The 55137-nt window shown below is 70.3% G+C and carries 58 protein-coding genes, 1 pseudogene and 1 riboswitch (1 of these 60 cut by a window edge); of the genes and pseudogenes, 45 read left to right on the top strand and 14 right to left on the bottom strand.

From position 1 onward, the window contains the following. Window positions 1-59: 59 nt before the first annotated feature. Entirely contained in the window at window positions 60-917 is an 858-nt protein-coding gene (locus tag ABZ098_RS23300; RefSeq protein WP_356594065.1) for an SAM-dependent methyltransferase, read from the bottom strand. A gap of 200 nt (window positions 918-1117) precedes the next feature. Between ABZ098_RS23300 and proS the strand changes: the two genes are divergently transcribed. From proS to ABZ098_RS23210, 18 genes are all read left to right on the top strand, one after another. Next, complete coding sequence (proS, locus tag ABZ098_RS23295; RefSeq protein WP_356594063.1) at window positions 1118-2533, top strand: proline--tRNA ligase; 1416 nt, start codon at window positions 1118-1120, stop codon at window positions 2531-2533. A gap of 261 nt (window positions 2534-2794) precedes the next feature. Then, a complete protein-coding gene (locus tag ABZ098_RS23290) occupies window positions 2795-3397 on the top strand; it encodes a hypothetical protein (RefSeq protein ID WP_020138752.1) in 603 nt (200 codons plus the stop codon). Window positions 3398-3650: 253 nt separating this feature from the next. Further along, entirely contained in the window at window positions 3651-4070 is a 420-nt protein-coding gene (gene rpsP / locus ABZ098_RS23285) for a 30S ribosomal protein S16 (RefSeq protein ID WP_037708517.1), read from the top strand. Between the two features lie 2 nt (window positions 4071-4072). After that, window positions 4073-4312 carry an RNA-binding protein gene (locus ABZ098_RS23280; protein WP_007384965.1) on the top strand — a complete coding sequence of 80 codons (240 nt, stop codon included), beginning with the start codon at window positions 4073-4075 and terminating at the stop codon, window positions 4310-4312. A 93-nt stretch (window positions 4313-4405) separates the two neighbouring features. Next, on the top strand, window positions 4406-4948 hold the full coding sequence (rimM, locus tag ABZ098_RS23275) for a ribosome maturation factor RimM (RefSeq protein WP_053848459.1): 543 nt from the start codon (window positions 4406-4408) through the stop codon (window positions 4946-4948). A gap of 3 nt (window positions 4949-4951) precedes the next feature. Next, on the top strand, window positions 4952-5785 hold the full coding sequence (gene trmD, locus ABZ098_RS23270; protein ID WP_356594060.1) for a tRNA (guanosine(37)-N1)-methyltransferase TrmD: 834 nt from the start codon (window positions 4952-4954) through the stop codon (window positions 5783-5785). Window positions 5786-5917: 132 nt separating this feature from the next. Further along, window positions 5918-6268, top strand: coding sequence for a 50S ribosomal protein L19 (gene rplS, locus ABZ098_RS23265; protein ID WP_356594058.1), 351 nt, complete (start codon window positions 5918-5920; stop codon window positions 6266-6268). Between the two features lie 45 nt (window positions 6269-6313). Beyond that, a complete protein-coding gene (gene lepB / locus ABZ098_RS23260) occupies window positions 6314-7009 on the top strand; it encodes a signal peptidase I (RefSeq protein ID WP_356594056.1) in 696 nt (231 codons plus the stop codon). Further along, window positions 7002-8096, top strand: coding sequence for a signal peptidase I (gene lepB / locus ABZ098_RS23255; RefSeq protein WP_356594054.1), 1095 nt, complete (start codon window positions 7002-7004; stop codon window positions 8094-8096). The genes lepB (ABZ098_RS23260) and lepB (ABZ098_RS23255) overlap by 8 nt, the downstream gene beginning before the upstream one ends. Continuing rightward, window positions 7984-8955 carry a signal peptidase I gene (gene lepB, locus ABZ098_RS23250; RefSeq protein ID WP_356594052.1) on the top strand — a complete coding sequence of 324 codons (972 nt, stop codon included), beginning with the start codon at window positions 7984-7986 and terminating at the stop codon, window positions 8953-8955. The genes lepB (ABZ098_RS23255) and lepB (ABZ098_RS23250) overlap by 113 nt, the downstream gene beginning before the upstream one ends. 117 nt (window positions 8956-9072) lie before the next feature. After that, window positions 9073-9846 carry a signal peptidase I gene (gene lepB / locus ABZ098_RS23245; protein ID WP_356594050.1) on the top strand — a complete coding sequence of 258 codons (774 nt, stop codon included), beginning with the start codon at window positions 9073-9075 and terminating at the stop codon, window positions 9844-9846. 130 nt (window positions 9847-9976) lie between these two features. After that, on the top strand, window positions 9977-10462 hold the full coding sequence (locus ABZ098_RS23240) for an NUDIX hydrolase (RefSeq protein ID WP_356594048.1): 486 nt from the start codon (window positions 9977-9979) through the stop codon (window positions 10460-10462). A gap of 56 nt (window positions 10463-10518) precedes the next feature. Then, window positions 10519-10827, top strand: a complete 309-nt coding sequence (locus ABZ098_RS23235) for a DUF2469 domain-containing protein (protein ID WP_123991871.1) — start codon at window positions 10519-10521, stop codon at window positions 10825-10827. 149 nt (window positions 10828-10976) lie between these two features. Further along, window positions 10977-11339, top strand: a complete 363-nt coding sequence (locus tag ABZ098_RS23230) for a YraN family protein (RefSeq protein WP_356594046.1) — start codon at window positions 10977-10979, stop codon at window positions 11337-11339. Window position 11340: 1 nt separating this feature from the next. Then, window positions 11341-12966: a YifB family Mg chelatase-like AAA ATPase gene (locus ABZ098_RS23225; protein WP_356594045.1), complete on the top strand. Its 1626-nt coding sequence runs from the start codon at window positions 11341-11343 to the stop codon at window positions 12964-12966. Beyond that, the gene (gene dprA, locus ABZ098_RS23220) at window positions 12963-14120 is read left to right on the top strand and encodes a DNA-processing protein DprA (RefSeq protein ID WP_356594043.1); all 1158 of its coding nucleotides are present in this window, start codon (window positions 12963-12965) and stop codon (window positions 14118-14120) included. The genes ABZ098_RS23225 and dprA overlap by 4 nt, the downstream gene beginning before the upstream one ends. Before the next feature lie 253 nt (window positions 14121-14373). Further along, window positions 14374-15216, top strand: coding sequence for an RNA polymerase sigma factor WhiG (gene whiG, locus ABZ098_RS23215; RefSeq protein ID WP_356594041.1), 843 nt, complete (start codon window positions 14374-14376; stop codon window positions 15214-15216). Window positions 15217-15321: 105 nt separating this feature from the next. Continuing rightward, window positions 15322-15903: a helix-turn-helix domain-containing protein gene (locus tag ABZ098_RS23210; protein ID WP_356594400.1), complete on the top strand. Its 582-nt coding sequence runs from the start codon at window positions 15322-15324 to the stop codon at window positions 15901-15903. A 197-nt stretch (window positions 15904-16100) separates the two neighbouring features. On the opposite strand, the gene ABZ098_RS23205 is transcribed toward ABZ098_RS23210, so the two are convergent. Further along, window positions 16101-16634, bottom strand: coding sequence for a M23 family metallopeptidase (locus ABZ098_RS23205; protein ID WP_356594039.1), 534 nt, complete (start codon window positions 16632-16634; stop codon window positions 16101-16103). A 338-nt stretch (window positions 16635-16972) separates the two neighbouring features. Between ABZ098_RS23205 and rpsB the strand changes: the two genes are divergently transcribed. The 13 genes from rpsB to ABZ098_RS23140 all read left to right on the top strand — a co-directional run bounded on the left by rpsB (window position 16973) and on the right by ABZ098_RS23140 (window position 29525). After that, a complete protein-coding gene (gene rpsB, locus ABZ098_RS23200) occupies window positions 16973-17902 on the top strand; it encodes a 30S ribosomal protein S2 (protein WP_123991876.1) in 930 nt (309 codons plus the stop codon). Window positions 17903-18061: 159 nt separating this feature from the next. Next, window positions 18062-18898 (top strand): translation elongation factor Ts, encoded by an 837-nt coding sequence (tsf, locus tag ABZ098_RS23195; RefSeq protein WP_356594036.1) that lies wholly within the window; start codon window positions 18062-18064, stop codon window positions 18896-18898. Between the two features lie 188 nt (window positions 18899-19086). Then, on the top strand, window positions 19087-19845 hold the full coding sequence (gene pyrH / locus ABZ098_RS23190; protein WP_356594034.1) for a UMP kinase: 759 nt from the start codon (window positions 19087-19089) through the stop codon (window positions 19843-19845). A 146-nt stretch (window positions 19846-19991) separates the two neighbouring features. Next, a complete protein-coding gene (gene frr, locus ABZ098_RS23185; RefSeq protein ID WP_037708751.1) occupies window positions 19992-20549 on the top strand; it encodes a ribosome recycling factor in 558 nt (185 codons plus the stop codon). Then, the gene (locus tag ABZ098_RS23180; protein ID WP_356594032.1) at window positions 20549-21733 is read left to right on the top strand and encodes a phosphatidate cytidylyltransferase; all 1185 of its coding nucleotides are present in this window, start codon (window positions 20549-20551) and stop codon (window positions 21731-21733) included. The genes frr and ABZ098_RS23180 overlap by 1 nt, the downstream gene beginning before the upstream one ends. 234 nt (window positions 21734-21967) lie before the next feature. Next, on the top strand, window positions 21968-22297 hold the full coding sequence (locus ABZ098_RS23175; protein ID WP_356594030.1) for a type VII secretion target: 330 nt from the start codon (window positions 21968-21970) through the stop codon (window positions 22295-22297). Then, window positions 22294-23430 (top strand): WXG100 family type VII secretion target, encoded by a 1137-nt coding sequence (locus ABZ098_RS23170; protein ID WP_356594028.1) that lies wholly within the window; start codon window positions 22294-22296, stop codon window positions 23428-23430. Before ABZ098_RS23175 ends, ABZ098_RS23170 begins: the two co-directional genes overlap by 4 nt. Beyond that, window positions 23427-23690, top strand: coding sequence for a hypothetical protein (locus tag ABZ098_RS23165; protein ID WP_356594026.1), 264 nt, complete (start codon window positions 23427-23429; stop codon window positions 23688-23690). The genes ABZ098_RS23170 and ABZ098_RS23165 overlap by 4 nt, the downstream gene beginning before the upstream one ends. A 37-nt stretch (window positions 23691-23727) precedes the next feature. Then, entirely contained in the window at window positions 23728-24834 is a 1107-nt protein-coding gene (gene rlmN / locus ABZ098_RS23160) for a 23S rRNA (adenine(2503)-C(2))-methyltransferase RlmN (RefSeq protein ID WP_356594024.1), read from the top strand. Window positions 24835-24857: 23 nt separating this feature from the next. Next, window positions 24858-24965, top strand: a riboswitch (TPP riboswitch). Next, window positions 24962-26044 carry a thiamine ABC transporter substrate-binding protein gene (locus ABZ098_RS23155; RefSeq protein ID WP_356594022.1) on the top strand — a complete coding sequence of 361 codons (1083 nt, stop codon included), beginning with the start codon at window positions 24962-24964 and terminating at the stop codon, window positions 26042-26044. (Overlaps the previous riboswitch by 4 nt.) Beyond that, complete coding sequence (locus tag ABZ098_RS23150; RefSeq protein ID WP_356594020.1) at window positions 26020-27690, top strand: iron ABC transporter permease; 1671 nt, start codon at window positions 26020-26022, stop codon at window positions 27688-27690. Before ABZ098_RS23155 ends, ABZ098_RS23150 begins: the two co-directional genes overlap by 25 nt. Further along, complete coding sequence (locus ABZ098_RS23145; RefSeq protein ID WP_356594018.1) at window positions 27690-28712, top strand: ABC transporter ATP-binding protein; 1023 nt, start codon at window positions 27690-27692, stop codon at window positions 28710-28712. Before ABZ098_RS23150 ends, ABZ098_RS23145 begins: the two co-directional genes overlap by 1 nt. A gap of 24 nt (window positions 28713-28736) precedes the next feature. Next, window positions 28737-29525, top strand: a complete 789-nt coding sequence (locus tag ABZ098_RS23140; RefSeq protein WP_356594016.1) for a maleylpyruvate isomerase family mycothiol-dependent enzyme — start codon at window positions 28737-28739, stop codon at window positions 29523-29525. 61 nt (window positions 29526-29586) lie between these two features. Here the strand turns inward: ABZ098_RS23140 and ABZ098_RS23135 are convergent, their stop codons facing one another. The 7 genes from ABZ098_RS23135 to ABZ098_RS23105 all read right to left on the bottom strand — a co-directional run bounded on the left by ABZ098_RS23135 (window position 29587) and on the right by ABZ098_RS23105 (window position 36322). Next, window positions 29587-30294 carry an LAETG motif-containing sortase-dependent surface protein gene (locus ABZ098_RS23135; protein WP_356594014.1) on the bottom strand — a complete coding sequence of 236 codons (708 nt, stop codon included), beginning with the start codon at window positions 30292-30294 and terminating at the stop codon, window positions 29587-29589. Window positions 30295-30435: 141 nt separating this feature from the next. Then, the gene (locus ABZ098_RS23130; RefSeq protein WP_356594012.1) at window positions 30436-31557 is read right to left on the bottom strand and encodes an LOG family protein; all 1122 of its coding nucleotides are present in this window, start codon (window positions 31555-31557) and stop codon (window positions 30436-30438) included. Between the two features lie 37 nt (window positions 31558-31594). Continuing rightward, complete coding sequence (locus tag ABZ098_RS23125; RefSeq protein WP_356594010.1) at window positions 31595-32014, bottom strand: VOC family protein; 420 nt, start codon at window positions 32012-32014, stop codon at window positions 31595-31597. Between the two features lie 85 nt (window positions 32015-32099). Continuing rightward, window positions 32100-33482, bottom strand: a complete 1383-nt coding sequence (locus ABZ098_RS23120) for a hypothetical protein (protein WP_356594008.1) — start codon at window positions 33480-33482, stop codon at window positions 32100-32102. After that, on the bottom strand, window positions 33464-34204 hold the full coding sequence (locus ABZ098_RS23115; RefSeq protein ID WP_356594006.1) for an ATP-binding cassette domain-containing protein: 741 nt from the start codon (window positions 34202-34204) through the stop codon (window positions 33464-33466). Before ABZ098_RS23115 ends, ABZ098_RS23120 begins: the two co-directional genes overlap by 19 nt. 191 nt (window positions 34205-34395) lie before the next feature. Further along, window positions 34396-35760, bottom strand: a complete 1365-nt coding sequence (locus ABZ098_RS23110; protein WP_356594004.1) for an aspartate aminotransferase family protein — start codon at window positions 35758-35760, stop codon at window positions 34396-34398. A gap of 19 nt (window positions 35761-35779) precedes the next feature. Beyond that, window positions 35780-36322, bottom strand: coding sequence for an Lrp/AsnC family transcriptional regulator (locus ABZ098_RS23105; RefSeq protein ID WP_356594002.1), 543 nt, complete (start codon window positions 36320-36322; stop codon window positions 35780-35782). 170 nt (window positions 36323-36492) lie between these two features. On the opposite strand from ABZ098_RS23105, the gene ABZ098_RS23100 reads away from it, so the two are divergent. Beyond that, entirely contained in the window at window positions 36493-37932 is a 1440-nt protein-coding gene (locus ABZ098_RS23100; RefSeq protein ID WP_356594000.1) for a gamma-aminobutyraldehyde dehydrogenase, read from the top strand. 186 nt (window positions 37933-38118) lie between these two features. After that, window positions 38119-39309, top strand: a complete 1191-nt coding sequence (locus ABZ098_RS23095) for a spermidine/putrescine ABC transporter substrate-binding protein (protein ID WP_356593998.1) — start codon at window positions 38119-38121, stop codon at window positions 39307-39309. 6 nt (window positions 39310-39315) lie between these two features. On the opposite strand, the gene ABZ098_RS23090 is transcribed toward ABZ098_RS23095, so the two are convergent. Beyond that, entirely contained in the window at window positions 39316-39771 is a 456-nt protein-coding gene (locus tag ABZ098_RS23090; protein WP_356593996.1) for a hypothetical protein, read from the bottom strand. Window positions 39772-39927: 156 nt separating this feature from the next. On the opposite strand from ABZ098_RS23090, the gene ABZ098_RS23085 reads away from it, so the two are divergent. Both ABZ098_RS23085 and ABZ098_RS23080 read left to right on the top strand, forming a co-directional pair. Next, window positions 39928-40353, top strand: a complete 426-nt coding sequence (locus ABZ098_RS23085; RefSeq protein ID WP_356593994.1) for an SRPBCC family protein — start codon at window positions 39928-39930, stop codon at window positions 40351-40353. A gap of 65 nt (window positions 40354-40418) precedes the next feature. Continuing rightward, window positions 40419-40946: a hypothetical protein gene (locus ABZ098_RS23080; protein WP_356593992.1), complete on the top strand. Its 528-nt coding sequence runs from the start codon at window positions 40419-40421 to the stop codon at window positions 40944-40946. Here ABZ098_RS23080 and ABZ098_RS23075 read toward each other — a convergent pair. Beyond that, window positions 40939-42117, bottom strand: coding sequence for a serine hydrolase domain-containing protein (locus tag ABZ098_RS23075; protein WP_356593990.1), 1179 nt, complete (start codon window positions 42115-42117; stop codon window positions 40939-40941). The two genes, ABZ098_RS23080 and ABZ098_RS23075, sit on opposite strands and share 8 nt — an antisense overlap. 233 nt (window positions 42118-42350) lie before the next feature. On the opposite strand from ABZ098_RS23075, the gene ABZ098_RS23070 reads away from it, so the two are divergent. The 3 genes and pseudogenes from ABZ098_RS23070 to ABZ098_RS23060 all read left to right on the top strand — a co-directional run bounded on the left by ABZ098_RS23070 (window position 42351) and on the right by ABZ098_RS23060 (window position 44799). After that, a complete protein-coding gene (locus ABZ098_RS23070) occupies window positions 42351-44018 on the top strand; it encodes a sigma-70 family RNA polymerase sigma factor (protein ID WP_356593988.1) in 1668 nt (555 codons plus the stop codon). Window positions 44019-44208: 190 nt separating this feature from the next. Further along, window positions 44209-44328 (top strand): NAD(P)-binding domain-containing protein, encoded by a 120-nt coding sequence (locus tag ABZ098_RS23065; protein ID WP_356593986.1) that lies wholly within the window; start codon window positions 44209-44211, stop codon window positions 44326-44328. Window positions 44329-44343: 15 nt separating this feature from the next. Further along, window positions 44344-44799, top strand: a pseudogene (locus ABZ098_RS23060) (NADP oxidoreductase). On the opposite strand, the gene ABZ098_RS23055 reads toward ABZ098_RS23060, so the two are convergent. Together ABZ098_RS23055 and ABZ098_RS23050 are read right to left on the bottom strand one after the other, a co-directional pair. Further along, window positions 44796-45488, bottom strand: coding sequence for a glycerophosphodiester phosphodiesterase (locus ABZ098_RS23055; protein ID WP_356593984.1), 693 nt, complete (start codon window positions 45486-45488; stop codon window positions 44796-44798). The pseudogene ABZ098_RS23060 and the gene ABZ098_RS23055 overlap by 4 nt on opposite strands. 18 nt (window positions 45489-45506) lie before the next feature. Beyond that, on the bottom strand, window positions 45507-46547 hold the full coding sequence (locus ABZ098_RS23050) for an adenosine deaminase (RefSeq protein WP_356593982.1): 1041 nt from the start codon (window positions 46545-46547) through the stop codon (window positions 45507-45509). A gap of 611 nt (window positions 46548-47158) precedes the next feature. On the opposite strand from ABZ098_RS23050, the gene ABZ098_RS23045 reads away from it, so the two are divergent. Beyond that, on the top strand, window positions 47159-47875 hold the full coding sequence (locus ABZ098_RS23045) for a DUF4190 domain-containing protein (RefSeq protein WP_356593980.1): 717 nt from the start codon (window positions 47159-47161) through the stop codon (window positions 47873-47875). Window positions 47876-47931: 56 nt separating this feature from the next. Here ABZ098_RS23045 and ABZ098_RS23040 read toward each other — a convergent pair whose 3' ends face one another. Continuing rightward, window positions 47932-48501: an NADAR family protein gene (locus ABZ098_RS23040; protein ID WP_356593978.1), complete on the bottom strand. Its 570-nt coding sequence runs from the start codon at window positions 48499-48501 to the stop codon at window positions 47932-47934. Window positions 48502-48712: 211 nt separating this feature from the next. On the opposite strand from ABZ098_RS23040, the gene ABZ098_RS23035 reads away from it, so the two are divergent. The 6 genes from ABZ098_RS23035 to ABZ098_RS23010 all read left to right on the top strand — a co-directional run. Then, window positions 48713-50251 (top strand): gamma-aminobutyraldehyde dehydrogenase, encoded by a 1539-nt coding sequence (locus ABZ098_RS23035; RefSeq protein WP_356593976.1) that lies wholly within the window; start codon window positions 48713-48715, stop codon window positions 50249-50251. An 80-nt stretch (window positions 50252-50331) separates the two neighbouring features. After that, window positions 50332-51579 carry a spermidine/putrescine ABC transporter substrate-binding protein gene (locus tag ABZ098_RS23030; RefSeq protein ID WP_356593974.1) on the top strand — a complete coding sequence of 416 codons (1248 nt, stop codon included), beginning with the start codon at window positions 50332-50334 and terminating at the stop codon, window positions 51577-51579. Beyond that, on the top strand, window positions 51576-52742 hold the full coding sequence (locus ABZ098_RS23025; RefSeq protein WP_356593972.1) for an ABC transporter ATP-binding protein: 1167 nt from the start codon (window positions 51576-51578) through the stop codon (window positions 52740-52742). Before ABZ098_RS23030 ends, ABZ098_RS23025 begins: the two co-directional genes overlap by 4 nt. Then, on the top strand, window positions 52742-53671 hold the full coding sequence (locus tag ABZ098_RS23020) for an ABC transporter permease (protein ID WP_356593970.1): 930 nt from the start codon (window positions 52742-52744) through the stop codon (window positions 53669-53671). Before ABZ098_RS23025 ends, ABZ098_RS23020 begins: the two co-directional genes overlap by 1 nt. Beyond that, window positions 53672-54472 (top strand): ABC transporter permease, encoded by an 801-nt coding sequence (locus tag ABZ098_RS23015; RefSeq protein ID WP_356593968.1) that lies wholly within the window; start codon window positions 53672-53674, stop codon window positions 54470-54472. It abuts the gene before it with no gap. Window positions 54473-54518: 46 nt separating this feature from the next. Beyond that, window positions 54519-55137: the 5' end (the start) of an FAD-dependent oxidoreductase gene (locus ABZ098_RS23010; RefSeq protein WP_356593966.1), read on the top strand. Its footprint extends 800 nt past the window's final position; 619 of the gene's 1419 nt are visible here — the first part of the coding sequence; it begins with the start codon at window positions 54519-54521; the stop codon falls past the right edge of the window.

Below are 55137 nucleotides of genomic sequence, written 5' to 3'. Positions count from 1 at the left end.
CTGTGCACCGGGCGCACCCAGGCGTTGCTGGAGCGGGAGACGCTGGAGGAGGCCGACGGCTAGGGCACGCGCGCGACCAGGTAGCGGAAGACGTTCGGCATCCACACCGTGCCGTCCCGGCGCTGGTACGGATGCAGGGCTTCCGTCACCTCCTCGTCCACCTGCGCCTGGTCGGTCGCCTCGATGGCCGCGTCGAAGAGCCCGGTCGACAGCAGGCCCTTGAGCGCGCTGTCGAGGTCGGCGTACCCGAAGGGGCAGGACACCCGCCCCGAGCCGTCGGGCCTGAGACCGGCCCGGTGGGCGACCTCCTCCAGGTCGTCCCGCAGGGCCGGGCGCCAACGGCCCGCGCCGCGCAGCGGATCCGCCAGCTTGGTGGCCACCCGCAGCACGGACGACGTCGCGCACCGCTCCGGCGGACCCCAGCCGGCGAGTGCCACGGGCGCTCCCCGCTCGGCGAGGTGCGTCGCCGAGGCGAGAAGGTCACCGAGCCCCTCCGAGTCGCCCGCGAGACACCCGATCGGCTCGAAGGCGGTCACGAGGGTGTACGGGGCGGTGTCGGCGCCGGAGGTCTCCCCGGGCACCCGCTCGGCCAGCCTGGTGCCGCCACGCGCGCGCGTGCCCCCCGCCTCCGGTGACAGCCGCTCCCGCGCGAGCGCCAGCCGCTCGGGGGAGGACGGTTCGACACCTGCGACCGCCGCACCTCGGGAGGCGGCCATCAGCAGGGCCAGCCCGCTGCCGCAGCCGAGGCCCAACAGCCGCGTCGCGGGGCCCACTTCCAGTCGCTCGTAGACGGCCTCGTACAGCGGAACCAGCATCCGCTCCTGGATCTCGGACCAGTCACGCGCGCGTGCACCGAGGTCCGCGCGGGACGCCTCTCTCGTCGAAGACAGGTGTTGCCGCACGAGCGTAGGTGTCATGGATAAGCGCCCCAATCCGCCGAGAGTTGACTCTGTGCCCGATTCCGTAGCCCCCGTGACGTGCGCTCGCAGTTCCCCCGTATGCCAGGTAACTCCGCACTCGACCGCGCGTCCAGAGGCAGAGGGGTCCTGCTTGCGGGTTGGCATGTGCCGGGGAAAAGAATTCACATCCCGGCAATCTGCGCCCGTAACATCGCGCCATGGCAAAGGCACCTGTTCTCACACCCCGGGCGGACGACTTCCCGCGCTGGTACCAGGATCTGATCAGCAAGGCCGAACTGGCCGACAACGGTCCGGTGCGCGGCACCATGGTCATCCGACCGTACGGGTACGGGCTGTGGGAGCGGATGCAGGCCGAGATGGACGCCCGGATCAAGGCGACGGGCACGCAGAACGCGTACTTCCCGCTGCTGATCCCGCAGTCGTACCTCACCCGTGAGGCCGACCACGTCGAGGGCTTCGCACCCGAGCTCGCGGTCGTCACCCACGGCGGCGGCAAGGAGCTGGAGGAGCCCGCGGTCGTCCGCCCCACCTCCGAGATGATCATCAACGACTACTTCTCGAAGTGGGTGCAGAGCTACCGCGACCTGCCCCTGCTGATCAACCAGTGGGCCAACGTGGTGCGTTGGGAGCTCCGGCCCCGCCTGTTCCTGCGCACGACGGAGTTCCTGTGGCAGGAGGGCCACACCGCGCACGCGACCGAAGAGGACGCGCGCGCGTTCGCCTCGCACATCCACCGGCAGGTCTACGAGGACTTCATGACCGACGTCCTCGCCATGGACGTCGTCGCCGGCCGCAAGACCGTCAAGGAGCGCTTCGCCGGCGCGATCAACACCCTCACGCTGGAAGGCATGATGGGCGACGGCAAGGCCCTCCAGATGGCCACCAGCCACGAGTTGGGCCAGAACTTCGCCAAGGCCTTCAACACCTCGTACCTGTCGAAGGACGGCACCCAGGAACTCGTCTGGCAGACCTCCTGGGGCTCCACCACCCGCATGATCGGCGCCCTGGTGATGATGCACGGCGACGACAACGGCCTGCGCGTCCCGCCGCGGCTCGCGCAGACCCAGGTCGTCGTGCTCGCCATCAAGGGGGACGAACCGGTTCTGGCCAAGGTCCGCGAGATCGGCGACCGGCTGAAGGCGGCGGGGCTGCGCGTCCACGTCGACGACCGCACCGACACCCCGTTCGGCCGCCGCGCGGTCGACTGGGAGCTCAAGGGAGTGCCGGTCCGCGTCGAGATCGGACCCCGTGACCTGGAGAACGGCACCGCGATGGTGGCCCGCCGGATTCCGGGCGGCAAGGAAGCGGTCGCCGTCGACGATCTCGTACGACTGCTCCCGGTCGCCCTCGAGGAGGACCAGGAGCTGCTGCTGGCCCAGTCCCGCGCGCGCCGCGAGTCCCGGACGACCGAGGTGTCGACGTTCGACGAAGCCGTCGAGGCCGCCGTCGCCGGCGGCTGGGCGCGGATCCCGTGGGCCGTTCTCGGCGAGGAGGGCGAGGCCAGGCTGGCCGAGCACGCGGTGACCGTACGCTGTCTGGTCGCCGAGGACGGGTCGGTGCCGGGAACCGATGACGCCCCCGGTAACGTCGCAGTCGTCGCGCGCGCTTACTGAGGCAACGCCCTTCCGGCGCGAGAGCGACCGAAACGCCTCTTGCGCACCCGCGGATCACAACCGCACCGGCGCGTGGACGCGATCTACGCGCTGGTGCGTACCTCACACTACGTACCGGCTTGGTATGAGCTGCGAGGCTTCTCCGCAGATCAGCGCACCCGCCCTCGTCTCCACGCATCAGCGGCAACTGACGGGTACGTGCAAATTATTTGGGATGCCCCGGAATAGGAACACAGGGGCACCCCCGCTCGTTGTCATTACGTGAGCACGACACAGACACCACCAGTTCTCGCCGCAGAGCTGGCAGAGGCGTGGGCCGACATTCAGCGGTACCACCCCGAACTGCCGGACCTTGCCGCGCCAGAGTCCCTGATCGGGGAGTCGTCGTCCGCGTGCGGTCACGAGCTCTCCTTCGAGCGACTGCTTCATGAGGCAGTCCACGGCATCGCCGCCGCGCGAGGCATCCGCGACACCTCCCGCGCCGGCCGCTACCACAACCGCAGATTCCTCGCGATCGCCGAGGAGATGGGCCTGGACCACCCCGAGGAGCCGCACCCGAGCAGCGGTTTCTCCCTGGTCACGCTCACCCCCGAGGCGAAGCGCCGTTACCGCCCGACCATCGAGCGGCTCCAGCGCGCCCTCAAGGCCCACACCGCGGCCACCTCCGCCGACACCGCCCGCTCCTTCCGGGGTCCGGCGGCGCGGCACGGCTCCTCCGGAGGCGGGGTCCGGGTCAAGGCGGTCTGCGACTGCGGCCGCAATGTGAGGGTCGTCCCCTCCGTCCTGGCCCAGGCGCCGATCGTCTGCGGGGGCTGCGGGAAGCCGTTCCGCATCCCCGAGATCGTGGGCGCCGCGGCGAGCTGAGACCGCGACTGCTCGTGGCAGCCGCGATCCTGCCCGGGGGCACCCGGAGTGCCGGGTGCCCCTCAGGCATGCTCGTGCGCGGCCTCGGTCCGAGGGGAGCCCCGGGGTGTGGCACAATGGCTAGCTGTACTCGACAGCCGCACAGGAACCCTCTCGCCTCCGGCTGACGCGTCCATCGGGCACTCGGGTACCGCAACCCCACGCGGCATTCTCGCCGTGCCCAACCACGTCAAATCCAGGAGAACCCACTCCCGTGGCAGTCAAGATCAAGCTGAAGCGTCTGGGCAAGATCCGTTCGCCTCACTACCGCATCGTCGTCGCCGACTCCCGCACCCGTCGTGACGGTCGTGCGATCGAGGAGATCGGTCTGTACCACCCGGTGCAGAACCCCTCGCGCATCGAGGTCGACTCGGAGCGCGCGCAGTACTGGCTGGGTGTCGGCGCGCAGCCGACCGAGCCCGTGCTCGCCATCCTGAAGAAGACCGGCGACTGGCAGAAGTTCAAGGGCGAGCCCGCCCCGGCTCCGCTGCTCCAGCCGGCCGAGAAGGCCGCGCGTCCCTCGTTCGAGGCCCTCGGTGGCGACGACGAGGGCAAGGGTGAGGCCATCACCCAGAAGAAGAAGGCTGAGAAGAAGGACGAGGCTGCGGCTGAGTCCGAGTCGACCGAGGCCTGAGCATGCTCGAGGAGGCTCTCGAGCACCTCGTGAAGGGCATCGTCGACAACCCTGACGATGTGCAGGTCGCCTCGCGCACCCTGCGCCGCGGGCGCGTGCTGGAGGTCCGGGTCCACCCCGACGACCTCGGCAAGGTGATCGGCCGCAACGGCCGCACCGCACGTGCCCTGCGTACCGTCGTGGGCGCCATCGGCGGCCGCGGTGTCCGCGTCGACCTCGTCGACGTCGACCACGTCCGCTGACGTCAAACGCAGTACCGGCTCGGGCCGGGGAGGGCCATCGGGCCGTCCCCGGCCCGTAGTCGTCCCGGGCCCTACGACAGGAGATCTTCCGAAGTGCAGCTCGTAGTCGCACGGATCGGCCGCGCCCACGGCATCAAGGGCGAGGTCACCGTCGAGGTCCGTACCGACGAGCCGGAACTCCGGCTCGCGCCCGGCGCCGTACTGGCGACCGACCCGGCCGCCACCGGCCCGCTCACCATCGAGACGGGCCGCGTCCACAGCGGCCGCCTCCTGCTGCGTTTCGAGGGCGTCCGTGACCGGACCGCCGCCGAGGCGCTGCGCAACACCCTCCTGATCGCCGAGGTCGATCCCGACGAGCTGCCGGAGGAGGAGGACGAGTACTACGACCACCAGCTCATGGATCTCGACGTCGTGACCAAGGACGGCGTGGAGGTGGGCCGGATCACCGAGATCTCGCACCTGCCCTCCCAGGACCTCTTCATCGTGGAGCGGCCCGACGGCAGCGAGGTGATGATCCCCTTCGTCGAGGAGATCGTCACCGAGATCGACCTCGCCGAACAGAAGGCCGTCATCGACCCGCCGCCCGGGCTCATCGACGACCGGGCCGAGATCGCGTCCTCGCGGGAAGAGTCGTAGCAGATGCGCCTCGACGTCGTCACGATCTTCCCCGAGTACCTCGACCCCCTGAACGTCTCCCTGGTCGGCAAGGCACGCGTGCGTGGGCAGCTCGACGTGCACGTCCACGACCTGCGGGAGTGGACGTACGACCGCCACAACACCGTCGACGACACCCCGTACGGTGGCGGCCCGGGCATGGTCATGAAGACCGACCCGTGGGGGGACGCGCTGGACTCGGTGCTGGCGGACGGTTACGAGACGGGCTCGCACACGCCCGCCCTCGTCGTCCCCACCCCGAGCGGCCGCCCCTTCACCCAGGAACTCGCCGTGGAGCTCTCCGAGAACCCCTGGCTGATCTTCACGCCCGCGCGTTACGAGGGCATCGACCGCCGGGTCGTCGACGAGTACGCCACGAGGATGCCGGTCCACGAGGTGTCCATCGGCGACTACGTCCTCGCCGGCGGCGAGGCGGCCGTACTGGTGATCACCGAGGCGGTGGCCCGGCTGCTGCCCGGTGTCCTCGGCAACGCCGAGTCGCACCGGGACGACTCCTTCGCGCCCGGAGCCATGGCGAACCTGCTCGAAGGCCCCGTCTACACCAAGCCGCCCGAGTGGCGCGGCCGCGGCATCCCGGACGTCCTGCTCAGCGGGCACCACGGCAAGATCGCCCGCTGGCGCCGCGACGAGGCACTGAGGCGTACGGCGGCCAACCGGCCCGACCTCATCGAGCGCTGCGAGCCTGCGGCCTTCGACAAGAAGGACCGCGAGATGCTCTCCATCCTGGGCTGGGCGCCGGACCCGGCGGGGGAGCCGTACGGCCGATTTTGGCGCAGGCCGGAAGGCGTGGAACAATAGGCCGCTGTTGTGCGTCGTCCGGCGTGCGCCCCTGCCACAGGGGGACACGACGCCCGCCCCGACACGGACAGCCTCCTCACGAACCTCGACTACCGCCGATGACCTGTGGCATGGGCGAAGAAAGCAGACGAAATGTCTCACCTGCTCGACTCCGTCGACTCCGCGTCGCTGCGCAGCGACATCCCGGCCTTCCGCCCGGGTGACACCGTCAACGTCCACGTCCGCGTCATCGAGGGCAACCGCTCCCGTGTGCAGCAGTTCAAGGGCGTAGTCATCCGTCGCCAGGGCTCCGGTGTCCGCGAGACCTTCACGGTCCGCAAGGTCTCGTTCTCCGTGGGCGTCGAGCGCACCTTCCCGGTGCACACCCCGATCGTCGAGAAGATCGAGCTGGTTACCCGCGGTGACGTGCGCCGCGCCAAGCTGTACTACCTGCGCGAGCTGCGCGGCAAGGCCGCGAAGATCAAGGAGAAGCGCGACAACTGAGCGCTTTTCGGACGTCACAGCGCGGCCGGATAGCATCTGGCCCCGATGGACACCGAAGCACAGCCGACGGAACGCGACCGCTCCTCCCGCCCCGCCCCAGGGGTCGTGGAGGGACGGTCGCGTTTCGCGTTGGTGTCGAGAATCACCCAGTGGCTGCCCGGTGGCAGGATCTCCCTGGTCCTGCTGCTCTGCCTGGTCTTTCTTTTGCTGATCAGTACGTTCGTGGTCAGACCTTTCCAGATTCCCAGCGGATCCATGGAAAACGGATTGAGGATCGGGGACCGCGTTCTCGTAAATAGGTTGGCGTACCGTTTCGGTGCCGAGCCGCGGCGGGGAGATGTAGTCGTGTTCGACGGAACCGGGTATTTCGGGGACGGAGACTACATCAAGCGCGTTGTGGGTGTGGGGGGAGACCATGTGGTCTGCTGCGACAAGAAGGGGAGGATCGAGGTGAACGGCCGGTCGGTCGACGAGTCGGGCTTCCTGTACCCCGGCGACAGCCCCTCCTCGGTGCCCTTCGACGTCGAGGTGCCCGCAGGCACCCTGTTCGTCCTCGGTGACCACCGCAGCGTCTCCAGCGACTCCCGGGACCACCTGGGCTCACCGGGCGGCGGCATGATCCCCGTCGACGACGTCCTCGGCCGGGCCGACTGGATCATCTGGCCCGCCGGTCACGCCACCCGGTTGCAGCGTTCCGCCGCCTACGCACGCGTGCCCGCGGTGGAGGGCGCGCATGGGTAACCGCGGCAAACCGCGCGGAGTGTCGAGCACCGCCGCCGAGAACCTGCTGCCCACCGGCGTCCGGCGATCCGCCAGCCCCGCGGGCGGCCGTTCGCGCGCGGAGCGGCGCAAGCTCCAGCGCAAGGTGAAACGGCGCAGACGGCGCGGCGCGGTCAAGGAGATACCCCTCCTGGTCGGTGTGGCCGTCCTGATAGCCCTGGTCCTGAAGACGTTTCTCGTCCAGGCGTTCGTGATCCCGTCCGGCTCGATGGAGCAGACGATCCGGATCGGCGACCGGGTGCTGGTCGACAAGTTCACCCCGTGGTTCGGCTCCAAGCCCGAGCGCGGGGACGTCGTCGTCTTCAAGGACCCCGGCGGCTGGCTCCAGGACGAGCAGACCACGACGAAGAAGGACGACCCCGTCGTCGTCAAGCAGGTCAAGGAAGGGCTCACCTTCATCGGCCTGCTGCCGTCCGACAACGAGAAAGACCTGATCAAGCGGGTCGTCGGGGTCGGCGGCGACCGCGTCAAATGCTGCGACGCGCAGGGCCGGGTCACCGTCAACGGCGTCCCCCTGAGCGAGACGGACTACCTGTATCCCGGGAACGCCCCGTCCACCCAGCAGTTCGACATCACCGTCCCGCAGGGGCGGCTGTGGGTGATGGGGGACCACCGCGCCAACTCCGCGGACTCCCGCTCGCACCAGGACACCGACTACGGTGGCACCGTCTCCGAGGACTCGGTGGTGGGACGGGCCATGGTCATCGCCTGGCCCTTCGGGCACTGGACGACCCTGAAAGAACCGAAAACTTACTCTTCCGTTGCCGACTCGGCGTCCGTCGCGACCTCAGCCTCCCGGGCGTCGCTTAGGGTTGCTTCCGACGATCCGAACGAAGCGATCCAACTCCCGAGCCCTGCGGAACTCCCGCTCGTTATGGGAGTGGTGGGCCTGCGCCGTACTTGGGGCAGGCGGCGGCACAGAGTAAGGAGTTGGCGTGGGGGATGTGGCGGTTGGCGCACGATCCGGGCACGACGGCGAGGAGCACCGCGGACGCCCCGTGGAAGCAGCCGACCCGGCCGCGGACAGCGCCGTGACCCCCGGGAGTGACTCCGGGGCGACCGAGGACGGGACGACGACGCAGGCCCGGGGAGGGGGGTCCGGCGATTCGACCCCCAAGGCGAAGAAGCAGCGCTCCTTCTGGAAGGAGCTGCCCATCCTGATCGGCATCGCGCTCGTGCTGGCGCTGCTGATCAAGACGTTCCTGGTGCAGGCCTTCTCGATCCCGTCCGACTCGATGCAGAACACCCTCCAGCAGGGCGACCGGGTGCTGGTCGACAAGCTCACCCCGTGGTTCGGCTCCGAGCCCGAGCGCGGCGAGGTCGTCGTCTTCCACGACCCCGACAACTGGCTGGCGGGCGAGCCGACGGTCGACCCGAACGCCCTCCAGACCTTCCTCTCCTGGATCGGCCTCATGCCGTCCGCCACCGAGAAGGACCTCATCAAGCGCGTCATCGGCGTCGGAGGGGACACGGTCTCCTGCTCGGGCACCGGCCCGCTGAAGGTCAACGGCAAGGCGCTGGACGAGGCGTCGTACGTCTACGCCGGCAACACCCCGTGCAGCCAGGACGACCAGGGCGGCCAGTTCACGGTGAAGGTCCCCAAGGGTTACATCTGGGTGATGGGCGACCATCGGCAGAACTCCCGTGACTCGCGCTACAACCAGTCCGACAAGCACCACGGCATGGTGCCGGTCGACGACGTCGTGGGCCGCGCCATCGTGAAGGCCTGGCCGATCAACCGCTGGGGCACGCTGCCCAAGCCGGACACCTTCGATCAGGCCGGCATCAACGACCACGCGTCCGCCTCCGCCGCCCTGACGGTCGCGCCGCAGGGGGTCGCCCTCCTCGGTGTGGTGCCGGTGGCGCTGTGGCGGCGCAGGAAGGCCGCCGTCGAGCGGACCCGCTGAGCTCCGCCCGGTCGGCCCGGGCTGCCACGGACCTGGTGAAAGCTTTGCGGAGCTTGCCGCTCCGGCCGGGCAGGAGGGGCTGACCCGCTCAGGTACCGCCGGGTAGGGTGCGGATCCATGGGTGGCGAGAGCACTACGCGTACGGCCCCGCACAGCGGTGGCACCAGCACGGGCCCGGTGGGTGGCCGGCACGGACAGCGACTGTCCGGACTGGCCGTCGCGCTGGGCCTGGTGCTGTTTCTCGGGGGATTCGCCTGGGCAGCGGTGATCTACCGGCCGTACACCGTGCCCACCGGTTCGATGACCCCCACGATCGGCGTCGGCGACCGGGTGCTCGCCCAGCGCGTGAACGGCGACGAGGTACGCCGGGGCGACGTCGTCGTCTTCACCGACAAGACCTGGGTGAGCAACGCGCCCGTGGTCAAGCGGGTCGTCGCGGTCGGCGGCGACACGGTCTCCTGCTGCACGGACGGGAAGCTGACCGTCAACGGCAAGGAGATCGACGAGACGTATCTCAAGGGCAACGTGGTCGAGGACAAGGCCATCCCGACCGTGAAGGTGCCCGAGGGCCGCCTGTTCCTGCTCGGCGACGAGCGCCAGGGCTCGCTGGACTCCTCGGCCCACCTCACCGACACCGCCCAGGGCACCGTCGCCCGCTCGGCCGTCACCGCCCGCGTGGACGCCGTCGTCTGGCCCATGAAGGGCATGCTGGAGCGTCCCACCGGTTTCGAGCCGCTCGGCGCGCTCTCCTCGCCTGGTCCGCTGCGCACGATCATCATCCTGATCGTCGTCGGCGCCGCTCTGGTACTGGGCGGCGGGGCGTACGGGCCCGTGGCCAAGCTGTTCGGCAGGCGTTCCCGGGTCCGGACGGAGCCCGTCGGTGCCCGCTGAGGCGTCGGCCGTCGGCGGAGACCCGCACGGAGGCGCGTCCGCGGGTGGGGACTCGCGCGGAGGTGCGTCCGTGGGTGGGGGCTCGTACGACAGCGCGTCCGGGGGTGGGGACTCGTATGGAGGCGCGTCCGTGGGTGGGCTGCGGAAGGTGTCCCGGGTGGTCCTGCTCGATCCCGAGGACCGCATCCTGCTGCTGCACGGGCACGAGCCGGACGATCCGGCCGACGACTGGTGGTTCACCCCCGGCGGCGGACTGGAGGGCGACGAGACCCGTGAAGAGGCCGCTCTGCGGGAACTCGCCGAGGAGACCGGCATCACCGAGGTGGAGCTCGGGCCGGTGCTCTGGCGGCGGATGTGCTCGTTCCCGTTCGCGGGCCGTCGCTGGGACCAGGACGAGTGGTACTACCTGGCCCGTACGACGGTGACGGCCACCCGGGCCACGGCCCTGACCGAGCTGGAGCGACGCAGTGTCGCCGGAGCGCGCTGGTGGACGTGTCAGGAACTGACCCGGGCACATGAGACGGTGTATCCGACCAGACTCGTCGAGCTGCTGCGCAAGCTGCTCGACGAAGGTCCCCCGGCCGGGCCCGTGACCCTCGACACCGAAATCGTCTAGGTGCCGACGGGACTGGCGCACAATGGTGGGATCGCACGGCTGAAGGGGAACATGCCATGAGCGCCGAGGACCTCGAGAAGTACGAGACCGAGATGGAGCTCAAGCTCTACCGGGAGTACCGCGATGTCGTCGGTCTGTTCAAATACGTGATCGAGACCGAGCGGCGCTTCTACCTGACCAACGACTACGAGATGCAGGTGCACTCGGTCCAGGGTGAGGTGTTCTTCGAGGTGTCCATGGCGGATGCGTGGGTGTGGGACATGTATCGGCCGGCTCGCTTCGTGAAACAGGTGCGCGTGTTGACGTTCAAGGACGTGAACATCGAGGAGCTCAACAAGAGCGATCTGGAGATGCCGGGTGGCTGACGGGTGGCCGACGGGCGGCCGACGCGTGGGTTCGGCTGACGGTTTTCGCCCGTGTGAGTGACAGGGTTTTCCACAACCGCTGAGTAGTCCACCAAGATCAACCAGGTGGACGGGGTTGCGTGATCGTTGGCGCCGGAGGTGGTGCCGACATGAACGCACGAAGTGCACTCGGCAAGTACGGCGAGAGTCTGGCCGCACGGCGGCTGACCGAGGCCGGGATGACGGTCCTGGAGCGCAACTGGCGCTGCGGCAGGACCGGTGAGATCGACATCGTGGCGCGGGACGGCGAGGTCCTCGTCGTCTGCGAGGTCAAGACACGCCGAAGGGGCGCCTTCGAGCATCCGATGGCCGCGGTGACTCCCGACAAGGCGGAGCGTCTGCGGGCCCTCGCCGCCTGCTGGATCCACGCCCATGGAGGGGCGCCACCGGGAGGCGTCCGCATCGACCTGGTGGGCGTCGTGCTGCCACAGCGCGGCGCGCCCGTGGTCGAGCACGCGCGGGGGGTGGCCTGAGATGGGGTTCGCTCGTACGTGCTCGGTGGCGCTGGTGGGCGTCGAAGGGGTCGTGGTCGAGGTCCAGGCCGACCTGGAGCCCGGGGTGGCGGCCTTCACGCTGGTGGGGCTGCCGGACAAGAGCCTGACGGAGAGCCGGGACCGGGTACGGGCCGCCGTCGTGAACTCGGGGAGCGAGTGGCCCCAGAAGAAACTCACGGTGGGGCTCAGCCCGGCGTCGGTGCCGAAGGCGGGTTCCGGGTTCGACCTCGCCGTCGCGTGTGCGGTGCTGGGCGCCTCCGAGCGGATCGACCCGCGCGTGCTCGCCGACATCGTGATGATCGGGGAGCTGGGCCTGGACGGCCGGGTGCGCCCGGTCCGGGGCATCCTGCCGGCGGTGCTGGCCGCGGCGGACGCCGGTTACGTACAGGTCGTCGTGCCGGAGTGCGCCGCGGCCGAGGCCTCGCTGGTGCCCGGGGTCTCCGTGCTGGGCGTCCGCAGTCTGCGGCAACTGATCGCGGTCCTCGCGGACGAACCGGTGCCCGACGAGGAGCCGCACGAGCCGGGCCGCCCCGATCCGCTGCTGGCCGGGCTGCGGGTCCCGGGCACGGGCGCCGCGACCGGCATGCACAGCGCCGGCGCCGCCCAGCAGGACCACGGACACGACCTGGCCGACGTCGTCGGACAGACCTCGGCGCGGACGGCCGTGGAGGTCGCCGCGGCCGGTGGCCATCACCTGTTCCTGGAGGGGCCGCCCGGAGCGGGCAAGACGATGCTCGCCGAGCGGCTTCCCGCGGTGCTGCCCCGGCTGGCCCGGGAGGAGTCGCTCGAGGTGACGGCGGTGCACTCGGTCGCCGGTCTGCTGCCGCCGGGCAAACCCCTGATCGACGTCGCCCCCTACTGCGCCCCGCACCACTCGGCCACCATGCAGGCCCTCGTCGGCGGCGGACCCGGCATCGCCCGGCCCGGGGCGGTGTCCCTGTCCCATCGGGGCGTGCTCTTCCTGGACGAGACACCCGAGTTCAACACGCAGGCCCTCGACGCGCTGCGGCAGCCGCTGGAGGCGGGGCACGTGGTGATCGCGCGCAGTGCGGGGGTGGTGCGGTTCCCGGCGAAGTTCCTGATGGTGCTCGCGGCCAACCCGTGCCCGTGCGGCCGCTTCTCACAGACCGACGACTTCTGCGAGTGCCCGCCCTCGGCCGTCCGGCGCTACCAGGCCCGGCTCTCCGGTCCCCTGCTCGACCGGGTCGACCTGCGGGTGCAGGTGGACCGGGTCACGCGTGACCAGCTTGCCGGACGCGGTTCCCGGGGCGAGTCGACCACCGTGGTCGCGGACCGGGTGCGGGCCGCACGGGAACGCGCGGCGGCGCGCTTCGTCGGCACCCCGTGGCGGACCAACAGCGAGGTGCCGGGACGTGAGCTGCGCAGCCGCTGGCACGCCGTGTCCGGGGCGATGGACGAGGCCGAGCGCAGTCTGGAACGGGGCGTGCTGACCGCGCGGGGGCTCGACCGCGTCCTGCGCGTGGCCTGGACCGTCGCGGACCTCGTCGGACACGACCGCCCGGACGCGACGGACGTCGCCCTGGCGCTGCAACTGCGCACCGGCGTGCCCCGGGGTGTACCCATGGCCATCGGGGCGCTGACATGACCGGCGAGGAACCCGACGGCGAACTTCTCGACCGTGTCTTCCTCGCTCGGGTCGTCGAGCCCGGCGACGAGGCCGCGGGCCGGTGGGTCAGGGAGCGGGGCGTGCGCGAGGTGGCCGCGCGGTTGCGCGAGGGCGGGGAGCCGCTGCCCGGGGTGAGCGAGAAGCGGTGGAGCGGGATGCGGGCCCGGGCCCGGGTGGCCGAGCCACGCCGGGACCTCGCCGTCGCTCACGAGGCCGGGGCACGGTACGTCGTTCCCGGCGGCGCCGAGTGGCCGGGACAGCTCGACGACCTCGGGGACGCGCGGCCGCTCGGACTGTGGGTACGGGGGCGGGCCGGCCTGCGGATGTGGGCGCTCAGGTCCGTCGCCCTCGTCGGAGCCCGGGCCTGTACCGAGTACGGCACTCACATGGCGGCCACCCTCGCCACCGGGCTCGCCGAGCTCGGGTGGGTCGTCGTGTCCGGCGGGGCCTACGGGGTCGACGGTGCCGCCCACCGCGGTGCCCTCGGCGCGGGCGGTGCCACCGTCGCCGTCCTGGCCTGCGGCGTCGACCGGCCGTATCCGCGCGGACACACCCAGCTGATCACCAGGATCGCGGAACAGGGTCTGGTGATCGGGGAGTTGCCGCCCGGGGATCATCCGACGCCCAGCAGATTCGTGCTGCGCAACCGGGTGATCGCCGCGCTCACCCGCGGCACCGTGGTCGTCGAGGCCGCCCACCGCAGCGGCTCACTGGTCACCGCCCGTGCGGCACAGCGCTTGGGCCGTCACACGATGGGGGTCCCCGGGCCGGCCACCAGCAGCCTGTCCGCCGGGGTGCACGAGCTGCTGCGCGGGGACGCCACGCTGGTCACGGACGCCGCGGAAGTCGTGGAGCTGGTCGGCGACATGGGGGAACTGGCCCCCGACCGGCGCGGACCCGTGCTGCCACGCGATCTGCTGGACCCGGCCGCACGCAGGGTCCTGTCCGCGCTGCCCGGGCGGCGGGAGGCCGACGTGGACGAGATCGCGCGCGGTGCGCAGACGACGCGGGACGACGCCATCGCGAGACTGTACGAACTCCGTGCACTTGGTTACGTCGAACGACACGGCGACGGCTGGAAGTTGACACGCCAGGCGATGATCTCGGTCCGGGGTGGTCGCGCCCAGTGCTGACCGAGCGTGTTCGGCCGTCCGGGGGAACCCTTAAGCCCTTGGGAAATTCCCGCAGTTGGGGTGTTCCGTTGATCACACAGGGCGACGGCCGGGTCTCGCGGGAGCGGTCGGCGGAACGCGTCCGCGCAGGAATCCGGGCACACTGTTTGCGCACTGCGACTCTTCAGTCACGCTACGCTCACGGGGATTCCGGCGTACTCCACGTACATCGCGTACTTCACGTACTTCACAGCAGAACGGCACAAGGCGACGAATGCCCCAGCACACTTCCGGGTCCGACCGGGCGGCGATCCCCGCAGCCGCCCGCGAGGGTGGCAGCGTGCGGCCGCCCGCTCCCTCGACGCTCGACGAGCTGTGGCGGTCGTACAAGGCCACGGGGGACGAGCGGCTGCGCGAGCAGCTCATCCTGCACTACTCACCGCTCGTGAAGTACGTCGCCGGGCGGGTGAGCGTCGGCCTGCCGCCCAACGTCGAGCAGGCGGACTTCGTCTCCTCGGGGGTCTTCGGGCTCATCGACGCGATCGAGAAGTTCGACGTCGACCGGGAGATCAAGTTCGAGACGTACGCGATCACCCGGATCCGGGGCGCGATGATCGACGAACTGCGGGCGCTGGACTGGATCCCGCGGTCCGTGCGGCAGAAGGCGCGCAACGTCGAGCGGGCGTACGCGACGCTGGAGGCGAGGCTGCGACGGACGCCGACGGAGGGGGAGGTCGCCGGCGAGCTGGGGATCGCGGTGGACGATCTCCACGCGGTGTTCAGCCAGTTGTCGCTGGCCAACGTGGTGGCGCTGGAGGAGCTGCTGCACGTCGGGGGCGAGGGCGGCGACGGGCTCAGCTTCATGGACACGCTGGAGGACACCGCCGCGGACGACCCCGTGGAGGTCGCCGAGGACCGGGAGCTCAGACGGTTCCTCGCGCGGGCCATCAACACGCTGCCCGAGCGGGAGAAGACCGTGGTGACCCTGTACTACTACGAGGGCCTGACCCTCGCCGAGATCGGGAACGTGCTGGGAGTGACCGAGAGCAGGGTCAGCCAGATCCACACCAAGTCCGTGCTCCAGTTGCGGGCGAAGCTGGCCAGTTTCGGTCGCTGACCCGGCCGGACGTCCGTCGGGTCACGGCTGGTCGGCTGGAGTGACTCCCGCCGGCATTGGTCCGTCCGTACAGTGGTTGACGTGCCAAGGATTCGAGCGGCCTCCGTGGCCGAGCACCGGTCGATGCAGCGAGCCGCCCTGCTGGACGCGGCTCGCTCTCTGCTGTCCGAGGGCGGGACGGAGGCGCTGACCTTCCCGGCTCTCGCCGAGCGGACGGGCCTCGCGCGGTCGTCCGTGTACGAGTACTTCCGGTCGAGGGCCGCCGTGGTCGAGGAGCTGTGCGAGGTCGACTTCCCGGTGTGGGCCGCGGAGGTCTCGGCGGCGATGCAGGGGGCTTCGACGGCTGAGGGCAAGGTCGAGGCGTATGTGCGGCGGCAGCTCACGCTGGTGGGGGACCGGCGGCACCGGGCCGTCGTCGCCATCTCCGCGAGCGAGCTCGACGCGGGGGCCCGGGAGAAGATCCGGGCGGCGCACGGGAGTCTCGTCGCGATGATCGTCGAGGCGCTCGGGGAGATGGGGCACGAGCAGCCACGGTTGGCCGCGATGCTGGTTCAGGGGGTTGTGGATGCCGCGGTGCGGCGGATCGAACTGGGAGCGGCCGAGGAGCCCGGTGTGATCATCGAGGCCGCCGTTTCCATGGCGCTGCGGGGTGTGGGGGGGCTGAGCGTGGGGGACGGGCCCGCTTGACCTTGGCCGTGGACTCGGGCTCGGCCTCGGCGGAGCGGGTCGGGGGCTGTCCCGGCGGCTCGACTGGCCTTGGGTGGGCGTATGGAGTGCAGGGCTGAGCGTTGGGGTGGGCTCGCTCGCCGGCGCCGGTCGGGAGCCGCCCCCGTGGCAGGGCCGCTGCTGGCTGGGCGTGGCCACGAGGGCATGTCGGCCGGCGGCTACGGCAGCGGGACACCCAGGACCGGGAGCAGCCTCGACGGGCCTCTGCGCAGTAGCCACGGTGGCAGCAGGGAGAGCGGGTCCAGGTAGGTGTCACGCCTGAGCAAGCCCCAGTGCACGCACGTGGTCGTGCAGTGGGAGCCCGTCGGCTCCACCGTCCCCACCACCTCGCCCGCCGCCACCTCGTCGCCCTTTTCCACCGACGCCGTCACCGGCTCGTAGGTGGTTCGAAGGTCTGTGCCCGTCAGTTCCACCGCGACGACTCCCTTTCCCGCCACCCGGCCCGCGAAGGACACCCGGCCCGCCGCCACCGCCCGTACCGGGGTGCCGGCAGGTGCTGCCAGGTCCACGCCCCGGTGACCGGGGCTGTACACCGTGGCCGGGGGTTCCCAGCCGCGCAGGACCTCGGGACGCGTGCCCACCGGCCAGGCGCGGCCCAGAGCCGGTACCGAGGTGTCCGTGGCCGTCGGCGTGAGAGTGGCCTGCTGCGGCGGGGGCGTCGGAGTCGTCAGGAACAGCAGGAACCCCAGCACCAGCCACGTACCGCATCGCCTGGATCGCCTGCATCGTCTGCATCGTCCAAATCGCTTCGCTCGCATGCGGGAACCGTGCCGCATCCGCCCCGATCACGGCCGGGCCCTGTGGACTACTGCCGGGTTGTGGACAGCGGCGTCACCCGGTGCCTCGCCGGTCCCGTACACTTCTTCTGGCGATCCGGGTCACCGGGTCGACTTCGCACGCCCCGACATCTGGCCGTCACGCGGTCGGTGTCAGCGCCTCTCGGTCCTTTGCGGCAAGGCGCGTCGCGGGCGTCAGGCGCGAGTGCCCTCCGGTACCCGCGGTACAACCGAGAACACCAAGGAGAACGGCCATGGCCGTCGTCACGATGCGGGAGCTGCTGGAAAGCGGCGTCCACTTCGGTCACCAGACCCGTCGTTGGAACCCGAAGATGAAGCGCTTCATCTTCACGGAGCGCAACGGCATCTACATCATCGACCTGCTCCAGTCGCTGTCGTACATCGACCGCGCCTACGAGTTCGTCAAGGAGACCGTCGCCCACGGCGGCACGGTCATGTTCGTCGGCACGAAGAAGCAGGCGCAGGAGGCCATCGCCGAGCAGGCCACCCGCGTCGGCATGCCCTACGTCAACCAGCGCTGGCTGGGCGGCATGCTCACCAACTTCTCGACCGTCTACAAGCGTCTGCAGCGCCTCAAGGAGCTCGAGCAGATCGACTTCGAGGACGTCGCCGCGTCCGGTCTGACCAAGAAGGAGCTTCTCGTGCTCTCGCGCGAGAAGGCCAAGCTGGAGAAGACCCTCGGTGGTATCCGCGAGATGCAGAAGGTGCCCAGCGCCGTCTGGATCGTGGACACCAAGAAGGAGCACATCGCGGTCGGCGAGGCCCGGAAGCTCAACATCCCGGTCGTCGCCATCCTCGACACCAACTGCGACCCCGACGAGGTCGACTACAAGATCCCGGGCAACGACGACGCGATCCGCTCCGTCACCCTGCTCACCCGCGTGATCGCCGACGCCGTCGCCGAGGGCCTCATCAGCCGCTCGCGCGTCGCCACCGGTGACAAGGGCGAGAAGGCCGCGGGCGAGCCGCTCGCCGAGTGGGAGCGCGACCTGCTCGAGGGCGGCGAGAAGAAGGCCGAGGAGGCCCCCGCCGAGGCCGCTCCGGCCGCGGAGGCCGCCGAGGCTCCCGCCGCTGAGGCCCCGGCTGCCGAGGCCCCCGCCGCCGAGGCTCCGGCCGCTGAGGCCACCGAGGCCGCTCCGGCCGCGGACGCCGAGCAGGCCTGACCCGTCAGCGTTCAGGGGTGACGGCGGGAGCGGGGGCATCAACTCCGCTCCCGCCGTTCACCCGTAGGTCAGCGGAGAGTCGGCGGCCCCGGGCTAGACAGAGGCCGTAGACCCCGTAGATCTTCGATCTTCCAGACTTCGAGAAAGATTCACAGACTCATGGCGAACTACACCGCCGCCGACGTCAAGAAGCTCCGTGAGCTCACGGGCGCCGGCATGATGGACTGCAAGAAGGCGCTGGACGAGGCCGAGGGCGACGTCGAGAAGGCCGTCGAGGCGCTCCGGATCAAGGGCCAGAAGGGCGTCGCCAAGCGCGAGGGCCGCTCCGCCGAGAACGGCGCCGTGGTCTCGATCATCGCCGACGACAACTCCTCCGGTGTCCTGGTCGAGCTCAAGTGCGAGACGGACTTCGTCGCCAAGGGCGAGAAGTTCCAGGCCGTCGCCGACAAGATCGCGCAGCACGTCGCCGCGACCTCCCCGGCCGACCTGGAGGCCCTGCTCGCCTCCGAGATCGAGGCCGGCAAGACCGTCCAGGCGTTCGTGGACGAGGCCAACGCCAACCTCGGCGAGAAGATCGTCCTGGACCGCTTCGCGCAGTTCGCCGACGGTTACGTGACCGCGTACATGCACCGCACGATGCCCGACCTGCCCCCGCAGATCGGTGTCCTCGTCGAGCTGGACAAGCCGGACGCGGAGACCGCTCGCGGTGTCGCCCAGCACATCGCCGCCTTCGCGCCGAAGTACCTCGCCAAGGAGGACGTGCCGGCCGAGGTCGTCGAGTCCGAGCGTCGTATCGCCGAGGAGACCACCCGCGCCGAGGGCAAGCCCGAGGCCGCGATCGCCAAGATCGTCGAGGGTCGCGTCAACGGCTTCTTCAAGGACGCCACGCTGCTCGGTCAGCCGTACGCGCTCGACCCCAAGAAGTCGGTCCAGAAGGTCCTGGACGAGGCCGGTGTCACCCTGAAGCGCTTCACGCGCATCAAGGTCGGCATCTGAGTCCGTACCGCGAGCGACGCGCGGGCCCTATAGGGTCGTCAGCAGTCGTCCGGTACGCCGCCACGCACGCGCGTGGCGGACGACAGCAGATCTGACGAGGAGGCCATTGCCGCGCATGGGATGCGAACCAGTTCCCACCGGCAGTGGCCTTCTTCGTATGTGCAACAGGTGAAAGAGGCGGGATCCCCATGACCACCAAGGCCCAGAAGAGCGACGACGGCAAAGTACGCGGCCGGTTTCTGCTGAAGCTGTCCGGAGAGGCGTTCGCCGGTGGCGGGGGCCTGGGTGTGGACCCCGACGTGGTGCACAAGATCGCCCGTGAGATCGCCGCCGTCGTCCGGGACGGTGCCGAGATCGCCGTCGTCATCGGGGGCGGCAACTTCTTCCGGGGCGCCGAACTCCAGCAGCGCGGCATGGACCGGGCCCGCTCGGACTACATGGGCATGCTCGGCACCGTGATGAACTGCCTCGCCCTCCAGGACTTCCTGGAGAAGGAGGGCATCGACAGCCGGGTGCAGACCGCCATCACCATGGGCCAGGTCGCCGAGCCGTACATCCCGCTGCGCGCCGTGCGCCACCTGGAGAAGGGCCGCGTGGTCATCTTCGGCGCCGGTATGGGCATGCCGTACTTCTCCACCGACACCACCGCCGCCCAGCGCGCCCTGGAGATCGACGCCGAGGCGCTCCTCATGGGCAAGAACGGCGTGGACGGGGTCTACGACTCCGACCCGAAGACCAACCCCGACGCGGTCAAGTTCGACTCCCTCGGATACGGCGAGGTCATCACCCGTGACCTGAAGGTCGCCGACGCCACCGCCGTCACGCTGTGCCGCGACAACAAGCTCCCGATCGTGGTCTTCGAGCTCCTGACGGAGGGAAATATCGCCCGAGCCGTCAAGGGTGAGAAGATCGGCACGCTTGTGGGTGAGCAGGACAGCCGGGACTGACCTGGGTTACACCCGGTCCCTGACCGGGGGATGGACAATGTCCTGCCGGTCCGGAACCGTGCAGGAAGAAGACGCGACGCAGCCGGCCGCCGCCCCACGCACATGGAACAGCAGCCGGGCCTACTCAAGACACGCAGGAGCAAGTGGTGATCGAAGAGACCCTCCTCGAGGCCGAGGAGAAGATGGAGAAGGCCGTCGTGGTCGCCAAGGAGGACTTCGCCGCGATCCGCACCGGGCGTGCGCACCCGGCGATGTTCAACAAGATCGTGGCCGACTACTACGGCGCGCCGACGCCGATCAACCAGCTGGCTTCGTTCTCGGTGCCGGAGCCGCGCATGGCCGTGGTGACCCCGTTCGACAAGACCGCGCTGCGCAACATCGAACAGGCGATCCGCGACTCCGACCTGGGCGTCAACCCGAGCAACGACGGCAACATCATCCGAGTGGTGTTCCCCGAGCTCACCGAGGAGCGCCGCCGCGACTACATCAAGGTGGCCCGGGGCAAGGCCGAGGACTCGCGCGTGTCCATCCGCTCGGTCCGCCGCAAGGCCAAGGACGCGATCGACAAGCTCGTCAAGGACGGCGAGGTCGGCGAGGACGAGGGCCGCCGTGCGGAGAAGGAGCTCGACGACGCGACGCACAAGTACGTCGCTCAGGTGGACGAGCTCCTCAAGCACAAGGAAGCGGAGCTTCTCGAGGTCTGATGAACGACTCTTCCTGGGCGACGCCGCCACACGCCGGGTACTGGGGGCCGTCCGACCAGGGGCCTGTCCAGGGGGCTGCCCCGGCGGGTCCCGCGTACGATGCGCATGACGCGCAGCACACTCGGCCCATGCCCATCGTGCCCGACGGACCCGCCGTACCCCGATACGGCGACGACCAGGATGACGACCGGGGGGCCGCTCGGCTGAGCGGTCCCTTGTTCCGGGACCAGACGTTTCAGGACGGGACGTCCCGTCACGGGACGTTCAGTGAACACACCGCATCGGCGCAGCCCCACCCGGCGGCACCGCAGACGCAGAATCCGGAGCCCATGCCCGACTCCTCGCAGCCGGCGCCCGCGCCGCAGAAGAAGAGCGCGGGGCGGGACCTGGGTGCGGCCATAGGGGTCGGAGTCGGACTCGGCGTGGTGATCATCGCCTCGCTGTTCTTCGTCAAGGCCGCGTTCGTCGGGGTGATAGCGGTCGCCGTCGTGGTCGGGCTGTGGGAGCTGACGAAGCGGCTGGAGGAGCGCAAGGGAATCAAGGCGCCGCTCGTGCCGCTGGCGCTCGGCGGGGCCGCGATGGTCGTCGCCGGGTACGTCCGTGGCGCGGAGGGGGCCTGGGTCGCCATGGCGCTCACGGCACTCGCGGTCCTCGTCTGGCGGATGACGGAACCGCCGGAGGGCTACCTCAAGGACGTCACGGCGGGGGTCTTCGCGGCGTTCTACGTCCCGTTCCTGGCCACGTTCGTCGCCATGATGCTCACGGCCGAGGACGGGGCGGCACGTGTGCTGACCTTCCTGCTCCTGACCGTCGTCAGTGACACCGGCGCCTACGCGGTCGGCTGGCGCTTCGGCAGCCACAAGCTCGCGCCGCGCATCAGCCCCGGCAAGACCCGGGAGGGCCTGGTCGGAGCGGTGACGTTCGCGATGGCCGCGGGGGCGCTGTGCATGGAGTTCCTGATCGACGACGGCACGTGGTGGCAGGGACTGCTGCTCGGGCTCGCGGTCGCGGCCAGCGCGACGCTGGGTGACCTCGGCGAGTCGATGATCAAGCGGGACCTCGGCATCAAGGACATGGGCACACTGCTGCCGGGCCACGGCGGCATCATGGACCGCCTGGACTCACTGCTGCCTACGGCGCCGGTGGTGTGGCTGCTGATGGTGCTGTTCGTGGGGTCGGGCTGACACTCGGCTTCTTCTCGTACGACTCTTCGGCCCCCGTCCTGTTCTCAGGGCGGGGGCCGGTTCGTCGAGGCCGCACAAGCCCTCTCTCTGCCTTTCGCCAAGGCGGGCATAGCACTGGCCAGGTGGACGCAAATTGTGTGTCAGGCCGTGCTTCGCATCCGTAAAAGGAGCCGTTTCCGCGGGATCTCGTCCGGGATGCTGACCCTCGCGTCGGTTTTCGAACGGGGGAGCGGGATGAGCGAGCAGTTCGGGGTGGAGCCCGAGACGCTGACGGATCTGGCGGGGAGGTTCGACCGGGAGGCGACGGGCCTCGCCGGGCCGATCGGAGCGTTCTCGGGAAGCGCGGCGGAGATCGGGCAGGCGTTCGGGCTGCTGGGGATCTGCGACGGGGCGGCGGAGAAGTACCGGCAGCTGCTGGAGAACACCGTCAAGGCGCTCGGGCATCTTCCCGACGTACTCAGGAGCAACGGCGACCGGCTGCGGCTGAACGCCGGCCATTACGCGGACTCGGACCGGACAGCCCTCGGCTATCTGCACTCCGCGGCCTCGGGCGGCCGCCCGTGAGCGTCAACGACTGGATCGACGGCAAGGTCCTGGAGATCCTCCAGGCCGCCGGAGTGGAACTCCCCGGCGGCGACGGCGAAACCCTGCGGGCCATCGCCCGTTCCTGGGACGCCACGGGCACCGAACTCACGGATGTCGTACGGGCCGTGGACGCAGCGATCGCCGGGGTCGACCAGCAGGGCTGGCACGGGGCCGCCCGGGACGCCTTCGAGAGGCACTGGGGCGAGCAGAAGAAGGTTGTCCAGGACGTCGCCGCCAACTTCCACCACGTCGCCGACGGCCTGCGGTCCTACGCGGACGAGATCGACGGGATCAACAAGGAGATCATCGACATCTGCGTCGAGATCGCCGAGATGGAGATCGCCGGGGTCGCGCTGTCGTTCTTCACCGGCTTCATCTCCGACCTCGTCGCGAACACGGCGGTGGCGGCGCGGGTGGCCAGGATCGTGGACCTGGTTCGGCTGTTCACGGCGGCGGCGGAGCGGGTGGCGGGCCTCCTGGAACGGTTCTCGGGGCTCAGCGCGGAGACCGTCACCACGCTGGAGCGGATGCTCACGGCCGTGGCCAGGGTCGCCGCGACCTTCGCCAAGACGGGGCTGGAGAGCTTCACGACGAACTTCGTGGCGGACTCGGGAAGCATCATGGTGACCCAGGCCGTGAACGGGCAGCCGGTCACCGTCGGGGCCGACCTCAGGAACGGCGCGCTGCTCGCGGGCGGTACGGCGGGGTTCACCGCGGGAGCCGGCGCGGTCGGGGCGCGTCTCACCGGGGTGGCCGGAGACCTCCTGCGAGGGGAGGGCCTGCTCGGCACGGCGGTCAACGGCGCGGTCGGCAACGTCACGGGCGGTCTGACAGCCGACTACGCGAACGGTCAGGACGCGTCGACCATGGGCCAGGACGCGCTGACCAACGCGGTCGCCGGTGCCGCCGGAAACGCCCAGAACCACGGCGTCAACCACGCCCTGGAGGAGCACGGCAGCCTCGGTGGGGAACACCTCAGCGAGCAGGGCAGGCTCGCGGACGGAGCGTTCAAGAACACCGTGGGCACCACCCTCAACACCGGCGTCTACGCCGCCGCCTCCGGTATCGAGGCCGACATCCAGAACCTGACGAAGGACGAGAACGACAAGTGAGCCCCCTCGGCGGAACGGCCCTCGCGGCCGTGTTCACCCCCAACCCGGACCACCACTCCACCTGGTCCGGGTTCTTCGGCCTCGCCGCCCTCGTCATCGGCTGTGCGATCGCTCTCATCGGCCTGTACGCGGCGATCAGCACCTGGCGCGGCCTGGAGCCCTCCCGCCGCCGCGGCCAGGCCCTCCCGGTCACCCTCACCGGCGGCTTCTTCATGGCCGTGGGCCTGGCGGTCGCGGCTTTCGGCGTGTGGATCTTCTGAACGCGGTGCTCGAACGATCTGCCACACTGGAAGGGTTATGCCTGCACCCGGAGAACTCACTTTCGTCGCCCCCCGCGGAGCCAAGAAGCCGCCGCGGCACCTTGCTGATCTCACGCCCGCCGAGCGTAAAGAGGCTGTCGCCGAGATCGGGGAGAAGCCGTTTCGTGCCAAGCAGCTCTCGCAGCACTACTTCGCGCGGTACGCGCACGACCCGGCGGAGTGGACGGACATCCCGGCCGGGGCGCGCGGCAAGCTGCAGGAGGCGCTGCTTCCCGAGCTGATGACCGTCGTACGGCATCTGTCGACCGACCAGGGGACCACGCGCAAGACGCTGTGGCGGCTGTTCGACGGGACGCTCGTGGAGTCGGTGCTCATGCGGTACCCGGATCGGGTGACCATGTGCATCAGCTCGCAGGCGGGCTGCGGCATGAACTGCCCCTTCTGCGCCACCGGGCAGGCGGGGCTGGACAGGAACCTGTCCACCGCCGAGATCGTGCACCAGATCGTGGACGGGATGCGGGCGCTGCGGGACGGGGAGGTTCCGGGCGGGCCCGCGCGGCTGTCCAACATCGTCTTCATGGGCATGGGTGAGCCGCTCGCCAACTACAAGCGGGTCGTCGGCTCCATCCGGGCGCTCACCGATCCCGCTCCGGACGGGCTCGGGCTGTCGCAGCGCGGCATCACCGTGTCGACCGTCGGGCTTGTGCCGGCCATTCACCGGTTCGCCGACGAAGGGTTCAAGTGCCGGCTGGCGATCTCCCTGCACGCCCCCGACGACGAGCTGCGCGACACCCTCGTCCCCGTGAACACGCGGTGGAAGGTGCGCGAGGTCCTCGACGCCGGGTTCGAGTACGTCGAGAAGTCCGGGCGGCGGCTCAGCATCGAGTACGCGCTCATCCGGGACATCAATGACCAGGCCTGGCGCGGTGACCGGCTCGGGCGGCTGCTCAGGGGCAAGCCCGTGCACGTCAACCTCATCCCGCTGAACCCGACCCCCGGGTCCAAGTGGACCGCCTCCCGGCCCGAGGACGAGAAGGCGTTCGTGGAGGCCATCGCCGCCCATGGTGTGCCGGTGACGGTCCGGGACACCCGTGGGCAGGAGATCGACGGGGCCTGTGGTCAGCTGGCGGCCACCGAGCGGTAGTCTGACGGACGTACGTAAATCTTCATATCCGACAGGGGAGCGCCACAGCGCTGAGAGTGCGGCAATCGGGCCGCAGACCCTCTGAACCTCGCCCAGGTCATTCTGGGTAGGAAGTTCGGTCATCACCGTGAACAACAAGAAGTTTCTCGCTGCCGTCGTCGGCCTCGGCCTGGTCACGCTGTCCGCGTGCGGGTCCTCGTCCGACGACAGCAACGGCTCCGGCTCCGGCTCCAAGACCGTCACCCTGGTCAGCCACGACTCGTGGGCCGTCTCCAAGAACGTCCTCGCCGACTTCGAGAAGAAGTCCGGCTACAAGGTCAAGGTCCTGGAGGACGGCGACGCGGGGCAGGCCGTCAACAAGGCCATCCTCACCAAGGACAACCCGCAGGGCGACGTCTTCTTCGGCGTCGACAACACCCTGCTCTCCCGCGCGCTCGACAACGGGCTCTTCCAGTCGTACGAGGCGAAGGGCGCCGACCGGATCAAGGCCGAGTACCGGGCCGACCAGGACAAGCACCGGGTCACGCCCATCGACAGCGGCGACATCTGCGTCAACTACGACAAGGCCTGGTTCACCGAGCACAAGCTCCAGCCGCCGACGTCGTACGACGATCTGATCAAGCCCGCCTACAAGAACCTCCTCGTCACGGAGAACGCCTCGACGTCCTCGCCGGGGCTCGGGTTCCTGCTCGGGTCCGCCGCGAAGTACGGGGACGAGGGCTGGCAGGGCTACTGGAAGAAGCTCAAGGCCAACGGAGTCAAGGTCGTCGACGGCTGGGAGCAGGCCTACAACGAGGAGTTCTCCGGGTCCGCGGGGGGCAAGAAGGCGAAGGCCGACCGGCCGCTCGTCGTGTCGTACGCCTCCTCGCCGCCCGCCGAGGTGATCTACGCCGATCCGAAGCCGAAGACCGCGCCCACCGGGGTCGCCGACGGGACCTGCTTCCGGCAGATCGAGTACGCCGGGCTGCTGAGCAACGCGAAGAACACCGAGGGCGGCAAGGCGTTCCTGGACTTCCTGCTCACCAAGGAGTTCCAGCAGGACATGCCGCTCAACATGTTCGTCTATCCCGTGGTGGAGGGGGCCTCGGTGCCCGCCGAGTTCACCCAGTACGGTCCGCAGGCCAAGGATCCCGAGACCATGGACCCGGCGAAGATCGCCGACCACCGTGACGACTGGGTCAAGTCGTGGACCTCGCTGGTTCTGAAGTAAGGCCCCGCAAGCCTTTCCACAACGCGGCGGCGCGGCTCGGGCTCGTGGCCGTGCCCGTCGCGTTCTTCGCCCTCTTCTTCGCCTATCCCGTCGCCGCGATCGTCACGCGCGGACTGAAGACCGGCGGGAGCTGGCAGTTCGGCAGGATCACCGAGGTCCTCGCCCAGCCGGACATCCGGCACGTCCTGTGGTTCACCACCTGGCAGGCGCTCGCCTCCACGGCACTCACGCTCCTGATCGCGCTCCCCGGCGCGTACGTCTTCGCGCGGTTCGACTTCCCCGGCAAACAGGTCCTGCGCGCCGTGGTCACCGTCCCCTTCGTGCTGCCGACGGTCGTGGTCGGTACGGCCTTCCTGGCGCTCGTCGGCCGTGGCGGGCTGCTCGACGAGTGGTGGGGCGTACGGCTGGACACCACCGTGTGGGCGATCCTGCTCGCGCACGTCTTCTTCAACTACGCGGTCGTCGTACGCACCGTCGGCGGACTGTGGGCCCAACTGGACCCGCGCCAGGAGGAGGCCGCTCGGATGCTGGGCGCGTCCCGGCTCACGGCCTGGCGGACGGTCACCCTTCCCGCGCTCGCGCCCGCCGTGGCCGCCGCCGCGCTGATGGTCTTCCTCTTCACCTTCACCTCCTTCGGTGTGGTGCAGATCCTCGGCGGGCCCACCTTCTCGACCCTCGAAGTGGAGATCTACCGGCAGACCTCCGAGATCTTCGACCTGTCCACGGCCGCCGTGCTGACGATGATCCAGTTCGTCGCGGTGGGCGCGGTCCTCGCCCTGCACGCGTGGACCGTACGGCGCCGGGAGAGCGCGCTGCGGCTCGTGGACGCGTCCGTGACCGCCCGGCGGCCGCGCGGGGCGGGGGAGTGGGGGCTGCTGGCCGGGGTCGTCGCCATCATCGCCGTACTCCTCGTCCTGCCGCTCGCCGTCCTCGTCCAGCGGTCGCTCGACGCCCCCGACTTCGGCTACTACCGGGCGCTGACCAGCGCCGACGGCGGGGTGTTCCTCGTCGCGCCGATCGAGGCGGTCGGTAACTCCCTGGAGTACGCCCTCGCCGCGACCGCCATCGCGGTGACGGTCGGAGGGCTCGCGGCGGCCGCGTTGACGCGGCGGGACGCGGGGCGGTTCGTGCGGGGCTTCGACGCGCTGCTGATGCTGCCGCTCGGGGTGTCCGCGGTGACCGTGGGCTTCGGGTTCCTGATCTCCCTCGACGAGCCGCCGCTGGATCTCAGGCAGTCCTGGATCCTGGTGCCGCTCGCGCAGGCGCTGGTCGGGGTGCCGTTCGTCGTGCGGACCATGCTGCCCGTGCTGCGGGCCGTGGACCACCGGCTGCGGGAGGCCGCGGCCGTGCTCGGGGCCTCGCCGTGGCGGGTGTGGCGGGAGGTCGATCTGCCCATGGTGCGGCGGGCGTTGCTGATCGCGGCGGGCTTCGCCTTCGCCGTGTCGCTGGGGGAGTTCGGGGCGACCGTGTTCATCGCACGGCCCGACAACCCGACGCTGCCGGTCGCCGTGGCCCGGTTGCTCGGGCGGGCCGGAGACCTCAACTACGGGCAGGCGATGGCCCTTTCGACGATCCTGATGGTGGTGTGCGCGGTGGCGCTGCTGGTGCTCGAACGGCTGCGGACCGACCGGACCGGGGAGTTCTGATGCTGCTGAGCCTTGAGGACGCGACGGTTCGGTTCGGCGGACGGGCCGTGCTCGACGGGGTCGGCCTCGATGTCGCCGAGCACGAGATCGTGTGTGTGCTCGGGCCCAGCGGGAGCGGGAAGTCGACCCTGCTGCGGGCGGTGGCCGGGCTCCAACCGCTGGACTCCGGGCGGGTGTCGCTCGACGGACGCGACCAGGGCGGAGTGCCCGCGCACAAGCGTGGGGTCGGCCTGATGTTCCAGGACCATCAGCTGTTCCCGCAGCGGGACGTGGGCGCCAACGTGGCGTTCGGGCTGCGCATGCACGGGGCTTCCCGGGCGCGACAGGACGAGCGGGTACGGGAGTTGCTCGACCTCGTCGGTCTTCCGGGCGCCCCTCGCCGGGCCGTGGCCTCCCTCTCCGGTGGTGAGCAGCAGCGGGTCGCCCTGGCCCGGGCGCTCGCCCCCCGGCCCCGGCTGCTGATGCTCGACGAGCCCCTCGGACAGCTGGACCGGTCACTGCGGGAGCGGCTGGTCGTCGAACTGCGCGAGCTGTTCGGGCGGTTGGGCACCACCGTGCTCGCGGTCACCCACGACCAGGGGGAGGCCTTCGCGCTGGCCGACCGGGTCGTGGTGATGCGGGACGGACGGATCGCCCAGTCCGGAACGCCTCTCGAGGTGTGGCAGCGGCCGGTGGACGAGTTCGTGGCCCGCTTCCTCGGCTTCGAGAACGTCGTCGAGGGGACGGTGACGGGGGAGGCGGCGGACACGGCGTGGGGCAAGGTGCCGGTGCCTCCGGGCGCCGCCCAGGGGGTCCGGAGCGTGCTGGTGCGGCCGGCTGGGGTTCGGCTCGTGGCGGCCGGTGAGGGGCTGCGCTGCACGGTCGCCGCGCGCACCTTCAAGGGCACGCACGTCGCCGTGCACCTGCACCCCTCGGAAGGGGGGCCGCGGTTGGAGGCGGCCTGTGCGCTGCGCGCGGCGCCGGAGGTGGGGGACGTGGTCGGGGTGGAGTTCGACCCGGTCGAAATCGTGGTGCTCGGCTGACGGGGGCGGACCTACAGTGCGGGCATGACCTTGCTCCCGCACGACCGCTACTGTGACGAGATCGCCCACCAGGTGGGCCTGTTGAGGGCGGTGGTGGCCTCCGGGGCCGACCTGTCCGCGACCGTGCCGACCTGCCCGGACTGGTCGCTGGAGCGGCTGGTGCGGCACACCGGGGGCGCCCTGCGCTGGGCGGAGTCGATGGTGCGGACCCGGGCGCGGGAGGCGGTGCCCGAGTACCGCGTGCCCTCGGGGGAGGGGCCCGAGAGCGTAGGTGAGCTCGACGCGTGGCTCGCCGAGACCGGCGAACTGCTCGTCGCCACGCTCCGGGAGGCCGGGCCGGACGCCGAGGTGTGGTCCTGGGCCGGCATCCCCACCTCGGGTTTCTGGGCCCGCCGCATGGCTCACGAACTCACGATCCACCGCGCCGACGCCGCGCTCGCCGCCGGGCAGCCGTACGAGGTCGCTCCGGACATCGCCGCCGACGCGATCGACGAATGGCTCCAGATCGTGGAGTTCGTGCAGCGGAGCATGCCGCACGACGGGGCCCGGGAGCTGCGCGGCCCCGGGCGCAGCATCCACCTCCACGCCACCGACGGCACCCCGGAGCTGCACGCCGAGTGGCTGGTCGAGCTCACCGAGGACGTCATCGTCTGGCGGCGCGGACACGAGAGGGCGACCGTGGCGCTGCGCGGCCCGCTGACCGCCGTACTGCTGGCCTTCTACCGTCGACTCCCCCTGGACAGCCCGGAGTTGGAGGTGCTCGGGGAGCGGGAGCTGCTGGAGTTCTGGTTGGAGCGGGCCACCTTCGGGTGACGGCATGGCTGTGGCCCGCCCCCGGCCGGGGACGGGCCACAACGGTCGTTCAGGTACGGCGTCAGCGGCTGCCGGCGCCGCGACGGCGCAGGCCGAAGAACACCGCGCCGCCGCCGAGGGCGACCAGGGCGATGGCGATCCCGGCGATCAGGCCGGTGTTGGAGTTCGCACCGGTCTCGGCGAGGTTGGAGTCGCCGGCCGCGGGCGACGGGGCGTTGCTCTCGCCGGTCGCCGGAGCGGTGGTGCCCTCGGAGGCCGACGGGGTCGGGGTCGGGGACTCCTCGGCCGGGGTGCTGGCGGAGTCAGACGGGGTGGAGGTGGGCGTGGGCGTCGGGGTCGGCGTGTCCTCGGTCTTGCAGGCGGTCGCCGGGGTGGTCAGGTTGGGCTTGATGTCCTCGCCCTTGATGTAGGGCAGGGCCTCGACGCGGACGCGGTACTCGGAGTTGGGCGCCCAGTCCTCCTCGAAGGTGATGGTGGTGCCCTCCTTGGAGCCCTTCACCTTCTGCTCGCCGACCTTCTTCGCGTCGGCACCGTTGCTCTGCAGCAGGTACACGGAGACGGTCGCCTCGACGCCGGTCTTGTCCACGTCGGTGACGGTGATGACGCCCTTGTCGCCGTCACACTTGGCTTCGGCGGAGAACTCCTTGATGTTGCAGGCAAGGGCGTTGCCGGAGGCGCCGAGCACGAGCGCGGTCGAGGCGGCGGCGACGCCGAGGAAGCGCGCGGCGCGGGAGGTGCGGCGGGATATGGGCGTGAATGCCACGTTCATCCTTCACGGGGTGCGCAAATGCGGGGGGTTGACGAGGAGGTGATGTGACATCACCATCCCCACGAGTCTCACAGGTCTATAAGGGCTGCATAAGAAGTGTCAACGTGCAGGCGCCTTACAACCGTTGGCTTTACCTGCTTATTACCCAGTGAGACGTTTCAGCGCCGCCGGAGCGTCCTCGATTCGGTCAACCAGGGCGATTCTGGCCTCCATTGACCGCTCCCGCGCCAGCGCCTGGAGCAGCGGCCAGGTGGGCAGCTTCTCCGTCCAGTGCGCGCGGTTCACGAGCACCATCGGCGTGGGCTCACCGCGCGACTCGTAGTAGTTGGGCGTCGCGTTGTCGAAGATCTCCTGCACGGTGCCGGCCGCGCCCGGCAGGAAGACCACGCCGGCGTTCGAGCGGGCGAGCAGGCCGTCCTCGCGGGTGGCGTTGGCGAAGTACTTGGCGATGTGCGAGGCGAAGGCGTTCGGCGGCTCGTGCCCGTAGAACCAGGTCGGGATGCCGACGGAACGGCCGCCCCGGGGACGGCGGGCGCGGACCTCGAAGGCGGCGCGCGCCCAGTCGCTGATCGACGGCGTGAACGACGGCGCCGCGGCGAGGAGTTCGCACGCCTCGTCGAGCATGGCGTCCTCGAAGGGGGCCGCGTAGGCGCCGAGGTTGGCCGCCTCCATCGCGCCCGGTCCGCCACCGGTGGCCACGGTCAGCCCGGCGCGGGTCAGTTCGCGGCCGAGGCGGGCGGCACCGGCGTACTCCTCGGTGCCGCGGGCCATCGCGTGGCCGCCCATCACGCCCACCACCCGCGCGCCGCGCAGGAGTTCGTCGAGGGCGTCGGAGACGGCGTCGTCGTGGAGGGAGCGGAGCATCGACGCGTATATGTCGCCGTCGGCCTTGGTCCGCTGGAACCAGGCGTAGGCGAGGGCGTCGGGAGTCTGCTCGTACCCCTTCTCGAGTCCGTCGAACAACTCGTCGGGGGAGTAGAGCAGTCCGCGGTACGGATCGAAGGGCAGGTGCGGGACGGGCGGGAAGACCAGCGCGCCGTCCGTGCGGAGCTTGTGCGCGGCGTTCTCCCGCATCGGGCAGCCGAGGAACACGGCGCCCGCGGTGTCGGTGGCCAGCAACTCCCTTGTCCGGTCCGTCAGATCGACGGACTGGACCCGGAAACCGGCGAGGGTGCCGCGGGCCGGTACCACCGCGTCGAACTCCTCGAGCGTCTCGATCTCACGGTCGTCGTGGTGTGCCGCGTGGGCGGGGCTCGTCTGCACCCGCCCATGCTCGCACGCCGGATCCCGGCCCCGGGGATCAGCCCTGGATCGCCGCCGGGTCCATCCAGACGACCTCCCAGCCGTGGCCGTCCAGGTCGTTGAAGGAACGGCCGTACATGAAGCCCTGGTCCTGCACGTCGTCGTTGGCCGTGCCGCCCGCGGCGACCGCCTTCTCGACCAGCTCGTCCACCTTCGCGCGGCTCTCGGCGCTCAGACAGAGCAGCACCTGGCTGGTCTTCGTCGCGTCCGCGATCTCCTTGTTGGTGAAGGTCGCGTAGAAAGGCTTCGTGAGCAGCATCGCGACGATCGTCTCGCTGATCACGACGGAGGCCGCCTTGTCGTCGCTGAACTGTTCGTTGAGCGTGTAGCCGAGCTCCGTGTAGAACTTCTTGGAGGCGTCGAGGTCGTTCACGGGCAGGTTGATGAAGATCATCTGCTGGTAGGCGGGCGCGGTCATCGGAGTCTCTCCCATCGGGTGCGTGCTGTACGCAGGGGTAGACGGGCGAGGGCCGCACAACTCATCGCTGCCGCGGGATTTTTCTTCAGCCGGTCAGCGGCAGGGCCGCCAGCTCGGCGACGACCAGGGTCAGCGGGCCGAAGAGGGCGAGCAGGGCGCCGGCGCGCAGGGCTGCCGCGCTGCGGAGCATCGTCGCGGGGGCGCCGAGACGGACGAGCGCGGCCGTGGTGTCCGACCTCGCGTGCTTGGCCTCCACGGCGGCGGTGAGGAGGGTGGCGATCGTGCAGCTCGTCACGAGCAGCAGGCCGAGGGTGGTGAGGGGACCCACTTCGGGGCCCGCGGGGTCGTACAGGGTGGTCATGGCGTAGGCGCCGGAGGCCACCGCGCAGACGATGCCCAAGGGGCGGCCGATACGGGTGGCCTCGGCCATGAGGACGCGTCCGGCGAGGAGGCGGAGCGCCCCGGGCCGGGTGGACTGGAGGAGACGGCCGCACAGGTGGGTGAGGCCGGGGCCGGCGACCGCCAGGCCCACGGCGGTGAGCAGCCAGCCGACGAGGACGGAGGGGGCGCCCACGAGGCCGCCGGGGAGAGGGGCGGCGGGCGTGGAGCCCTGGCGGTTGGCGTAGGCCTCCACGGCCAGGCCCGCGGCGAGGACCGCGATGCCCCAGGGGAGGCCCTTGGGTGCTTCCCGGGGGGCGGGGAGGACCGCTGGACCGGGGTTCTCGGTCGGCTCGTCCTCGGTGGCGGTCGCCGCCGGGGTGCTCCCGCCCGTCTCCGCCGGCGCGGTGCCGTCCGCCTTCGGCGCGGGAGCCGCCGCGCGGTCTTCGCCGGGCTCACCCGCGGTCCGGCGGGCGCGGAGGCGGCCGTACACCCCGAAGGGCTCCCTCGCCGTCGTCCTGCCGTACGCCCCGAAGCGGCCGTACGACCGTGCCTCCCGTCTCGCTGAGACCGGCCTGTCGTCCCGGGGGCGCAGGACGAGTCCCACCGTCACCGACGCGATCGCCGGGACCAGGCCCAGCAGGGTCAGGGCCGCCGGCAATGGCAGGGGGGCGTCCGCCGCCAGGAAGTCCGCCGCCGCCCCGTCGAAGGGCATGCCCGTCAGGTCGCCCCGCAGGTGGAGGAAGAAGAGGAGCGCCAGCATCGAGCCGAGGGTGCAGGAAAGGGCCGTCGTGGTGGCGGCGACGGCCATCAGCCGGGCCGGGCCGAGGCCGATCGCCGCGAGACCGGGGCGGGGGCGGGTGCCCGGGTCGGTGCGGGCGACCGCCAGCGCGAAGTGGACCGTCGCCGCCAGCGGAGTCAGGCACCACGCCAGGCGGAGCACGGCGCCCGACGGGTCCTCGGGGTGGCTGATCGCGTGGCCGAGGGTGCACAGGAGGAGGAAGCCCGTGCCCGCCGAGGCCAGCGCCACCAGGAGGCGGCGCAGGTGCACGGCGGGACGGGCGCCCCGGGTCAGACGGAGAGCGAGCACGCGGTACGGCCTTCCGAGTCGGCCATCGGGGGCAGGTGCACGGTGTTCACCCGGCGTCCGTCCAGGAGGCTGACCGTGCGGTCCGCCAGGGCTGCGGTGTCGGGGTCGTGCGTCGCCAGGACCACCGTGATGCCGTGGGAGCGGGCGGCCGTCGTGAGCGTGCGCAGGACGTGGGCGCGGTCCGCCCGGTGCAGGGGTGCCGTCGGCTCGTCCGCGAACAGGACCGACGGGGCCGGCGCCAGAGCGCGGGCCACGCAGACGCGCTGGCGTTCGGACTGGGTCAGCTCGTGCGGACGGCAGCGGGTCCGGTCGCCGATGTCCAGGCGCTCCAGCCACTCCAGGGCGGCCGTCCTGGCGCGCCGGCGACCGGTGCCGCGCAGCATGAGGGGGAGAGCGGCGTTCTCCCAGGCGTTGAGCTCGGGGACCAGCAGCGGGGCCGGGTCGATCCAGCCGAAGCGGTCCCGGCGCAGGCGCTCACGGGTCATCGGGCCCATGGTGTGCACCGGCACGCTGTTGAACCAGACCTCGCCGCGCTGGGCCGGGGCGAGTCCCGACAGGCATCTGAGCAGTGCGGTCTTGCCGCTGCCGCGCGGCCCGCTGACGGCGAGGATCTCGCCCTCGCGCACTCCGAGGGAGACGCCCCGGAGCGCGGGCGAGCCGTCGCGGTGGGTGAAGTGCAGGGAGCGTGCCCAGAGCACATCGTTGTCCGGCGGGGCCTCCATGGGCGTACACCTCGTTCTGGTCCGTTGTGCCTTGCGATCCCCCGAGCGGGGGAACGAAAGCAGGGCGGATCGGTTACCAGGCACGCTAAGGAGGCGGGGGCGGGACGCCGTACAGCACACGGCCCGGGGTGCGCCCCTGTCACTCGGACGGGCGTACCCCGGGACGTAGAAGCCGCTGAATCCCGGAAAGGCTAGAGCTTGGTCCAGGCCTCGGTGAGGGTCGCGCGCAGGATCTGCTCGATCTCGTCGAAGGTCCCCTGGTCGGAGATCAGCGGCGGGGCGAGCTGGACGACCGGGTCGCCGCGGTCGTCGGCACGGCAGTACAGGCCGTTGTCGAAGAGGGCCTTGGAGAGGAAGCCGTAGAGCACGCGCTCGGTCTCCTCGTCGTTGAAGGACTCCTTGGTCGTCTTGTCCTTGACGAGCTCGATGCCGTAGAAGAAGCCGTTGCCGCGGACGTCGCCGACGATCGGCAGGTCGTGCAGCTTCTCCAGCGTCGAGCGGAAGGCGCCCTCGTTGTCGAGGACGTGCTGGTTGAGGTTCTCGCGCTCGAACAGGTCGAGGTTGGCGAGGCCGACCGCGGCGGAGACCGGGTGGCCGCCGAAGGTGTAGCCGTGCAGGAAGGTGTTGTCGCCCTTGTAGAACGGCTCGGCCAGGCGGTCGGAGATGACGCAGGCGCCGATCGGGGAGTAGCCCGAGGTCATGCCCTTGGCGCAGGTGATCATGTCCGGGACGTAGTCGAACTTGTCGCAGGCGAACATGGTGCCCAGGCGGCCGAAGGCGCAGATGACCTCGTCGGAGACGAGCAGCACGTCGTACTGGTCGCAGATCTCGCGCACCCGCTGGAAGTAGCCGGGCGGGGGCGGGAAGCAGCCGCCCGCGTTCTGCACGGGCTCCAGGAAGACCGCGGCGACGGTGTCCGGGCCCTCGAAGAGGATCTGCTGCTCGATCTGGTCGGCGGCCCAGCGGCCGTAGGCCTCGGGGTCGTCGCCGTGGATCGGGGCGCGGTAGATGTTGGTGTTCGGGACCTTGTGCGCGCCGGGGACCAGCGGCTCGAAGGGGGCCTTCAGGGCCGGCAGGCCGGTGATGGACAGGGCGCCCTGCGGGGTGCCGTGGTAGGCGACCGCGCGGGAGATGACCTTGTACTTGGTGGGCTTGCCGGTGAGCTTGAAGTACTGCTTGGCGAGCTTCCAGGCGGTCTCGACCGCCTCGCCGCCGCCGGTGGTGAAGAAGACCTTGTTGAGGTCACCCGGCGCGTGGTGGGCCAGGCGCTCCGCGAGTTCGACGGCCTTCGGGTGGGCGTAGGACCACACCGGGAAGAACGCCAGCTCCTGCGCCTGCTTGAACGCGGTCTCGGCCAGTTCCGTGCGGCCGTGGCCGGCCTGGACCACGAACAGGCCCGCGAGACCGTCGAGGTAGCGCCTGCCCTTGTCGTCGTAGATGTAGGTGCCCTCGCCCCGGACGATGGTCGGGACCGGGGAGTTCTCGTACGAGGACATGCGGGTGAAGTGCATCCACAGGTGGTCGTACGCGGTGCGGCTGAGGTCCTTGGAGCTCACGGTTATCGGGTCCTCACGGTTATCGGGTTCCCCACATGTAGGTCTGCTTCTTGAGCTTCAGATAGACGAAGCTCTCGGTGGAGCGCACTCCGGGGATGGCCCGGATGCGGCGGTTGATGACCTCCAGGAGGTGGTCGTCGTCCTCGCAGACGATCTCCACCATCAGGTCGAAGGAGCCGGCGGTCATCACCACGTACTCGCATTCGGACATGTCGCTGAGCGCGTCGGCCACGGACTCCACGTCGCCCTCGACGTGGATGCCGACCATCGCCTGGCGCCGGAAGCCCACGGTGAGGGGGTCCGTGACGGCGACGATCTGCATCACGCCCTGGTCCAGCAGCTTCTGGACACGCTGGCGCACGGCCGCCTCGGACAGGCCCACGGCCTTGCCGATCGCGGCGTACGGACGGCGGCCGTCCTCCTGGAGCTGCTCGATGATGGCGAGGGAGACGGCGTCCAGGTTCGGGCTGCTGCCGTTCCTCGACTCGCTCCTGGGCTCGCTCCTGGACTCGCGGGAGTCCCTGGGGTCTGCGCTTCGACTGGCCACGACCACACTGTGCACGACGTCTCGTCGGTTTCGCAAGGTCGAGGCGATGAAATTCGTTGTTTACGTGTCTGAGACCTGCGGATTTCGCAGCCTTGGCGCGATCGGGGGTGTTGAAAACGTGGGCCGGGCGATTAGGGTGGGTGTCTCAGTCAGTGGACAGTTTCAACCCCCTCAGGAGGCCGGCAGTGAGCACCGAGCTGCGTCGTCTGCGCAACTACATCGACGGTGAGTTCCGGGACGCCGCCGACGGGCGGACCACCGAGGTGGTCAACCCCGCCACCGGTGAGGCGTACGCGACCGCGCCGCTGTCGGGACAGGCGGACGTGGACGCGGCGATGGCCGCCGCTGCCGCCGCCTTCCCCGGCTGGCGCGACACGACTCCCGCCGAGCGTCAGAAGGCCCTGCTGAAGATCGCCGACGCGTTCGAGGAGCGGGCCGAGGAACTCATCGCGGCCGAGGTGGAGAACACCGGCAAGCCGATCGGGCTCACGCGGTCCGAGGAGATCCCGCCGATGGTCGACCAGATCCGCTTCTTCGCCGGTGCGGCGCGGATGCTGGAGGGACGGTCGGCCGGTGAGTACATGGAGGGCCTGACCTCCATCGTCCGCCGTGAGCCGGTAGGCGTCTGCGCGCAGGTCGCGCCGTGGAACTACCCGATGATGATGGCCGTCTGGAAGTTCGCGCCGGCGATCGCCGCCGGCAACACCGTGGTGCTGAAGCCGTCGGACACGACCCCCGCGTCGACCGTGCTGATCGCGGAGATCATCGGCGGGATCCTGCCGAAGGGCGTCTTCAACGTCATCACCGGTGACCGCGACACCGGACGGCTGATGGTCGAGCACCCGACGCCGGCGATGGCGTCCATCACCGGTTCGGTGCGGGCCGGCATGTCGGTCGCCGAGACCGCCTCCAAGGACCTGAAGCGGGTCCACCTGGAGCTGGGCGGCAAGGCCCCGGTCGTCGTCTTCGAGGACACCGACATCGCCAAGGCCGTCGAGGACATCTCCGTGGCCGGGTTCTTCAACGCCGGGCAGGACTGCACGGCGGCCACCCGGGTGCTGGTGCAGTCCTCGATCCACGACGAGTTCGTCGCGGCGCTCGCGAAGGCCGCCGCCGACACGAAGACCGGACAGCCGGACGACGAGGACGTGCTCTTCGGCCCTCTGAACAACCCGAACCAGCTCAAGCAGGTCTCCGGTTTCATCGAGCGGCTGCCCGCGCACGCCAAGGTCGAGGCCGGCGGTCACCAGGTCGGTGAGAAGGGGTACTTCTACGCTCCGACCGTGGTGTCCGGGCTCAAGCAGGACGACGAGATCATCCAGAACGAGGTCTTCGGGCCCGTCATCACCGTGCAGTCCTTCTCCGACGAGGAGCAGGCCGTGTCCTGGGCCAACGGCGTCGAGTACGCCCTCGCCTCCTCGGTGTGGACCAAGGACCACGGGCGCGCGATGCGGATGTCCAAGAAGCTGGACTTCGGGTGCGTGTGGATCAACACGCACATTCCGCTGGTCGCGGAGATGCCGCACGGCGGGTTCAAGAAGTCGGGGTACGGCAAGGACCTTTCGGGCTACGGGTTCGAGGACTACACGCGGATCAAGCACGTGATGACTTCGTTGGACGCGTAGGTCTCCAGGGGGTGCGGGTGCTTCTTCGCCCGCGGGTGCGTGGGGGGCTGGTCGCGCAGTTCCCCGCGCCCCCGGGTGGGCGAGCTGTTCCGGCACCGGGATGTTCGACAAGGTGTCCGCCGTGCACCGCTCCGCTTGACGCCGCGTCGATTGTCGGGCCGCGGCCCGGGACGGCATGCTGCGGCAATGCCACTCACATCGCGGACGCCCCCGCCTTCCCGTAGGACCCTGCTGCGCGCGCTCGGTGGCGGGACGGTGCTGGGCGGTCTCGCCGGGTGCGGGGTGCCCGCCGCGTACGTGGCCGCGGGCGACCGGGCCGTCCCCGATTGCTCCGCCACCGACAAGCGGCTGACCTGGGCCAACTGGCCGCTCTACATCGACACGGACGACGACGACTCGACGAAGCGGCCGACGCTGGACGCCTTCCGGAAGCGGACCGGCATATCCGTCGACTACGTCGAGGAGATCAACGACAACGACGAGTTCTTCGGCAAGGTCAGCCCCGCGCTGATGAACCACCAGCAGACCGGCCGCGACCTGATCGTCATGAGCGACTGGATGTGCGCGCGGTTCGTACGGCTCGGCTGGGTCCAGGAGATGGACCGGGCCAAGCAGCCGAACGTCACGAAGTACCTTGACCCGCTGCTGCGTTCACCGGCCTTCGACCCGGGCCGGGCGTACACCGTGCCGTGGCAGTCGGGCATCACCGGGATCGCGTACGACCGCGGGAGGCTGGGCCGCGAGATCCGGCATGTGAAGGACCTGTGGGCGAGCGACCTCAAGGGCCGGGTCACCCTGTTCTCCGGTCTCGACGAGGCGTTCGCACTGCTGATGCAGGGCAACGGCGTCGACATCACGCGGTGGACCGAGGACGACTTCCACGAGGTCTGCGACCAGGTGGAGAAGCACGTCAGGGACGGCCGGATCCGCCGCTTCACCGGCAACGACTACACCAAGGACCTCGTCACCGGTGACGTCCTGGCCTGTCAGGCCTACTCCGGGGACGTGATCCAGCTCCAGGCCGACAACCCCGACATCCGCTTCGTCGTCCCCGAGGAGGGCGCGGAGCTCTGGTCGGACTCCCTGATGATCCCCGACCGCTCCCCGCACAAGGCCAACGCGGAGCGCCTCGTCGACTACTACTACGCCCCCGAGGTCGCCGCGGAACTCGCCACCTGGGTCAACTACGTCTGCCCCGTCCCCGCCGCCCGGGACGTCCTGGCCGCCTCGAAGGACGAGGACACCGCCGCGCTCGCCGAGAACCCGCTGATCTTCCCGGACGGGGAGACGCGTGGACGGCTGGTGATCGCGCGGGACATCACGTCGAAGGAGCGGGTGGGGTACGCGAAGCGGTGGAACGCGATCGTGGGGCTGTGAAAGCGGTCAGTTGTAGTAGGTGTCGAACGACCCGATCCACCAGGCGGCCGAAGGCAGCACGGTCACCTGCACCGCGGCCGTGATCCAGCAACGGCACACGACCGCCGTGCCGAAGGACCACCAGGCCGTCGTGCGCAGCGCGTCCACCACGTCCGCCTGGTAGCTCCGACCGGTGGGGTCCGTCATGCCGGGGTAGCCCATCCAGTCCTCGGTGAAGACGCCGTCCGAGCCGAACACGACGGCCAGCGAGATGAACCACAGGTCGGCCAGGAGGGCCACGACCATGAGTGTCACGTCGAGACGAAGGAACGCGGGCGTCGGCACCAGCAGTCGCACCGCCGGGTTTCCGCCCCTGCGCACCCAGTCGACCGGCCAGACGCGCACGAGCGTGGTGACGGCGTGGCCCAGCGCGGCGAGGGCCGCCAACCACCCGCCCGCGAAGACCAGTCCGAAGAACAACATCACGACACCCACGCCGGGGCAGATGTCGCACGGCAGGTGAATGGTTCCCTCCGTGCTGAGCCGAGAGGGGAGCGTGTGCCGTCCCGGCGGGGGTATCCGCTTCGCACCGCAACCCCGCCGGCCGGCCACCCGGCCCATCGGAAGGAGAGGTACCGCATGTCCGCGTCCCTCGTGGAAACGGTCGATATCGAGGCCCCCGTCGCTGTCGCCTGGGCGCTGTGGAGCGATGTGACCCGGTGGCCGAACTTCCTGAGTCATGTCCGCCTGGTGGAACGGATGGACGAGCGCCGCTTCGCCTGGCAGCTCCAACTGCCCGGCGCCGACAAGAACTTCGTCGCCGAGCTCACCGAGGTCGTCCCGGAGGACCGCATCGCCTGGCGCACGGTGGAGGGGGTGCACCACGCCGGCGTGGTGACCTTCCACCGGCTCAGCGACACCACGAGCCGGGTGACCCTGCAGATCGAGTACGACCCGAAGGGCTTCGTCGAGCACCTCGGCGCGCTGACCAACCTGGACTCGGCGCTCGCCAACTACGACCTCGGCGAGTTCCAGAAGCTGGCGGAGACGGCGGCGGCTCCCTGAACTCGCACGGGCACGGCTTCCGGACTTGTTTTGAACGTGTTCAAATGTAGGCGTACGCTGCTGCCATGAGCGACAGAGCCGCCCACCTCAAGGGCATCCGCGCATGGCTGGTCTTCTTCGTCGTCTGCCTGGTGCTCAGCGGGGCCACGGCCTTCCCGCTGGTCCACGAACTGCGCTGGACCGAGGACGTGCTGCGGCACCTCCCCGCGCCGGACGCGCTGACGGACTGGATCACGCGCGTCCGGCGCGGGCTCGACACCGCCGACTCCGACTACCCCTTCCTCCTCTACGGCACAGACTGGCTGGCCTTCGCCCACCTGGTCATCGCGGTCGCCTTCTACGGCCCCTACCGTGACCCGGTCCGCAACATCTGGGTCGTCGAGTTCGCGATGATCGCCTGCGCCGGGATCATCCCGCTCGCCCTGATCTGCGGACCGATCCGGGGCATCCCCGTCTGGTGGAGCGTGATCGACATGGCGTTCGGGGTCCTCGGGGTGCTCCCGCTGTATGTCGTACGGCGGAGGATCAAGCGGCTGGAGGCGCTCGCCCCGTACGACCCCGAGCGCAACGCCCCTGCCCTGACCGCTACTTGAGCGCTGCCGTGATGATCCGGACGATGACAGGGTTCGCGTCCTCGCTCTTCGCGTCGGTGGAGTTGACCGAGTACACGACCGTGCGGCTCAGGTCGCGGGTGCCGGCGATCGCCGAGTTGTAGCCGTACCGGCCGCCGGACTTGACCCAGTAGACCTTCCCGCCGGACTCGAAGCGCTGGAGGCCGCCCGCGCCGTAACTCGCGCCGGTGATGTGCGACGGGACCGAGAACACCTCCCGCAGGTACGGTCGCGGCACGATCCGGCCCCGGAACAGGCCGGTGAGCAACCGCTCCAGGTCCGCGGTCGTGGAGATCATGTCCCCGGCCGCGAACCGGTCCGCCTGGTTCCACTCCGTGACGTCCAGGAACTCCGTCGTCCCGTCCGCCCTCCGCACCGCCTGGTAGCCCCGGTTGTGCGGGCCGAGGATGCGCGGATCGGTGCCCGGGAAGTACGTGTCCCGCATCCCGGCCGGCGTGAGCACCAGCCGGCTCACCTCGGAGGCGTACGACCGCCCGGTCACCCTCTCGATCAGCAGGCCGAGGAACGTGTAGTTGATGTTGAGGTAGTGCTGCTGCCTCCCCGGGCAGAACTCCGGCTCCTTCGCACCCGCGGACGCGGCGACTCGCTGCGGGCTGAGCGTGTCGAAGCGGTGGGCGTACACCTCCTCGAAGGTGGTGCCGAGACCGTCGCCCGCCGGGATGCCGCTGGTGTGATTGAGCAGGTGCCGCACGGTGACCGGCCGGAACCGTCCGCCGAGGAGGCCGGGCAGGTAGTGCTGGACGGGCGCGTCCAGGTCGATCCGCCCCTCGGCCACCAGCCGCAGTACGGCCGCCGCCGTGACCACCTTCGTCGTCGAACCGGCCCGGAAGCGCGCGTGCGGATCGGCGGGCCGCCCGCTCGCCAGGTCGCGCACGCCCGCGCTGCCGCGCCAGCGACCGTCGGTGCCGCCGACCCTGACCAGGGCCGCGGTGGCGTTCGCGTCGGGGAGCCCGGCGAGCGCCGCGCGCAGCGCCTGGGCGTCCGGCGCGGAGGGGGCACTGTGCCTGGTCGCGGACGTGGTGGCTGACCTGCTCGCCGACGTGCTCGCGGACGCGGCCGTGGTCGGCAGGACGGCGGTCAGGGGCACGGCGAGGGCGCCGGCGAGGATGCTTCTGCGACGAATGTCACGCATGGGTCGGCTCCTGCGGATGTGAGATGTGTGTGATCATCCTGCGGGGCCGTGGCGGTGGCGGGATCGTCGGTGAGAGGGGGGCGGCCCCTGGTGGAACCCTGAGCAACTCCCGCCGTGCGTACGGCAGTTGTGAGGGAGGTCCCCTAGGGGGCGAAAAACTGTTATCGCGGAGCCCTTCACTCCGTCTCCACGCACGACCGTGCACGAAGGGGGCACCGGCCGGAAAGGACGACGTGGACACGCGGCAGTGGCGCGACACCATCGCGGCGGCGCAGGACGGCGACCGGCGGGCGCTGGACGAACTCGTCGAGGGCTGGCTGCCGCTGGTGTACAACATCGTGGGCCGCGCCCTGAACGGCCACGCCGACGTCGACGACGTCGTCCAGGAGACCATGCTGCGGGCCGTCGACAACCTCGGCAGTCTCCGCGACCCGGACAGCTTCCGGTCCTGGCTGGTCGCCATCGCCATGCGCCAGATACGCGACCGGGCCCGTCGCAGGACCGCCGCCCCGCTGGACGAGTCGGCCGCTCGCGGAGCCGCCGACTTCGCCGAACTCACTGTCCTGCGACTCCAGTTGGAGGGTCAGCGGCGCGAGGTCGCCGAGGCCGTGCGCTGGCTCGACGACGAGGACCGGCAACTGCTCTCGCTGTGGTGGCTGGAGGTCGCGGGCGAACTCACCCGGCGCGAGCTGGCCGCCGCGGTCGGCATCAGCCGGCAGCACGCCGCCGTGCGCGTCCAGCGGATGAAGGAGCGCCTGGAGACCTCCCGCGGCATCGTCCGCGCCCTCGACGGCGCCTGCCCCGACCTGCGCGAGCTCACCGCCCGCTGGAACGGCCGCCCCGACTCGGTCTGGCGCAAGCGGCTGGCCAGGCACATCCGCGGCTGCGGCTACTGCGGGGACACCCGCGAGTCCGTCGTACCGGCGGAGCGGCTGCTGGTCGGGATCGCGCTGGTGCCCGTCCCGGTCGGGTTCACCCTCTCCCTGGCCCTCGGCGGCAAGACGGCCGCGGCCGCCACCGCCACGGTCGCGTCCGCGAGCTGGTCCGCCAAGGTGCTGAGCGCGCTCACCCAGCCCGTCGTCGCGGTCACCGCCGGGGCGACGATCGTCGCGGGCGGCGCGTACGTCGTCACGCGGACCCCGCAGGCCCCGGCGCCCCGGGTGGCCGTCTCGCCCACCGCGGCGAGCACCCACCGGGCGCCCTCCCCGCCGACCACACCGTCGTCCTCGCCGTCGCCCACTCCTTCTCCTTCGGCGACCCCCACGAAGAGCGTCCGCTACGGCAGCGTCGTCGACGCCGTCGACCGGGCCCCGGACCCCGACACCCCTCCCGCCCCCCTGCCGCACCGGCCCGAGACCGGCATCGCCAGCACCGGCGGCGCGCACGCCGTCATGAACCACCGCGGGGACGGCGTCACCCTCACCGGCCAGGGCTACGTCCTCGTCCGCTGGCAGATCTCGCCGCAGTACCGGGCCGGCAGCCTCGTCATGCCGGCCTGGACCGGCCTGGAGGGCGAGCTCTTCCACGTCGCCTCGGGCGGCGGCCGCCGCATGGACGACCCCGTCAGCGGCACGGACGGCACCGCCACCGGCATGGGCAACCCCACCGTCGGCTACGCCGTCCTGCCCGCCGGCACCCAGCAGATGTGGCAGAACGAGTACTTCTACCTCGACGGCAGCGTCACCCTCACGGTCAACGAACGCGGCGCCGACTACGGCCTCAGCGTCTTCCCGTCCACCTGGGCCGCGGTGGAGAAGGACATCACCACCGGCCCCGACCAGGGCGTCAGGCGCTACGGCCTGGTCCGCGACACCGGCGGCGACGACACCCCGGTGCCGCAGTACGTCACCCGGTCGACTCCGGCCGACCCGGCGACCGTGGCCCAGAGGTCCCGGGTGTAGCGCCGCCGTAGCGATCCTGGTCGTCCATCAAGGGGTTCCAGGTGTGGGAGACCAGGTCGAAGGCGAGGCGGGTGCGGCAGTCGGCGAGGAAGGCGAGGTCGGCGGTCACGTACCGAATGGTGCCCGAGCGTGTTCCTACTGTCGTCCCGGATCCGGAGAAGCGGGAGTTCCGGCGAACAGAGGAGACGTCATGCGGGTGGGAATCGTCGGCCGGGGCGGTATGGCGGACGCGCTGGGCACGCAGTGGCGGCGGGCCGGGCACGAGGTGGTCACCGGGAGCCGCTCGGGCGGGCTGCGCGAGGCGGCGTAGTCCGGCACGGACGCGGTGCTGCTCGCGGTGCCGTACGAGGCGGTGGTCGAGGTCGTCGACGGGCTCGGGGAGGCGCTGAGGGGGGAAGGTGCTGATCGACTGCACCAATCCGGTCGGCCGCGACTTCGGTCTGCTCACGACGGGCGGGCCCTCGGCCGCTGAGCGCGTCGCCGCGCGCTCCCGGCCCACGTCGTGAAGGCCTTCAACCTGTGCCACGTCGACGTGTGGCGGCTGACCCCGCCCGTCTTCGACGGCCGCCCCCTCGCGGTGTCGCTGTGCGGGGACGACGAGGGGGCCCTGACCGTCGTACGACGACTCGTCCGCGACCTTGGCTGCGAGCCGCTGGACGCCGGGGGACTGGACCGGGCCGGGCTCCTGGAGGCGACCGCCGCGCTGCTGATCCGACTGTGGGTGCGGGAGGGTGTGGACGCGCAGGCGATCTTGCCGCCCCTGGCGTACTCCGGGGCCTAACTCCCGCCCGCGTTTTTCATCGCGCAGAGCAGGTCCACCCGGTTCGTCGTGATCGAGTCGACGCCGAGGGCGGCGAGGCGGCGCATCGAGCGGCGGGTGTCGGGGGTCCAGACGGAGATCAGGTAGCCGTCGGTGTGGACGCGGTCGGCGAGGTCCTTGTCGACCAGGCCGAAGCGGTAGTTGAGCCAGCGGGGCTTGACCGCGTCCAGGAGGACCGGGCGTGGGGGCGCGAGGGACGTCCAGGTGAGCGCGATCTCGGCGGCCGGGTCCGCCGCGCGCACGGCGAGCATGGCGGAGGCGCCGGCGCAGTAGTAGACGCGGTCCTGGGCCCCGGACGCGCGCACGACGTCGACCACGCGGCGGGCGACTCGTACCTCCCTCGTGCCGGGCAGGTCGAGCATCAGACGGCTGCCCTCGGTGGCTGCGAGAGCCTCCGCGAGTGTCGGCACCCTGCCGTCGGTCAGCCCTCGCACCTCGTCCGCCGACAGGGAGAGGAGCGGACGGTCGTGCTCCCACAGCCGCTTCAGCGTGTCGTCGTGGAGCAGCACCGGCACGCCGTCCCTGGTGAGCCGTACGTCGATCTCCACCGCGTCCGCGCCCCGGTCGAGCGCGGAACGCAGGGAGTCGATCGTGTTCTCACGGACGCGGTAGGGGTCGCCGCGGTGTGCCACGGCCGTCAGCTTCTGCATGCGCCCATTGTGGTGGGATCACGGGGCGAGCCAGGTGGTGGTGTACGTGTCGATCTCGTCCTTGATCCTTGTCTTGCCCGGCTCGTCGAGGAACGAGACGTCCACCGCGTCCTTCGCGAGCGCGGCCAGGCCCGACTCGTCGAGGTTCAGGAGCCTCGCCGCCACCGCGTACTCGCTGTTCAGGTCCGTGCCGAACATCGGCGGGTCGTCGGAGTTGATCGTGACGACCACGCCCGCCTTCACGAACTCCTTGATCGGGTGCTCGTCGAGGGTGCGGACGGCTCGGGTCGCGATGTTGGAGGTGGGGCACACCTCCAGCGGGATGCGGTGCTCGGCGAGGTGGGCGAGGAGCGCCGGGTCCCGGAAGGAGCTCGTGCCGTGGCCGATGCGCTCGGCGCGCAGGTGGGTGAGGGCGTCCCACACCGTCTCCGGGCCGGTCGTCTCGCCGGCGTGCGGGACCGAGTGCAGGCCCGCCGCGATCGCCCGGTCGAAGTACGGCTTGAACTGGGGACGGGGGACGCCGATCTCGGGCCCGCCGAGACCGAAACTCACGAGGCCCTCCGGGCGGAGGCGGTCGTCGGTGGCGAGGCGGGTCGTCTCCTCGGCGGCTTCCAGACCGGCCTCGCCGGGGATGTCGAAGCACCAGCGCAGTACGGTGCCGAACTCCGACTCCGCCGCCTTGCGGGCGTCCTCGATCGCCTCCATGAACGCGCGCTCGTCGATGCCGCGGCGGGTCGAGGAGAACGGGGTGATGGTGAGCTCGGCGTAGCGGACCTGCTGGCGGGCGAGTTCCCTCGCGACCTCGTAGGTGAGGAGCCGTACGTCCTCGGGGGTGCGGATCAGGTCCACGACGCTGAGGTAGACGTCGATGAAGTGGGCGAAGTCCGTGAACGTGAAGTAGTCGACGAGCGCCTCGGGGTCCGTGGGGACCTTGGAGTCGGGGTGGCGGGCGGCCAGTTCGGAGACGATGCGGGGGGAGGCCGAGCCGACGTGGTGGACGTGCAGTTCGGCCTTGGGCAGGCCGGCGATGAAGGCGTGCAGGTGGTCGGTGGTCGTCATGGGGCCTCCCCTTGCTGGGCGCCGGGCACGGTGGGGTGGTGCGGTGAGGTGACGTCCCGTCCCGTCCTGTTCGTGCGGCGCGGTGATCGGCTGATCGATGCGGAACATGGTAGGCGGGGGTGTGGGGGTGCGGTGCGGGGGTGTGCGCGGGTGCGGCTCGGTGGGGGCGGGCGTCTGTGCGCAGTTCCCCGCGCCCCTGGATGCCTGCGGCGGCCTGTGCGGCTCGGTGGGGGCGGGCGTCTGTGCGCAGTTCCCCGCGCCCCTGGATGCCTGCGGCGGCCCGTGCGGCTCCGGTGGGGGCGGCCGCAGCGCGTGCGGTTCGGTGCCCGGCGGACGGTCCGTCGTGGCGCGTGAGGTGAGGGGCGGCCCGTCGTGGGCGCCGGTGACTGCAACTCCCCAGGGGCGCGGGGAACTGCGCGACCAGCCCCCACGGACCCTCACCCGCCCCCGAACCGAACCCGGCACCCCCCTGGGCGCCCGGCTCAACCCCAGCGCAGGGGCCCCACCCGCCCCCGAACCGAACCGAACCCGGCACCCCCTACCCGCCCCGCCCAAGCCCAGCGCAGTGGTCACGTAGCATGGCCGCACGAACGACCTAGGGGGACGTGAGCATGACCGACGGAACGCAGTCGAGCGGGGACAGGGACCCGTGGGCGCCACCGGAGAGTGGGCCCTCGCTGGAGAAGAGCCCCTCGCCCGGTGCCGGTCAGCCGCCGTCGCCGTCCGTGCATGATCAGGCCACCGTGACGTCCGTGCCGAACGACGGCTACGGCTTCCCGCCTCCCGCGGCCGCGGGAGGCGCCCCCGCTCCCGGATACGGCTACCCCGCCCCCGGGCAGGGCGTGCCCGTCGGCGGACCCGGACCCGGCATACCCGGCGGGCCCGCCCCCGTGCCGCCCCCGCCCATCGGGCCCGAGGGTCCGGGCGCCCCCGTCGGCTACGGCTACCCCACCTATCCGCAGGGCCCGCAGGGATACGGCGGCTGGGCCCCGCCGATGCCCCCGCAGAACGGCATGGGCGTCGCCGCGATGGTGCTCGGCATCCTGTCCTGCGCCCTGTTCTGCATGTACGGCATCCTCTCGCTGGTGCTCGGGGTCCTCGCCATCGTGTTCGGGATCAAGGGACGCAAGCGGGCCGAGCGGGGTGAGGCCACCAACCACGGGCAGGCGCAGGCCGGATTCATCATGGGGATCATCGGGACGATCCTCGGGATCGCGGTGATCGTGCTGCTCGCCATCGGCATCGTCGCCGCCATCAACTCGGACGACGAGCCCGACTACTACGACGGCTCTTTCGCCGTCGTGGCGACGGCCGCGTCGGTGGTGTAGCACCCCGGAGCGACCAGGGAGCGAGAATCAGGGGACCACCGGGCCGGTGGTCCCCTTCAGGCGTTTCTGAGGCGGTCCCTCGCCTCCATGAGCGCGAAGCCCAGCAGGTTCGGGCCCCGCCAGCGCTCCGGGGCGCTCGCCGCCTCGTCGTCCGCCGCGAGGCCGATGCCCCACACCCGGTCCACCGGGCTGGCCTCCACCAGCACCCGGTCGCCGGTGTTCAGGAGGAACCCCCGCAGGTCCGCGTGGGCCGTGAACTTGTGGACGCTGCCCTCGACGACGATGGCGAACCGCTCGCGCTGCCAGGTCTCCTCGTCGAAGCGGCGGACCAGGCGGCCCGCGGCCTTGGCCTGCGACGGGTGTCCGGCGGCCAGGACGCGCTGCTCGGCCTCCTCGTCCTCGAAGAGCCGTGCCTTGCCCGCCATCATCCAGTGCTCGGCGGTCGCGTAGGTCACCCCGTCCACCACGAACGGTGACGGCCACCACTGGCTCAGACAGCTCGCGCCGACCCGCCCGTCCGGACGCGGGCGGTGTCCCCAGAAGTGCAGATACTTGATCTTCGCTCCGGCCCGGACCTGCCTGACCAGGGCATCCTGTGAATCGATCTTCCCCGTGATCTTCCCCATGCACGCGAGTCTGGCAGGAGCCACTGACACTGCGTCCTCCCTTTTCGGGGTCGACTCGACACCTGGTCGACAGATTCCGTCGCGTAACCGAAAGGCAACAACGGAATCACTTGTAGGAGTGCCATTGCTCTGTCAGGATCGGCACTCAAATCGAGCTGGAGCTACGCCACCCGCCCGCGATAACCGCGGGGTGACGGCGGAGGAGAGCGACATGCACAACCCGGGCAGTGCCATCCCGGACCGGTTCGCGGCCCAAGAGCGGTTCGCCGAGGGTGCGCAGTTCGTCGGAGGACGTCTCACCAAGGGGACCTCCGGCCGCACGCACGCGGTCGTCGATCCCGCGAGCGGTGAGGAGGTCTTCACCTATGAGCTGGCGGGCGCCGAGGACGTGGACGCCGCCGTCGCCGCGGCTCGCGCGGCCTTCCCGGGGTGGGCGGCCACCACTCCCGGTGACCGGTCCGACGCCCTGCACCGGTTCGCCGCCGTGCTCGCCGACCGTGCCGAGGACTTCGCCCGCGCGGAGTCGCTCCAGTGCGGGAAGCCGCTGAAGCTGACCCGGGAGTTCGACGTCCCGGGGACCATCGACAACACCGCGTTCTTCGCGGGAGCGGCCCGGCATCTTCAGGGGCAGTCCGCGGGGGAGTACTCCGGGGACCACACGTCGTACGTCAGGCGCGAGCCCATCGGGGTCGTCGGGTCCATCGCGCCCTGGAACTACCCGCTCCAGATGGCCGCCTGGAAGATCCTCCCGGCGATCGCCGCGGGGAACACCATCGTGCTGAAGCCCGCCGAGATCACCCCGCTCACCTCGCTTCTCTTCGCTCAGGCCGCCACCGAGGCCGGGATCCCCGACGGTGTCATCAACATCGTCACCGGGACCGGCAAGGAGGCCGGTGAGCGTCTGGTCGGGCATCCCGACGTGGCCATGACCTCGTTCACCGGGTCCACGCCCGTAGGCAAGCGGGTCGCCGAGATCGCCACCGCCACCGTCAAGCGGCTGCACCTGGAGCTCGGCGGCAAGGCCCCCTTCGTCGTCTTCGACGACGCCGATCTGGAGGCCGCCGTCAACGGGGCCGTCGCGGGCGCGCTCATCAACACCGGGCAGGACTGCACGGCCGCCACGCGCGCGTACGTGCAGCGGCCGCTGTACGAGGCGTTCGTGGAGCGCACCGCCGCACTGATGGAGACCGTCCGGCTCGGCGACCCGTTCACCGCCGGAACCGATCTCGGGCCGCTCATCTCGCACGTCCAGCGGGACCGGGTCGCCGGGTTCGTCGACCGTGCGCGTGCCTACGCGCGCGTGGTGACCGGTGGCGAGGCACCGGGCGGGGAGCTCGCCAAGGGGGCGTACTACAAGCCCACGCTCGTCGCCGACGCCGCCCAGGACAGCGAGATCGTCCAGTCCGAGATCTTCGGGCCGGTGCTGGTCGTGCTGCCGTTCGACAGCGACGACGAGGGCATCCGCCTCGCCAACGACACCCCTTACGGGCTCGCCGCCTCCGCCTGGAGCCGGGACGTCTACCGGGCGAACCGGGCCACCCGGGAGATCAAGGCCGGGTGCGTGTGGGTCAACGACCACATCCCGATCATCAGCGAGATGCCGCACGGCGGGTACAAGGCGTCCGGCTTCGGCAAGGACATGTCCGCGTACTCGTTCGAGGAGTACACCCAGATCAAGCACGTTATGTTCGACAACACGGCGGTGGCGGCGAAGGACTGGCACCGCACGATCTTCGGGGACCGGCTGTAACCGATTTCCGGCTACCGCCGGGTGACGTATCCAGGCCGCCCGACCCGCGGCCGCCCACTTTCCCGAAAGGGCACCAGCGCATGGAGCAGTACGAGCCCGACCGCCTGTCCCCGGCCCAAGTGGCCGCCATGCGGCGCAGCTTCCGAAACGGCCGGGCCGCCATGACCCGGCGGTCCCTGTTGCGTGCCTCCGCGGGCGGCGCGCTCGCGGTCGGCGGCCTCGGCACGCTGAGCGCCTGCGGCATCCCCGCGGCCGGCAACACCCAGGGCGGCGTCTCCGCGGAGGACCACTCGGCCAAGGAGAAGACCGTCAACTTCTCCAACTGGACCGAGTACATCGACGTGGACGAGAGCGAGAAGCACCACCCCACGCTCGACCAGTTCAAGAAGCAGACCGGCATCTCGGTCAAGTACACCGAGGACATCAACGACAACGTCGAGTTCTTCGGGAAGATCAAGCCGCAGCTGGCGGCCGGGCAGGACACCGGGCGCGACATCATCGTGCTCACCGACTGGCTCGCCGCCCGGCTCATCCGGCTCGGGTGGGTCCAGAAACTGGACGCCTCCAACCTGCCCCACGCCTACGCCAACCTGTCCGCGCAGTTCCGCGATCCCGACTGGGACCCGGGACGGGCGTACTCCTACGTGTGGCAGGGCATCTCGACCGTCATCGCCTACAACAAGAAGGCGCTCGACGGCCAGGAGGTGAAGTCGATCTCCGACCTGCTCGACAACGCCAAGCTCAAGGGCCGGGTCGGCTTCCTGTCGGAGATGCGCGACAGCATCGGCATGACCCTGCTCGACATGGGCAAGGACCCGGCGAACTTCACCGCGGACGACTACGACGCGGCGATCGCGCGGCTCCAGAAGGCCGTCGACAAGGGGCAGATCCGCCGCTTCACCGGCAACGACTACACCTCCGACCTGACCAGCGGCGACTTCGCGGCCTGTGTCGCCTGGGCCGGGGACGTCGTCCAGCTCAAGGCGGACAGCCCGGACATCGACTTCATCATCCCGGACAGCGGATACATGACGTCGACCGACAACATGCTGATCCCCAACAAGGCCCGTCACAAGACGAACGCCGAGCGGCTCATCGACTTCTACTACCAGCCGAAGCCGGCCGCCGAGCTCGCCGCGTACATCAACTACGTGTCGCCCGTCGACGGTGTGAAGCCCGAGCTGGAGAAGCTCGACCCGGATGCGGCGAACAATCCGCTGATCATCCCCGACAAGGCCATGGCCGCGAAGTCGCACGCCTTCCGCTCCCTGAGCGCGAAGGAAGAGACGGCCTTTGAAGAGAAGTTCGCGAAGCTGACTGGGGCGTGATCACCGTGACGAACAAGAACACCGAGGGCAGCGGCGACGTCCGCCTCGCCGGCATCAGCAAGACGTACGACAACGGCTTCACCGCCGTACAGCCGCTGGACCTGACCGTCCCGCAGGGCTCCTTCTTCGCCCTGCTCGGCGCCTCCGGCTGCGGCAAGACCACCACCCTGCGCATGATCGCCGGCCTGGAGGAGCCCACCACGGGCACCGTGCACCTCGGCGACCAGGAGGTCACCCGGCTGCCGCCCTACAAGCGGCCGGTGAACACCGTCTTCCAGTCCTACGCCCTCTTCCCGCACCTCGACATCTTCGAGAACGTCGCCTTCGGCCTGCGCCGCCGCGGCATCAAGTCGGTGAAGAAGCAGGTCGAGGACATGCTGGAGCTCGTGCAGCTGGGAGAGCAGGCCCGTAAGAAGCCGCACCAGCTGTCCGGCGGCCAGCAGCAGCGCGTCGCGGTGGCGAGAGCTCTGATCAACACGCCCAAGGTGCTTCTGCTGGACGAGCCGCTCGGCGCCCTCGACCTCAAGCTGCGCCGCCAGATGCAGCTCGAGCTCAAGCGCATCCAGACCGAGGTCGGCATCACCTTCGTGCACGTCACGCACGACCAGGAGGAGGCCATGACCATGGCCGACACGGTCGCCGTGATGAACGCGGGCCGCGTCGAGCAGCTCGGTTCGCCGACCGACCTGTACGAGAACCCGCAGACCACCTTCGTCGCCAACTTCCTCGGCACCTCCAACCTCATCGAGGCCGAGGTCGACTCGAAGAGCGGTGGCGAGATCGTCCTGAAGGCGGGCGGCGGGAAGCTGGTCCTTCCCGAGGCGCGCTACTCCGGGCCCACGGCGACCGGTGGGAAGGTGCTCGTCGGCGTCCGGCCCGAGAAGATCTCCCTCACCCACGCCGACGAGGCCGGCGAGATCCCCGACGGCCGCAACCGGATCACCGGGAAGATCGCCGATTCCAGCTTCATCGGCGTCTCGACGCAGTACGTCATCGACAGCCCCGTCTGCCCCGAGTTCGAGGTCTACGCCCAGAACATCGACCGGGACGACCGCCTTGTGCCCGGTGCCGAGGTCGTCCTGCACTGGAACCCGGCGCACACCTTCGGCCTGGACGCGGCCCAGGACATCGACGCGGGCATCCAGGAAGAGGCGACGGTCTGATGGCGACGCTCACCGAGGCGCCCCCGCCGCTCTCCCCGACCGCGCCCGAGAAGAAGCCCCCGCGCAAGAGGGGCCGCCTCACGCCGTACTGGCTGCTGCTGCCCGGCATCCTGTGGCTGCTGGTCTTCTTCGCGCTGCCGATGATCTACCAGGCCTCCACGTCCGTGCAGACGGGCTCCCTGGAGACGGGCTACAAGGTCACCTGGCACTTCGCCACCTACTGGGACGCGCTGTCCGACTACTGGCCGCAGTTCCTGCGCTCGATCCTGTACGCCGGCGCCGCGACGATCCTCTGTCTGGTGCTCGGGTATCCGCTGGCGTATCTGATCGCCTTCCGCGCGGGCCGCTGGCGGAACCTGATCATGGTGCTGGTGATCGCGCCGTTCTTCACCAGCTTCCTGATCCGCACCCTCGCCTGGAAGACGATCCTCTCGGACAGCGGCCCGGTGGTGAGCGCCCTCAACACGCTGCACGTCCTGGACGTCACCAACTGGCTCGGCTGGACCACCGGCGACCGCGTCCTGGCCACCCCGCTCGCGGTGGTGTGCGGTCTGACGTACAACTTCCTGCCGTTCATGATCCTGCCGCTGTACACCTCGCTGGAGCGCATCGACGGGCGGCTGCACGAGGCGGCGGGCGACCTGTACGCCAAGCCGGTCACCACCTTCCGCAAGGTCACCTTCCCGCTGTCCATGCCGGGTGTGGTCTCCGGGACGCTGCTGACGTTCATCCCCGCGGCCGGCGACTACGTGAACGCCGATCTCCTCGGCTCCACGGACACCCGCATGGTCGGAAACGTCATCCAGACGCAGTTCCTGCGGATCCTGGACTATCCGACGGCCGCGGCCCTCTCCTTCATCCTGATGGCCGCGATTCTCTTCATGGTCACCTTCTACATCCGTAGGTCCGGCACGGAGGATCTGGTTTAAATGACCTTCGTCAACTGGCTCAAGCGCCATCTCGTCGTCATCGCGGGACTGATCACGCTCGGATATCTCCTGCTGCCGAACGTCGTCGTCACGGTGTTCTCCTTCAACAAACCGAAGGGGCGTTTCAACTACGAGTGGCAGCAGTTCTCGACGGACGCCTGGAAGGACCCCTGCGGGGTCGCCGACATGTGCGGCTCGCTCTCCATCAGCCTCCAGATCGCGTTCTGGGCGACGATCGGAGCGACCGTCCTCGGCACGCTGATCGCCTTCGCGCTGGTCCGCTACCGCTTCCGCGCCCGCGGCGCCGTGAACTCGCTGATCTTCCTGCCGATGGCGATGCCCGAGGTCGTCATGGCGGCCTCGCTGCTCACCCTGTTCCTCAACATGGGCGCCCAGCTGGGCTTCTGGACGATCCTCATCGCTCACATCATGTTCTGCCTGAGCTTCGTCGTGACGGCGGTGAAGGCGCGCGTGATGTCGATGGACCCGCGACTGGAACAGGCCGCGCAGGACCTGTACGCCGGGCCGTTCCAGACCTTCCTCCGGGTGACCCTGCCGATCGCCGCCCCCGGAATCGCGGCGGGCGCGCTGCTCGCCTTCGCGCTCTCCTTCGACGATTTCATCATCACCAACTTCAACGCGGGCTCGACCGTCACCTTCCCCATGTTCGTCTGGGGTTCGGCACAGCGCGGAACTCCCGTCCAGATCAATGTCATCGGCACGACCATGTTCCTCGTCGCCGTACTTCTGGTCCTGGCCTCCATGGTCATCAGCAACCGCCGCAACAAGCAAAAGGCGTAAGTCTTTTCGGCAGGCATTTCGCAGAACCCCGTAGGGAGTTGAAATCATGGCCCCGAGCGCCATGAGCCGTTGGACGAAGGCACTTTCCGAAGCCCGGCCGGTGCCGTACTGGCTGGACGATCCCGGCAGGCCGCACCCCGAGCCCGCCCTCACCGGTGCCGAGACCTGCGACCTGCTGGTCGTCGGCGGCGGCTACAGCGGGCTGTGGACCGCGCTCAACGCCAAGGAGCGCGATCCCGAGCGGGACGTCGTCCTGCTGGAAGGCCGTGAGGTGGGCTGGGCCGCCTCCGGTCGCAACGGCGGCTTCTGCGCCGCCTCCCTCACCCACGGGCTGCCCAACGGGCTGACCCGCTGGCCCGACGAGATCGTGAGGCTCCAGGAGCTGGGCGCCCGCAACCTCGACGAGATCGAGAAGGCGGTCGCCCGGCACGACCTCGACTGCGAGTTCGAGCGCACGGGCGAGATCGACGTGGCGACCGAGACCTACCAGGCGTGGGAGCTGCGCGACTGGTACGAGGAGCTCCAGGAGAAGGGCCTCGCCGACGGCGTCGAGTTCCTGGACGCCGACGCGGTGCGCGAGCAGGTCGCCTCACCGACCTTCGAGGCGGGACTGTGGGACCGCCGGGGCGTGGCCATGCTCAACCCGGCCAAGCTCGTCTGGGGCC

It is taken from the genome of Streptomyces sp. NPDC006335 (genome assembly GCF_040612795.1).
Taxonomy (GTDB): Bacteria; Actinomycetota; Actinomycetes; order Streptomycetales; family Streptomycetaceae; genus Streptomyces.
The sequence above is the reverse complement of the archived record's forward strand: the minus strand, read 5'-3'. Positions and strand labels throughout refer to the sequence as shown.

Excerpts from the sequence above, each read along its gene's own strand:
- ABZ098_RS23090 (WP_356593996.1), bottom strand. The coding sequence starts at position 39,771 with ATGTTGTTCTTCGGACTGGTCTTCGCGGGCGGGTGGTTGGCGGCCCTC.
- pyrH (WP_356594034.1), top strand. The coding sequence starts at position 19,087 with ATGACCACCAAGGCCCAGAAGAGCGACGACGGCAAAGTACGCGGCCGG.
- ABZ098_RS23055 (WP_356593984.1), bottom strand. The coding sequence starts at position 45,488 with ATGCAGAAGCTGACGGCCGTGGCACACCGCGGCGACCCCTACCGCGTC.
- ABZ098_RS23230 (WP_356594046.1), top strand. The coding sequence starts at position 10,977 with ATGAACGCACGAAGTGCACTCGGCAAGTACGGCGAGAGTCTGGCCGCA.
- ABZ098_RS23225 (WP_356594045.1), top strand. The coding sequence starts at position 11,341 with ATGGGGTTCGCTCGTACGTGCTCGGTGGCGCTGGTGGGCGTCGAAGGG.
- ABZ098_RS23035 (WP_356593976.1), top strand. The coding sequence starts at position 48,713 with ATGCACAACCCGGGCAGTGCCATCCCGGACCGGTTCGCGGCCCAAGAG.
- ABZ098_RS23175 (WP_356594030.1), top strand. The coding sequence starts at position 21,968 with ATGAGCGAGCAGTTCGGGGTGGAGCCCGAGACGCTGACGGATCTGGCG.
- trmD (WP_356594060.1), top strand. The coding sequence starts at position 4,952 with ATGCGCCTCGACGTCGTCACGATCTTCCCCGAGTACCTCGACCCCCTG.
- lepB (WP_356594050.1), top strand. The coding sequence starts at position 9,073 with ATGGGTGGCGAGAGCACTACGCGTACGGCCCCGCACAGCGGTGGCACC.
- ABZ098_RS23080 (WP_356593992.1), top strand. The coding sequence starts at position 40,419 with ATGAGCGACAGAGCCGCCCACCTCAAGGGCATCCGCGCATGGCTGGTC.
- tsf (WP_356594036.1), top strand. The coding sequence starts at position 18,062 with ATGGCGAACTACACCGCCGCCGACGTCAAGAAGCTCCGTGAGCTCACG.
- lepB (WP_356594056.1), top strand. The coding sequence starts at position 6,314 with ATGGACACCGAAGCACAGCCGACGGAACGCGACCGCTCCTCCCGCCCC.
- ABZ098_RS23300 (WP_356594065.1), bottom strand. The coding sequence starts at position 917 with ATGACACCTACGCTCGTGCGGCAACACCTGTCTTCGACGAGAGAGGCG.
- ABZ098_RS23125 (WP_356594010.1), bottom strand. The coding sequence starts at position 32,014 with ATGACCGCGCCCGCCTACCAGCAGATGATCTTCATCAACCTGCCCGTG.
- ABZ098_RS23050 (WP_356593982.1), bottom strand. The coding sequence starts at position 46,547 with ATGACGACCACCGACCACCTGCACGCCTTCATCGCCGGCCTGCCCAAG.
- rlmN (WP_356594024.1), top strand. The coding sequence starts at position 23,728 with ATGCCTGCACCCGGAGAACTCACTTTCGTCGCCCCCCGCGGAGCCAAG.
- ABZ098_RS23045 (WP_356593980.1), top strand. The coding sequence starts at position 47,159 with ATGACCGACGGAACGCAGTCGAGCGGGGACAGGGACCCGTGGGCGCCA.
- rplS (WP_356594058.1), top strand. The coding sequence starts at position 5,918 with ATGTCTCACCTGCTCGACTCCGTCGACTCCGCGTCGCTGCGCAGCGAC.
- ABZ098_RS23065 (WP_356593986.1), top strand. The coding sequence starts at position 44,209 with ATGCGGGTGGGAATCGTCGGCCGGGGCGGTATGGCGGACGCGCTGGGC.
- ABZ098_RS23140 (WP_356594016.1), top strand. The coding sequence starts at position 28,737 with ATGACCTTGCTCCCGCACGACCGCTACTGTGACGAGATCGCCCACCAG.
- rpsB (WP_123991876.1), top strand. The coding sequence starts at position 16,973 with ATGGCCGTCGTCACGATGCGGGAGCTGCTGGAAAGCGGCGTCCACTTC.
- ABZ098_RS23085 (WP_356593994.1), top strand. The coding sequence starts at position 39,928 with ATGTCCGCGTCCCTCGTGGAAACGGTCGATATCGAGGCCCCCGTCGCT.
- ABZ098_RS23280 (WP_007384965.1), top strand. The coding sequence starts at position 4,073 with ATGCTCGAGGAGGCTCTCGAGCACCTCGTGAAGGGCATCGTCGACAAC.
- dprA (WP_356594043.1), top strand. The coding sequence starts at position 12,963 with ATGACCGGCGAGGAACCCGACGGCGAACTTCTCGACCGTGTCTTCCTC.
- ABZ098_RS23115 (WP_356594006.1), bottom strand. The coding sequence starts at position 34,204 with ATGGAGGCCCCGCCGGACAACGATGTGCTCTGGGCACGCTCCCTGCAC.
- ABZ098_RS23040 (WP_356593978.1), bottom strand. The coding sequence starts at position 48,501 with ATGGGGAAGATCACGGGGAAGATCGATTCACAGGATGCCCTGGTCAGG.
- whiG (WP_356594041.1), top strand. The coding sequence starts at position 14,374 with ATGCCCCAGCACACTTCCGGGTCCGACCGGGCGGCGATCCCCGCAGCC.
- ABZ098_RS23015 (WP_356593968.1), top strand. The coding sequence starts at position 53,672 with ATGACCTTCGTCAACTGGCTCAAGCGCCATCTCGTCGTCATCGCGGGA.
- lepB (WP_356594054.1), top strand. The coding sequence starts at position 7,002 with ATGGGTAACCGCGGCAAACCGCGCGGAGTGTCGAGCACCGCCGCCGAG.
- proS (WP_356594063.1), top strand. The coding sequence starts at position 1,118 with ATGGCAAAGGCACCTGTTCTCACACCCCGGGCGGACGACTTCCCGCGC.
- ABZ098_RS23095 (WP_356593998.1), top strand. The coding sequence starts at position 38,119 with ATGCCACTCACATCGCGGACGCCCCCGCCTTCCCGTAGGACCCTGCTG.
- ABZ098_RS23180 (WP_356594032.1), top strand. The coding sequence starts at position 20,549 with ATGAACGACTCTTCCTGGGCGACGCCGCCACACGCCGGGTACTGGGGG.
- ABZ098_RS23135 (WP_356594014.1), bottom strand. The coding sequence starts at position 30,294 with ATGAACGTGGCATTCACGCCCATATCCCGCCGCACCTCCCGCGCCGCG.
- ABZ098_RS23075 (WP_356593990.1), bottom strand. The coding sequence starts at position 42,117 with ATGCGTGACATTCGTCGCAGAAGCATCCTCGCCGGCGCCCTCGCCGTG.
- ABZ098_RS23030 (WP_356593974.1), top strand. The coding sequence starts at position 50,332 with ATGGAGCAGTACGAGCCCGACCGCCTGTCCCCGGCCCAAGTGGCCGCC.
- ABZ098_RS23235 (WP_123991871.1), top strand. The coding sequence starts at position 10,519 with ATGAGCGCCGAGGACCTCGAGAAGTACGAGACCGAGATGGAGCTCAAG.
- ABZ098_RS23145 (WP_356594018.1), top strand. The coding sequence starts at position 27,690 with ATGCTGCTGAGCCTTGAGGACGCGACGGTTCGGTTCGGCGGACGGGCC.
- ABZ098_RS23020 (WP_356593970.1), top strand. The coding sequence starts at position 52,742 with ATGGCGACGCTCACCGAGGCGCCCCCGCCGCTCTCCCCGACCGCGCCC.